The 55,568-nt window shown below is 73.1% G+C and carries 52 protein-coding genes (1 of these 52 only partly in view); 25 read left to right on the top strand and 27 right to left on the bottom strand.

Going from position 1 to position 55,568, the window contains the following annotated elements:
* Window positions 1-25: 25 nt before the first annotated feature.
* From ACLIN4_RS31965 to ACLIN4_RS31940, 6 genes are all read right to left on the bottom strand, one after another.
* Entirely contained in the window at window positions 26-526 is a 501-nt protein-coding gene (locus ACLIN4_RS31965; protein WP_289909121.1) for a metallophosphoesterase family protein, read from the bottom strand.
* A gap of 32 nt (window positions 527-558) precedes the next feature.
* A complete protein-coding gene (gene rfbB / locus ACLIN4_RS31960; protein WP_411576478.1) occupies window positions 559-1,533 on the bottom strand; it encodes a dTDP-glucose 4,6-dehydratase in 975 nt (324 codons plus the stop codon).
* A 177-nt stretch (window positions 1,534-1,710) separates the two neighbouring features.
* Window positions 1,711-1,890 (bottom strand): hypothetical protein, encoded by a 180-nt coding sequence (locus ACLIN4_RS31955; protein ID WP_289909123.1) that lies wholly within the window; start codon window positions 1,888-1,890, stop codon window positions 1,711-1,713.
* A gap of 84 nt (window positions 1,891-1,974) precedes the next feature.
* Window positions 1,975-2,394, bottom strand: a complete 420-nt coding sequence (locus ACLIN4_RS31950; protein WP_411576477.1) for a CBS domain-containing protein — start codon at window positions 2,392-2,394, stop codon at window positions 1,975-1,977.
* Window positions 2,395-2,466: 72 nt separating this feature from the next.
* Window positions 2,467-4,956: a SpoIIE family protein phosphatase gene (locus tag ACLIN4_RS31945; protein WP_411576476.1), complete on the bottom strand. Its 2,490-nt coding sequence runs from the start codon at window positions 4,954-4,956 to the stop codon at window positions 2,467-2,469.
* Between the two features lie 181 nt (window positions 4,957-5,137).
* On the bottom strand, window positions 5,138-6,466 hold the full coding sequence (locus ACLIN4_RS31940) for a S1 family peptidase (protein ID WP_289909125.1): 1,329 nt from the start codon (window positions 6,464-6,466) through the stop codon (window positions 5,138-5,140).
* Between the two features lie 581 nt (window positions 6,467-7,047).
* Between ACLIN4_RS31940 and ACLIN4_RS31935 the strand changes: the two genes are divergently transcribed.
* From ACLIN4_RS31935 to ACLIN4_RS31895, 9 genes are all read left to right on the top strand, one after another.
* Window positions 7,048-7,263: a hypothetical protein gene (locus tag ACLIN4_RS31935; protein WP_073728672.1), complete on the top strand. Its 216-nt coding sequence runs from the start codon at window positions 7,048-7,050 to the stop codon at window positions 7,261-7,263.
* 98 nt (window positions 7,264-7,361) lie between these two features.
* Complete coding sequence (locus tag ACLIN4_RS31930) at window positions 7,362-8,168, top strand: HlyD family efflux transporter periplasmic adaptor subunit (protein WP_107479094.1); 807 nt, start codon at window positions 7,362-7,364, stop codon at window positions 8,166-8,168.
* Window positions 8,165-10,390, top strand: a complete 2,226-nt coding sequence (locus ACLIN4_RS31925) for an NHLP family bacteriocin export ABC transporter peptidase/permease/ATPase subunit (RefSeq protein ID WP_290011973.1) — start codon at window positions 8,165-8,167, stop codon at window positions 10,388-10,390. The genes ACLIN4_RS31930 and ACLIN4_RS31925 overlap by 4 nt, the downstream gene beginning before the upstream one ends.
* A gap of 1 nt (window position 10,391) precedes the next feature.
* Window positions 10,392-13,250 (top strand): NHLP bacteriocin export ABC transporter permease/ATPase subunit, encoded by a 2,859-nt coding sequence (locus ACLIN4_RS31920; RefSeq protein WP_289909127.1) that lies wholly within the window; start codon window positions 10,392-10,394, stop codon window positions 13,248-13,250.
* Window positions 13,251-13,323: 73 nt separating this feature from the next.
* Window positions 13,324-14,337 carry a Ppx/GppA family phosphatase gene (locus ACLIN4_RS31915; RefSeq protein ID WP_219181379.1) on the top strand — a complete coding sequence of 338 codons (1,014 nt, stop codon included), beginning with the start codon at window positions 13,324-13,326 and terminating at the stop codon, window positions 14,335-14,337.
* 93 nt (window positions 14,338-14,430) lie between these two features.
* Window positions 14,431-14,610 (top strand): hypothetical protein, encoded by a 180-nt coding sequence (locus ACLIN4_RS31910; RefSeq protein ID WP_100045502.1) that lies wholly within the window; start codon window positions 14,431-14,433, stop codon window positions 14,608-14,610.
* Between the two features lie 56 nt (window positions 14,611-14,666).
* Window positions 14,667-15,698: an iron-containing redox enzyme family protein gene (locus ACLIN4_RS31905; protein WP_100045503.1), complete on the top strand. Its 1,032-nt coding sequence runs from the start codon at window positions 14,667-14,669 to the stop codon at window positions 15,696-15,698.
* A gap of 30 nt (window positions 15,699-15,728) precedes the next feature.
* Window positions 15,729-16,373 carry a HemK2/MTQ2 family protein methyltransferase gene (locus ACLIN4_RS31900; RefSeq protein WP_411576475.1) on the top strand — a complete coding sequence of 215 codons (645 nt, stop codon included), beginning with the start codon at window positions 15,729-15,731 and terminating at the stop codon, window positions 16,371-16,373.
* The gene (locus ACLIN4_RS31895) at window positions 16,354-16,587 is read left to right on the top strand and encodes a CDGSH iron-sulfur domain-containing protein (protein WP_107480514.1); all 234 of its coding nucleotides are present in this window, start codon (window positions 16,354-16,356) and stop codon (window positions 16,585-16,587) included. The genes ACLIN4_RS31900 and ACLIN4_RS31895 overlap by 20 nt, the downstream gene beginning before the upstream one ends.
* Before the next feature lie 170 nt (window positions 16,588-16,757).
* Here ACLIN4_RS31895 and ACLIN4_RS31890 read toward each other — a convergent pair whose 3' ends face one another.
* Entirely contained in the window at window positions 16,758-17,192 is a 435-nt protein-coding gene (locus ACLIN4_RS31890; RefSeq protein ID WP_100045506.1) for a protease inhibitor, read from the bottom strand.
* A gap of 360 nt (window positions 17,193-17,552) precedes the next feature.
* Here ACLIN4_RS31890 and ACLIN4_RS31885 point away from each other — a divergent pair, with 360 nt between their 5' ends.
* A complete protein-coding gene (locus ACLIN4_RS31885) occupies window positions 17,553-18,722 on the top strand; it encodes a lactate 2-monooxygenase (protein ID WP_107480515.1) in 1,170 nt (389 codons plus the stop codon).
* A gap of 237 nt (window positions 18,723-18,959) precedes the next feature.
* Here ACLIN4_RS31885 and ACLIN4_RS31880 read toward each other — a convergent pair whose 3' ends face one another.
* From ACLIN4_RS31880 to ACLIN4_RS31860, 5 genes are all read right to left on the bottom strand, one after another.
* Window positions 18,960-20,564 carry an RICIN domain-containing protein gene (locus ACLIN4_RS31880; protein ID WP_307651710.1) on the bottom strand — a complete coding sequence of 535 codons (1,605 nt, stop codon included), beginning with the start codon at window positions 20,562-20,564 and terminating at the stop codon, window positions 18,960-18,962.
* Between the two features lie 545 nt (window positions 20,565-21,109).
* Window positions 21,110-21,487: a hypothetical protein gene (locus ACLIN4_RS31875; RefSeq protein ID WP_043384327.1), complete on the bottom strand. Its 378-nt coding sequence runs from the start codon at window positions 21,485-21,487 to the stop codon at window positions 21,110-21,112.
* A gap of 3 nt (window positions 21,488-21,490) precedes the next feature.
* Window positions 21,491-21,739 carry a hypothetical protein gene (locus ACLIN4_RS31870; protein ID WP_107479062.1) on the bottom strand — a complete coding sequence of 83 codons (249 nt, stop codon included), beginning with the start codon at window positions 21,737-21,739 and terminating at the stop codon, window positions 21,491-21,493.
* A gap of 97 nt (window positions 21,740-21,836) precedes the next feature.
* The gene (locus tag ACLIN4_RS31865; RefSeq protein ID WP_289909131.1) at window positions 21,837-24,080 is read right to left on the bottom strand and encodes a glycoside hydrolase family 9 protein; all 2,244 of its coding nucleotides are present in this window, start codon (window positions 24,078-24,080) and stop codon (window positions 21,837-21,839) included.
* A 159-nt stretch (window positions 24,081-24,239) separates the two neighbouring features.
* The gene (locus tag ACLIN4_RS31860) at window positions 24,240-27,326 is read right to left on the bottom strand and encodes a glycoside hydrolase family 2 TIM barrel-domain containing protein (protein WP_307651712.1); all 3,087 of its coding nucleotides are present in this window, start codon (window positions 27,324-27,326) and stop codon (window positions 24,240-24,242) included.
* Window positions 27,327-27,591: 265 nt separating this feature from the next.
* Here ACLIN4_RS31860 and ACLIN4_RS31855 point away from each other — a divergent pair, with 265 nt between their 5' ends.
* Together ACLIN4_RS31855 and ACLIN4_RS31850 are read left to right on the top strand one after the other, a co-directional pair.
* A complete protein-coding gene (locus tag ACLIN4_RS31855) occupies window positions 27,592-29,970 on the top strand; it encodes a SpoIIE family protein phosphatase (protein ID WP_289909133.1) in 2,379 nt (792 codons plus the stop codon).
* Window positions 29,971-30,177: 207 nt separating this feature from the next.
* On the top strand, window positions 30,178-30,828 hold the full coding sequence (locus tag ACLIN4_RS31850; RefSeq protein WP_289909134.1) for a DUF4232 domain-containing protein: 651 nt from the start codon (window positions 30,178-30,180) through the stop codon (window positions 30,826-30,828).
* A 34-nt stretch (window positions 30,829-30,862) separates the two neighbouring features.
* Here the strand turns inward: ACLIN4_RS31850 and ACLIN4_RS31845 are convergent, their stop codons facing one another.
* From ACLIN4_RS31845 to ACLIN4_RS31830, 4 genes are all read right to left on the bottom strand, one after another.
* Window positions 30,863-31,831, bottom strand: a complete 969-nt coding sequence (locus tag ACLIN4_RS31845; protein WP_289909135.1) for an aldo/keto reductase — start codon at window positions 31,829-31,831, stop codon at window positions 30,863-30,865.
* A 77-nt stretch (window positions 31,832-31,908) separates the two neighbouring features.
* Window positions 31,909-32,430, bottom strand: coding sequence for a flavoprotein (locus ACLIN4_RS31840; RefSeq protein ID WP_411576798.1), 522 nt, complete (start codon window positions 32,428-32,430; stop codon window positions 31,909-31,911).
* Window positions 32,431-32,527: 97 nt separating this feature from the next.
* Window positions 32,528-32,728, bottom strand: a complete 201-nt coding sequence (locus tag ACLIN4_RS31835) for a ferredoxin (protein ID WP_100048480.1) — start codon at window positions 32,726-32,728, stop codon at window positions 32,528-32,530.
* Between the two features lie 12 nt (window positions 32,729-32,740).
* Window positions 32,741-33,961 carry a cytochrome P450 gene (locus ACLIN4_RS31830; RefSeq protein ID WP_107479066.1) on the bottom strand — a complete coding sequence of 407 codons (1,221 nt, stop codon included), beginning with the start codon at window positions 33,959-33,961 and terminating at the stop codon, window positions 32,741-32,743.
* Between the two features lie 353 nt (window positions 33,962-34,314).
* Here ACLIN4_RS31830 and ACLIN4_RS31825 point away from each other — a divergent pair, with 353 nt between their 5' ends.
* A complete protein-coding gene (locus tag ACLIN4_RS31825; protein ID WP_107479067.1) occupies window positions 34,315-34,764 on the top strand; it encodes a nitroreductase family deazaflavin-dependent oxidoreductase in 450 nt (149 codons plus the stop codon).
* Between the two features lie 63 nt (window positions 34,765-34,827).
* On the opposite strand, the gene ACLIN4_RS31820 is transcribed toward ACLIN4_RS31825, so the two are convergent.
* The gene (locus ACLIN4_RS31820) at window positions 34,828-35,748 is read right to left on the bottom strand and encodes a cation diffusion facilitator family transporter (RefSeq protein WP_179350515.1); all 921 of its coding nucleotides are present in this window, start codon (window positions 35,746-35,748) and stop codon (window positions 34,828-34,830) included.
* A 255-nt stretch (window positions 35,749-36,003) separates the two neighbouring features.
* Between ACLIN4_RS31820 and ACLIN4_RS31815 the strand changes: the two genes are divergently transcribed.
* Entirely contained in the window at window positions 36,004-37,029 is a 1,026-nt protein-coding gene (locus ACLIN4_RS31815) for a glutathione S-transferase family protein (protein WP_107479068.1), read from the top strand.
* A gap of 77 nt (window positions 37,030-37,106) precedes the next feature.
* Entirely contained in the window at window positions 37,107-37,385 is a 279-nt protein-coding gene (locus ACLIN4_RS31810; RefSeq protein WP_219181595.1) for a DUF4235 domain-containing protein, read from the top strand.
* A gap of 39 nt (window positions 37,386-37,424) precedes the next feature.
* Here ACLIN4_RS31810 and ACLIN4_RS31805 read toward each other — a convergent pair whose 3' ends face one another.
* Window positions 37,425-37,820: a VOC family protein gene (locus ACLIN4_RS31805; RefSeq protein WP_107479070.1), complete on the bottom strand. Its 396-nt coding sequence runs from the start codon at window positions 37,818-37,820 to the stop codon at window positions 37,425-37,427.
* 78 nt (window positions 37,821-37,898) lie between these two features.
* Entirely contained in the window at window positions 37,899-38,363 is a 465-nt protein-coding gene (locus ACLIN4_RS31800; RefSeq protein ID WP_290011964.1) for a pyridoxamine 5'-phosphate oxidase family protein, read from the bottom strand.
* Between the two features lie 237 nt (window positions 38,364-38,600).
* On the opposite strand from ACLIN4_RS31800, the gene ACLIN4_RS31795 reads away from it, so the two are divergent.
* Window positions 38,601-39,632, top strand: a complete 1,032-nt coding sequence (locus ACLIN4_RS31795; RefSeq protein WP_289909139.1) for a 7-epi-alpha-eudesmol synthase — start codon at window positions 38,601-38,603, stop codon at window positions 39,630-39,632.
* 106 nt (window positions 39,633-39,738) lie between these two features.
* Here ACLIN4_RS31795 and ACLIN4_RS31790 read toward each other — a convergent pair whose 3' ends face one another.
* From ACLIN4_RS31790 to ACLIN4_RS31770, 5 genes are read right to left on the bottom strand one after another with little or no spacing between them, the layout of a single operon-like run.
* Window positions 39,739-40,986 carry a cytochrome P450 gene (locus tag ACLIN4_RS31790; RefSeq protein WP_107480521.1) on the bottom strand — a complete coding sequence of 416 codons (1,248 nt, stop codon included), beginning with the start codon at window positions 40,984-40,986 and terminating at the stop codon, window positions 39,739-39,741.
* The gene (locus tag ACLIN4_RS31785; RefSeq protein WP_043384372.1) at window positions 40,983-41,594 is read right to left on the bottom strand and encodes a GTP-binding protein; all 612 of its coding nucleotides are present in this window, start codon (window positions 41,592-41,594) and stop codon (window positions 40,983-40,985) included. Before ACLIN4_RS31785 ends, ACLIN4_RS31790 begins: the two co-directional genes overlap by 4 nt.
* Complete coding sequence (locus tag ACLIN4_RS31780) at window positions 41,575-41,946, bottom strand: DUF742 domain-containing protein (RefSeq protein WP_043384375.1); 372 nt, start codon at window positions 41,944-41,946, stop codon at window positions 41,575-41,577. Before ACLIN4_RS31780 ends, ACLIN4_RS31785 begins: the two co-directional genes overlap by 20 nt.
* Window positions 41,943-42,353 (bottom strand): roadblock/LC7 domain-containing protein, encoded by a 411-nt coding sequence (locus tag ACLIN4_RS31775; protein ID WP_019327713.1) that lies wholly within the window; start codon window positions 42,351-42,353, stop codon window positions 41,943-41,945. Before ACLIN4_RS31775 ends, ACLIN4_RS31780 begins: the two co-directional genes overlap by 4 nt.
* A 5-nt stretch (window positions 42,354-42,358) precedes the next feature.
* A complete protein-coding gene (locus ACLIN4_RS31770) occupies window positions 42,359-44,161 on the bottom strand; it encodes an ATP-binding protein (protein ID WP_289909141.1) in 1,803 nt (600 codons plus the stop codon).
* A gap of 466 nt (window positions 44,162-44,627) precedes the next feature.
* Between ACLIN4_RS31770 and ACLIN4_RS31765 the strand changes: the two genes are divergently transcribed.
* On the top strand, window positions 44,628-45,569 hold the full coding sequence (locus tag ACLIN4_RS31765) for an NADP-dependent oxidoreductase (protein ID WP_100045797.1): 942 nt from the start codon (window positions 44,628-44,630) through the stop codon (window positions 45,567-45,569).
* Window positions 45,570-45,746: 177 nt separating this feature from the next.
* Entirely contained in the window at window positions 45,747-46,133 is a 387-nt protein-coding gene (locus ACLIN4_RS31760; protein WP_179342570.1) for an anti-sigma factor antagonist, read from the top strand.
* On the opposite strand, the gene ACLIN4_RS31755 is transcribed toward ACLIN4_RS31760, so the two are convergent.
* Window positions 46,099-47,052, bottom strand: a complete 954-nt coding sequence (locus tag ACLIN4_RS31755) for a ribose-phosphate diphosphokinase (RefSeq protein ID WP_100045795.1) — start codon at window positions 47,050-47,052, stop codon at window positions 46,099-46,101. The genes ACLIN4_RS31760 and ACLIN4_RS31755 overlap by 35 nt on opposite strands.
* A 191-nt stretch (window positions 47,053-47,243) precedes the next feature.
* On the opposite strand from ACLIN4_RS31755, the gene otr(A) reads away from it, so the two are divergent.
* The 4 genes from otr(A) (at window position 47,244) to ACLIN4_RS31735 (ending at window position 51,909) form a co-directional block, all read left to right on the top strand.
* On the top strand, window positions 47,244-49,139 hold the full coding sequence (gene otr(A) / locus ACLIN4_RS31750) for a tetracycline resistance ribosomal protection protein Otr(A) (protein ID WP_411576474.1): 1,896 nt from the start codon (window positions 47,244-47,246) through the stop codon (window positions 49,137-49,139).
* A 115-nt stretch (window positions 49,140-49,254) separates the two neighbouring features.
* Window positions 49,255-49,917 carry a DUF4230 domain-containing protein gene (locus ACLIN4_RS31745; RefSeq protein WP_107478755.1) on the top strand — a complete coding sequence of 221 codons (663 nt, stop codon included), beginning with the start codon at window positions 49,255-49,257 and terminating at the stop codon, window positions 49,915-49,917.
* An 82-nt stretch (window positions 49,918-49,999) separates the two neighbouring features.
* Entirely contained in the window at window positions 50,000-50,539 is a 540-nt protein-coding gene (locus tag ACLIN4_RS31740) for a VanZ family protein (RefSeq protein ID WP_107478754.1), read from the top strand.
* A 131-nt stretch (window positions 50,540-50,670) separates the two neighbouring features.
* On the top strand, window positions 50,671-51,909 hold the full coding sequence (locus ACLIN4_RS31735; RefSeq protein ID WP_107478753.1) for a glycoside hydrolase family 16 protein: 1,239 nt from the start codon (window positions 50,671-50,673) through the stop codon (window positions 51,907-51,909).
* Between the two features lie 15 nt (window positions 51,910-51,924).
* On the opposite strand, the gene ACLIN4_RS31730 is transcribed toward ACLIN4_RS31735, so the two are convergent.
* Together ACLIN4_RS31730 and ACLIN4_RS31725 are read right to left on the bottom strand one after the other, a co-directional pair.
* Window positions 51,925-52,161 carry a hypothetical protein gene (locus ACLIN4_RS31730; RefSeq protein WP_043384393.1) on the bottom strand — a complete coding sequence of 79 codons (237 nt, stop codon included), beginning with the start codon at window positions 52,159-52,161 and terminating at the stop codon, window positions 51,925-51,927.
* Between the two features lie 66 nt (window positions 52,162-52,227).
* Window positions 52,228-53,037, bottom strand: coding sequence for an SDR family oxidoreductase (locus tag ACLIN4_RS31725; protein ID WP_107478752.1), 810 nt, complete (start codon window positions 53,035-53,037; stop codon window positions 52,228-52,230).
* A 174-nt stretch (window positions 53,038-53,211) separates the two neighbouring features.
* On the opposite strand from ACLIN4_RS31725, the gene ACLIN4_RS31720 reads away from it, so the two are divergent.
* The 3 genes in view from ACLIN4_RS31720 to ACLIN4_RS31710 are tightly spaced (at most 58 nt apart) and all read left to right on the top strand, a layout consistent with a single transcriptional unit that may run on beyond the window.
* Entirely contained in the window at window positions 53,212-54,243 is a 1,032-nt protein-coding gene (locus ACLIN4_RS31720; protein ID WP_107478759.1) for a PHP domain-containing protein, read from the top strand.
* Window positions 54,244-54,288: 45 nt separating this feature from the next.
* Window positions 54,289-54,945 carry an HAD family hydrolase gene (locus tag ACLIN4_RS31715; RefSeq protein ID WP_107478751.1) on the top strand — a complete coding sequence of 219 codons (657 nt, stop codon included), beginning with the start codon at window positions 54,289-54,291 and terminating at the stop codon, window positions 54,943-54,945.
* Between the two features lie 58 nt (window positions 54,946-55,003).
* Window positions 55,004-55,568: the 5' end (the start) of an FUSC family protein gene (locus tag ACLIN4_RS31710; protein ID WP_382052614.1), read on the top strand. It continues 662 nt past the right edge of the window; the window shows 565 of its 1,227 coding nt (coding positions 1-565); the start codon lies at window positions 55,004-55,006; the stop codon falls past the right edge of the window.

The following is a 55,568-nucleotide window of genomic DNA, read 5'->3' as shown; positions in this document are numbered from 1 at the left end:
TTCCACCGGCCCGCTCAGGGGCGCCCTACCGCCGCGGCAGCCGGTGCAGTTCGACGTCCCCCAGCCGGCCCTCCGCGACCGTGGCCGTCATGTAGGTGCAGTACGGCTGGCGGCGGCGGTCGGTCGGCGAGCCGGGGTTGAGCAGGCGCAGGCCGGTGTCGGCGGTGGTGTCCCAGGGGATGTGGCTGTGCCCGAAGACCAGGACGTCGAGGTCCGGGAAGCGGGAGGCGCAGCGGCGCTCGCGCCCCTGGGCGGCGCCCGTCTCGTGGACCACGCCGAGGCGCAGGCCGCCGAGGTCGGCGTACGCCACCTCGGGGAGCCGGGCGCGCAGGCCGGGCCCGTCGTTGTTGCCGTACACGCCGACGAGCCTGCGGCTGCGGCTCTCCAGCAGATCGAGGGTGGCCGTGTCGACCCAGTCCCCCGCGTGCACGACGACGTCGGCGCGGGGGATCTCCGCCAGCAGCGGCGCCGGCAGTTCCTTCGCCCGCTTCGGCAGGTGGGTGTCGGACATGAGCAGCAGTCGCACGGGGCCAGCGTAGACGGCGGGCCCCCGGATCTTCACTCCCCGGCGGTTCGGCGCTTGAGCGGCTCCCACCAGGCCCGGTTGTCCCGGTACCAGGCGACGGTGCCGGCCAGCCCGGCCGTGAAGTCGTGGCGGGGGCGGTAACCGAGTTCGTCACGGGCCTTGCTCCAGTCGACCGAGTAGCGCAGGTCGTGGCCCTTGCGGTCCGCGACGTGCACGACCCGGTCCGGGCCGGCCCCGCAGGCGTCCAGCAGCAGGCCGGTGAGCTCGCGGTTGGTCAGCTCGGTGCCGCCGCCGATGTTGTAGACCTGCCCGGCCCGGCCCCGGGTCCGGACCAGGTCGACGCCCCGGCAGTGGTCGTCCACGTGCAGCCAGTCGCGGACGTTGCGCCCGTCCCCGTACAGCGGGACCCGTCGGCCGTCGAGGAGGTGGGTGACGAACAGCGGCACCAGCTTCTCGGGGAACTGGTGCGGGCCGTAGTTGTTGGAGCAGCGGGTCACCCGGACGTCCAGGCCGTGGGTGCGGTGGTAGGAGAGGGCGAGCAGGTCGGCCGAGGCCTTGGAGGCGGCGTACGGGGAGCTGGGCCGCAGCGGGTGGTCCTCCGTCGCGGAGCCGGACTCGACCGGGCCGTAGACCTCGTCGGTGGAGACGTGGACGAAGGGCCCCACGCCGTGGCGCAGGGCCGCGTCCAGCAGGGTCTGGGTACCGACGACGTTGGTGAGCACGAAGGCGGCGGCGTCGTCGATCGAACGGTCCACGTGGGACTCGGCGGCGAAGTGCACCACCTGGTCGGCGTCGGCCATCAACTTGTCCACCAGCGCGGCGTCGCGGATGTCGCCGTGCACGAACTCCAGCCCGGGGCGGCCGAGTTCGAGGTTGTCGAGGGTGCCGGCGTAGGTGAGGCTGTCCAGGACCGTGATCCGCGATGGCTCGAGCGTGTCGGACGCCAGCAGCGCCCGGACGTATCGGGAGCCTATGAATCCGGCTGCGCCGGTGACCAGGAGGTTCATGGACGGTGCTGTGCCTTGCTGGAGTCGGACGGGGCGGGCGGTACGGGCGGGAAAGGGCTACACCGACGTTACCCGCGTGTCCCGCGCGGGCGGCGGCCGGCCCGGGACGCGCACCGCGCCGGCACACGGCCGGCGCGCTGGGTCGTCTCCGCCGTCCCGGGGGGGGGACCGTTCGGTTCAGTCTTCGCCCCGGACGATGTTCGACTCCTGACCCGTCTGCGGTGCGCGTGCGGCGCTGCCGTCCTCGACGGCCGGTATCCAGGTGCGCAACACGCCCCGGCCGCGCAGGCGGCGGGCCTTGGACCAGCCCGTCTCCAGGCGACGGGCGACGGGTTTCTCACTGGTGTCCGCGGTCACGGAGCATCATCTTCCTTCTGTTTCCGGCACCATCGCCCACCGGGTCCCCGCGCGTGATGTCGTGAAACTCCGGGCGCGCGGGGCCTACGGGTTGGGCCGGGCCACGCTGATGTCGCCCAGCGCCGACTCCGGGTCGCGCTCCATGGCCAGGTCGCCGAGGGAGACGATGCCGACGGGGCGGCCGTCGTCGACGACCGGCACCCGGCGCACGGCGTGGTCGCGCATGAGCTCGACGGCGTGGTCCAGCTCGTCGTCGGACCGTACGGTCACCAGGTCGTCGCTGCACGCGCCGACCACGGTGGTCCGCTCCGGGTCGCCGCCCTCCGCGACGGACCGGATCACCAGGTCACGGTCGGTGACCAGACCGCGCAGTTCGTCGCCGTCCGTGACCAGGACGGCGCCGAGGTCCCGGTCGCGCATGATGCGGGCCACCGCGGTGACGGAGGTCTGCGGCTCCACGGTCACCGGGTGGCCGGTCATGATGTCGCGGACGTACTGGGTCATGACGTGATCCCTCGTTCTCTGCTCGCCGGTCGGGTGTGCTGGGCGGGTACCCGGCCGGACGGTCCCGGCACCTCAGTCCGGGCCGCGGCCCACCGGGATCTCGCTCCAGACCTGTTTGCCGCCGCTGACCGGCAGGGTCCCCCAGGTGGCCGACATCGCCTCGACGAGGAGGATGCCGCGTCCGCCCGTGGCCTCCCAGCCGATGCTGGTCGGCTTGACGGGCGTACGGGGCGAGGCGTCGGCGACCGCGACGCGCAGCCGGCCGTTGATCAGCGCGAGGTCGAGGCGGACCTGGCCGTCGGTGTGCACGAGGGCGTTGGTGACCAGTTCGGAGACGATCAGGAGGACGCCGTCGGCGTCGTCGTCCGGTACGCCCCAGGAGCGCAGGGTGCGCCGGGTGAAGCGGCGGGCGTGCCGCACGGCCTCGGGCAGCCGCCACACCGACCAGCTCTCGCGCAGCGGTCGCACCGCCATGCCGTCGTAGCGCACCAGGAGCAGGGCGACGTCGTCGCTGCGGCGGGCGTTGCCGAGCAGCGCGTCGGCGACGAGCCCCAGGTGGGCGGGGTCGGAGACGGCCAGCGCGTGCGCGAAGCGGTCCATGCCCTCATCGATGTCGGCCTCGGCGGACTCCACGAGGCCGTCCGTGGTGAGGGCGATGAGGGTGCCGCGGCGCAGCCGCAGCGGGCTCATCGGGAAGTCGGCCTGCCGCACCACGCCCAGCGGCGGGCCGCCCTCCGCCTCCGCGATCTCGGTGCTGCCGTCGGGGTGGCGCAGCACCGGCGGAGGGTGCCCGGCCCGCACGCACCAGGCGGCGCCCGCCTCCATGTCGAGGTCGACGTAGACGCAGGTGGCGAAGAGGTCGGTCTCCATGTCCATCAGCAGCCGGTTGGCATGGGAGACCACCACGTCCGGCGGGTGGCCCTCGGCGGCGTAGGCGCGCAGGGCGGTGCGCATCTGGCCCATCAGGGTGGCGGCGCCGGCGCTGTGCCCCTGGACGTCGCCGATGACGAGGGCGACGTGGTGGTCGGGCAGCGGGATCACGTCGTACCAGTCGCCGCCCAGCTCCAGTCCGGCGGTGCTGGGCAGGTAGCGGGCGACGGCGACCGCGCCGGGCAGCTTCGGCAGGCGGCGCGGGAGCAGCTGGCGCTGGAGCATGCCGACGAGCTCGTGCTCGGCGTCGAAGGCGTGGGCGCGCATCAGGGCCTGACCGGCGAGGCCGGCGGAGGCGGTGAGCAGGGCGCGTTCGTCGGGACCGAAGTCGTGCGGGGTGTCCCAGCCGATGAGGCAGGCGCCGGCCATGCGGCCGCCGGCGGGCAGCGGCAGTACGGCGAGGCCGCCGGGGCCGACGTCGGCGAGGGCGGGTTCCAGGTCGCCGGTGCCGGCCGGCCAGATCCGGGCGCGGCCCTCGCGCAGCGCGGCGGCGAGGGTGGGCATGGCCCGCACCGGCGCGTCGGGCCATTCGGTACGCCACTCCGTCCGCCACAGTTCGGGCCAGGACTCGGGCTCGGGCGGGTCGAGGACGGTGACGACGAGGCGGTCGTTCTCCAGCTCGGCCAGCGCGATCCGGTCGGCCCGCAGCGGCCTGCGCAGGGCGGCGACCACGGCCTGGCTGACGTCGCGCACGGTGCCGGCGGTGGCCAGCGCGGCGGCCAGGCGCTGGACGCGGGCCACGTCGGTCACGTCGGGGCGCAGGGTGGAGGCGTCGGCGACGGTGCCGACGAGACGGGCGGGCCGGCCCTCGCCGCCGGGCAGCAGGCGCCCGCTGAGCCGCAGCCACTTCGGCGGGCCGGTGGGCTGGAGCACGCGGAACTCCAGCTCGCGGTCGCCGATGGTCATGTGGTCGGCCTCCGTCACCGACATGAGCGAGGGCAGGTCCTCGGGCACGGTGAGGCCGAGCAGCGTCTCGACCTTGCCGTCGAACTCGCCGGGCGCCAGGCCGAACAGGCGCAGGATGTCGTCGCCGACCTCGACCCGGCCGGTGTCCATGGCCAGGGAGAAGGCCCCCGGTTGCAGTTCCTCGCCCTCGCCCTCGACCGCCACGGCCGGGGCGGGGCAGGCGACGGCGTCCGCGATCAGCTCGAGGCACGCGCGGTCCTCGGGGCCGAAGCCCTCCGGGCGCTCGGTCAGGGCGAGGAGGCAGCCGCCGCCGTCGCCACGCACCGGCAGGGCGGCGAGGGAGAAGCCGCTCGACGGGACGCGTCGTGACTCCGCCGACCCGGCGAACTCCTCGGGGCCGAGCCACACCGGCGTCCCCTCGCGGTGGGCGTCGGCCACCGGGGAACCGCCGGAGGCGGGGTAGCTGTCGCGTACGCCGTACAGGGTGCGCGGCACGCCCACCGACTCCGCCAGGCAGAGCAGCTCCGGGTTCTCGCCGGGTGCGTAGAGGGCGGCGAACGAGGCTCCCGCGAAGACGAGCGCCTGCTCGAGGACGCGGCGCGACCGCTCGCCCGGGTCCGGTACGGAGGCGACCGCCTTCAGGGCACCGTCGGCGCGCAGCGTTCTCGCTCCGCGTTCCACCGCGCCCTCACTGACCACGCCGCCATTACAGCGCTTATGGGACATCCGCGCAGCCCCTGCGGGGCGGGAAGAGGGGGATCCGGGGGAAGAGGCCGGGCTCGAGGGCGGTCGAGGCCGGGGAGCGTGCGGCGTCATACGCGGTACGAGTGCGGGTGGCCGCGCGCGGGGCCGACCCTCCCCCCGGAGGGCCGGCCCCTGCCACCGGTGCTGCTGCCGGGCGTACGGATCAGCCCGCGAGACCGGATCCGTGACCGCCGCCGGCACCCGTGCCGTCACCGTCGGCCCCGTCACCGGCCTCACCGGCCCCGGCCCCGGCCCCGTCACCGACCTGCCCGTCACCACCGCCGACGGCGTCACCGCCCCCGGCCGCTTCACCGCCGGCCTGGTCACCCACGCCGGACCCTGCTCCGCCGGCCTGCCCGGCGCCGGCGCCGTCGCCGCCCAGGGTGGCGCCCACGGCCTCGAGGGCGGTGGTGACCGGCTGGAAGAAGGTCTCGCCGCCGACCGTGCAGTCACCGCTGCCGCCCGAGGTCAGGCCGATCGCCAGGCCGTCCTGGGTGAACAGGGAGCCGCCGCTGTCGCCCGGCTCGGCGCACACGTCGGTCTGGATGAGTCCGGTGACCGTCCCCTCGGGATAGTTGACGGTGGCGTCCAGGCCGAGGACCTGCCCGTCGGCCAGTCCGGTCGTGCTGCCCATCCGGAAGACCTGCTGGCCGACCGTCGCCTCCGCGGCCTGACTGATCTGAACGGTCTGGTCCCCGAGGTTGACCTCGCTCGGCGCCTCGGTGGCGGGGTCGTCGTACCTGACGAGCGCGAAGTCGCCCTCGCCGGGGAAGACCGCCTGGTCGACGGTGGCGATGGGCTGCCCGTCCTGCGCGTCCGACCACCGGTCGTCCGCCACGCCGCAGTGACCGGCCGTCAGGAAGGCGGGAGCGCCGTCGCCCGCGGTGACGTTGAAACCGAGTGAGCAGCGCGCCCCGCCGCCGAAGACGGCGTCGCCGCCCGACACGAAGGTCTTGAAGGTGCCGGCGGACTTCTTGATGGTCGCCATGCCCGCGCCGAGGCCCTCGACGGTCGATTCCAGCCGGTCCCAGTCCGCGCCGGTGACCGTGCTGTCGGCGGTGACCAGGATCTTGTTGGTACGCGGGTCGATCGCCCACGAGGTGCCCGGGATGGTCGCCTCGGACTTGAGGGTCCGCGCGCCGGTCCGCAGCTCGCTCATGCTGTTGTCGACCTCGCGGACGTCCGCGCCGGCCTTCTTCGCCTCCACGATGACCTGGTTGTTGTCGCCCGGCACGACGTTGACGACGAGCTGCTGCTCGTCGGCGTCGTAGTAGGAGCCGGCGAAGGCGTCGCCGAGCAGGCCGGCGAGCTGCGAGGCGAGATCCGACGCGTCCGCCGCCTTGAGGGTCCTCGGCGCCGCCGCCGTGTCGCCAAAGGACTCGCCGTCCTGGGAGGCGTTGGCGTTGGGCAGCAGGACGGCGGCCGCGCCGAGCGCCGCCACGCCTCCCGCCGCGATCGCGGCCCTGCGCTTCGGAATTCGCTTGTGACTCAACCTTCTCGACCTCCTGGGACGGGGTCCGTGCCGCCGTTCCGGCAGCTGTCTGGGGCGCCTGGATGGCTGTTGGTACGCACGGGCCGGACGGGGCGTTCAGCGAGGCCTGGCAATCACCACGGATCAAGACTCTCCGCGATCGATCGATAACGCTCTGTTCCGATCGCGGAGCGGAATCCCTGCTTCAGCGAATCTGCACATCGAATGCCCAACCCGGTCACCCCCGTTGTCGGATCTGCACAATCCCGCGACGCCCCGCACGCCTTTGGGGCGGGAGTGCCGGATTCGCCTCCGTACGGGCAAGGGGGTCGCACGGGTCGATGTCGCGGCCCGTGTGAAGAAGTCGCCGCGAAGGCGTGCGCACACCTGCACGCTTGGGCCCCCCGGCGTTGCAAGTGCCCTGGTGGGAGGGGGTGATTGATTGGAAGGGCGGACCGGCCGCGTGCTTTGATCCATCGCACCGCGGGGGCCGCGGAGGGCTCCGGAAACGGGCGCCCGGCGCCCGCGGTCGCGGCCGTCATCTGTCCCCAGAGGGGGCCGCTCCCCCCTTGTGAAATGGCTATACGAAGGGAAGTTCCATCATGAACTCCACCCCCCAGGTTGAGACCGTCGAGATCTCCGACGCCGACCTCGACAACGTCTCCGGCGGCCTGAACGTGAACGCCGTCGGCACCGTCACCGGCCTGGTGGACGGCATCGCCCCGGTCTCCGGCCTGGTCAACACCGCCATCGGCACCGTCGAGGGCGTCACCGGCCTGAACACGGCCCCGGTCACCAACCTGGTCGCCGGTCTCTGATCGCGCCCTTGTGCCGCTGAGTCCCGGAGCCATCCAGGCTCCGGGGCTTTTCGGCGGTTCACCAGCGGCTCTTCGCAACACACTGGGATACGTCCGACGTGCAGTTCCGCCAACAGGCCCTCGCCAAACTCCAGTCGCCGGAGGAGCTCGACCTCCCGGTGCGTTTCGCCCGCCCGCAGGGCTGGCTGGTGCTCTCCGTGACCGTGGTCGCCATGGCCGCCGCGTCCGTGTGGGCGGTGGGCGGCTCGGTGGCCTCCACGGTGAGCGCGCCCGCCGTCCTCACCCACGGCCAGGGCAGTTACCTCCTGCAGAGCCCCGTCTCCGGCCAGGTCACCGCGGTCCTCGCGCGCCAGGGACAGCGGCTGCCCGCCGACGCCCCCGTGCTGAAGGTGCGTACGAGCGAGGGTGAGACCGTGGTCCGCACGATCGACGCGGGGCGGGTCAGCGCGCTCGCCGCCACGGTCGGGCAGATCATCCAGACCGGCGCGAACGTCGCCGCCGTCGAGAAGGTCGCCCACGCCGACGATCCCCTCTACGCCACCGTCTACGTCCCCGCCGAGAACGCCGCCGCCATCCCCGCGCACGCCTCCGTCGACCTGACCGTCCAGTCGGTGCCGGCGCAGCAGTACGGCGTGCTGCACGGAGAGGTGAAGTCGGTGGACCGCTCGGCGCAGTCGGCGCAGTCCATCGCCGCGTTCCTCGGCGACAGCCAGCTCGGCGAGCAGTTCACCAAGGAGGGCAGGCCGGTGGCCGTGACGGTCCGGCTGGACACCTCGAAGTCCACGAAGAGCGGCTACGAGTGGTCGTCCGCGGACGGACCCCCCTTCCGCCTCACCTCCATGACCATGGCCACCGGTTCGATCCGGCTGGCCGACGAGCGCCCCGTCGATTGGCTGCTGCCGTGAGCACCGCACAGGAGACCCGGGGCAGACGCCGCGCCGCCCCGCCGAAGCGCACGGCGCCCAGGGCGCGGAAGAAGACGGTACGGACGCCGACCGTGCTCCAGATGGAGGCCGTGGAGTGCGGTGCCGCCTCCCTCGCGATGGTCCTCGCCCACTACGGCCGGCACGTCCCGCTGGAGGAGCTGCGCATCGCCTGCGGCGTCTCCCGCGACGGATCGCGCGCCAGCAATCTGCTGAAGGCGGCCCGCGGTTACGGCTTCACCGCCAAGGGCATGCAGATGGACCTGGCCGCGCTCGCCGAGGTGACGGCACCGGCCATCCTGTTCTGGGAGTTCAACCACTACGTCGTCTACGACGGCATGGGGCGCCGCTTCGGCCGCCGCGGGGTGTTCATCAACGACCCCGGCAAGGGCCGCCGTTTCGTGTCCCTGGAGGAGTTCGACGGCTCCTTCACCGGCGTCGTACTGACCATGGAGCCCGGCGCGGACTTCACCCGGGGCGGCCGTAAGCCGGGCGTGCTCGGCGCGATGCCGGCCCGGCTGCGCGGCACCGCGGGCACACTCCCCGCCGCCCTGCTGGCGAGCCTGCTGCTGGTGGCCGTCGGCGCGGCGGTGCCCGCGCTCAGCCGCACCTACATCGACATGTTCCTCATCGGCGGGCAGACCTCGCTGCTGGGCGTGCTGTTCGCGTCGATGGGCGCCTGCGTGCTGCTCACCGTCGTGCTGACCTGGCTCCAGCAGGCGAACCTGCTGCACGGCCGCATCATCTCCTCCACCCTCTCCAGCGCCCGTTTCCTGCGCCACCTGCTGCGGCTGCCGGTGACGTTCTTCTCCCAGCGCAGCCCGGCCGACCTGGTGCAGCGCCTCCAGTCGAACGACGCGGTCGCCGAGACTCTGGCCCGCGACCTCGCCGCGGCGGGCGTGGACGCGATCGTGGTCGTCCTGTACGCCGTGCTGCTGTACACGTACGACCCCCAGCTCACCTTCGTCGGCATCGGCGTGGCGCTGCTGAACATCCTCGCGATGCGGGTCGTCATCCGGCTGCGCGCGACCCGTACGGCGAAGCTGCGGGCGGACACGGCGCGGCTGACCAACACCGCGTACACCGGCCTCCAGCTGATCGAGACGATGAAGGCGACCGGCGGTGAGGACGGCTACTTCCGCAAGTGGGCGGGGCAGCACGCCACCACCCTGGAGGAGCAGCAGCGGCTCGGGGTGCCGAGCGCCTGGCTGGGCGTGGTCGCGCCGACGCTGGCGACGCTCAACAGCGGGCTGATCCTGTGGATCGGCGGCATGCGGGCGGTCGAGGGCCACATCTCGGTCGGTCTGCTGGTCGCCTTCCAGGCGCTGGTGGTCCGCTTCACGGCCCCGCTGACCCGGCTGAACGGTGTCGCGGGCCGCATCCAGGACTTCGCGGCCGACGTGGCCCGGCTCAAGGACGTGGAGAACTTCCGCACCGACCCGCTGTACGACCGGCCGGACGGCACGGGCGACTCCACGCGGCGGCTGCACGGCCACGTCGAGCTGCAGAACGTCTCCTTCGGCTACAACCCCCTCGACAAGCCCCTGCTCACCGGCTTCGACCTGACCGTCGGACCGGGGCAGCAGGTGGCGCTGGTCGGCGGGTCGGGCAGCGGCAAGTCCACGGTGTCCCGGCTGATCTCGGGCCTGTACGCCCCGTGGGACGGCGTCATCCGCATCGACGGTCAGCGGCTGGAGGACATACCGCGCGGGGCGCTCGCGTCCTCCGTCTCCTTCGTCGACCAGGACGTGTTCCTCTTCGAGGGCACCGTGCGCGACAACGTGGCGCTGTGGGACCCGTCGGTCCCCGACGACGCCGTGGTGGAGGCGCTGAAGGACGCGGCCCTCCTCGACGTGGTGATGCGCCGGCCGGGCGGCATCCACAGCCGGGTCGAGCAGGACGGCCGCAACTTCTCCGGCGGGCAGCGCCAGCGCCTGGAGATCGCGCGGGCCCTGGTGCGCCGGCCCAGCATCCTCGTCCTCGACGAGGTGACCAGCGCCCTGGACGCTCAGACCGAACTGGTGGTCATGGACAACCTGCGCCGGCGCGGCTGTGCCTGTGTGGTGATCGCGCACCGGCTCAGCACCGTCCGGGACAGCGACGAGATCGTCGTGCTCCAGCACGGCACGGTCGTGGAGCGGGGCCGGCACGAGGAGCTGGTGGCGCACGGCGGCGCCTACGCGGCGCTGGTCAGGGAGCGTTGAGATGACGACCGTGCACGAAGGACAGGGCGATCTCGTCCTCGGGGCGCTCGGCTCGCTGGGCACCCGCGTCGACTGCGCCGGGTTCGGCCGCCTGGACCTGGAAGGGCCGCAGGTGCTGTGGCTGGTGGCGTCCGGCGCGGTGGACCTGTTCGCGGTGGACGCCGAGGAGCAGGGCCACTGGCACCACCTGGGCCGGCTGGAGGCGGGCTCGGTGCTGCTCGGACCGGTCGCCGGGCCCCAGCACACGCTGGTCGCCCGTCCCTTGCGGGACTGCGTGGTGCACCGCATCGGGCTGCGCGAGCTGTACCAGCCCGCGAGCACCCAGACCTGGTCGTACGACGAGTACGGCAACCCCCAGTACGTGCCGCCGCAGACGAGCCCCTTGGAGTACGCCCTCGCCCTGGGAGTCGGCCGCAGCCTGACCGTCCTGTTCCAGGCTCCGATGGCCACCGAACGGGCCGCGGCGCATGGGGGTCCCCCCGCACGGGCGTATTCGAGCGTGGGGGAGGACGACGACGTGTTCTGGATGCAGGTCCCGCCGGGCAGCGTGCAGTACGGGGCGGTGTACGGCGCCGAGGCGGCCGCCGACCTGCTGATGGACCCCGCGCTGTGGCAGAGCATGGTCGACCAGCAGTACCGGCTGCTGACCACGCTGGACCGCTGGATCGAGCAGCTGGAGCGGACGCACGAGACCCGCACGGCGGCCGGCATCAAGGCCGGTGAGGCGGTGCGCGCCCAGGCCGACCGGACGCTGCTGGCCTCCATCGGCAAGCGGTCGGGACAGCGGAGTACGGCCGCCGACGCCGACGCCACGTACGCGGCCTGCAAGCTGGTCGCCCGGGCGGCCGGCATCCCGCTCGCCGAGCCCGCGCAGAACGGCACCGAGAGCGACCGGATCGATCCGGTGGAACGGGTCGCCGTCGCCTCCCGCGTGCGCACCCGGACCGTGCGGCTGGACGGCCGCTGGTGGCGGGACGACGTCGGGCCGCTGGTCGGTCACCGGGCCCTGTCCGGGGCGCCGGTGGCGCTGCTGTGGCGGCGCGGCGGCTACGTGGCCGTGCATCCGGCGACCGGCCGGGAGACGCCGGTGGAGAAGGCGAACGCCGAGGAGTTCGAGCCCCGCGCGGTGATGTTCTACCGGCCGCTGCCCGAACGGCGGCTCAGCCCGTTGCGGCTGTTGCGGTTCTGCCTCCAGGGCACGCGCCGTGACCTGGCCGGGCTGCTGCTCGCCGGGCTGGTGACGGTGGCGCTCGGCGCGCTGGTGCCGGTCGCGACGGGCAAGGTGCTCGGCGAGTTCGTGCCGAAGGCCCAGACGGGGCTGATCGTTCAGGTGTGTCTCGCGGTGATGCTGAGCAGTGTCGTCGCGGCGGCCTTCATGCTGATGCAGAACCTCACCATCCTGCGGCTCGAGGGCCGGATCGAGGCGACCCTCCAGCCGGCCGTCTGGGACCGGCTGCTGCGGCTGCCGACGAAGTTCTTCACCGAGCGCTCCACCGGTGAGCTGGCGAGCGCGGCGATGGGCATCAGCGCGATCCGCAGACTGCTGGCGGGTGTCGGGCCGACGGTGGCCCAGTCGGTGACCGTCGGGGCGATGAACCTGGGGCTGCTGCTCTGGTACAGCGTGCCGATGGCGCTCGCCGCGATGGGCATGCTGGTGGTCGTGGCCGCCGTGTTCCTGGGGCTCGGGCTGTGGCAGGTGCGCTGGCAGCGGCGGCTGGTCCAGCTGACCAACAAGCTGAACAACCAGGCGTTCCAGACGCTGCGCGGGCTGCCCAAGCTGCGCGTGGCCGCGGCCGAGAACTACGCGTACGCGGCGTGGGCGGAGCAGTTCGCGCGCAGCCGTGAGCTCCAGCAGCGGGCGGGGCGGGTCAAGAACCTGAACGCGGTGCTGGGCGCGGTGTACCTGCCGCTGTGCACCCTGCTGATGTTCATGCTGCTGGCCGGTCCCGCGCGCGGTTCGATGTCGGCGGCCGACTTCCTGACGTTCAACGCGTCGGTGACGATGCTGCTGACCTCGGTCACCCAGCTGACCGGCGCGTTCGTGTCGGCGGTGGCCGCGCTGCCGCTGTTCGAGGAGATCAGGCCGGTCCTGGACGCCACCCCCGAGGTGCGCACGGCCAGCACCCGGCCGGGCCCGCTGTCGGGGGCGATCGAGGCGCGGCGGCTGTCGTTCCGTTACACCGACGACGGTCCGCTGGTGCTGGACGACGTCTCCTTCGACGTGCGGCCGGGCGAGTTCGTCGCGGTCGTGGGCCCCAGCGGCTGCGGCAAGTCGACGCTGCTGCGGCTGCTGATCGGCTTCGACCGGCCGCTGTCGGGCAGCGTCCTGTACGACGGCCAGGACCTGGCCGCGCTCGACCAGTCGGCGGTGCGCCGGCAGTGCGGGGTGGTGCTCCAGCACGCGCAGCCGTTCACCGGTTCGATCCTGGACGTCATCTGCGGGACCGAGCCGTACACGCCGGAGGAGGCGATGGCGGCGGCGGAGATGGCGGGCCTCGCCGAGGACATCAAGCGGATGCCGATGGGCCTGCACACCATCGTCTCGGGCAGCGGCGCGGTCTCCGGGGGTCAGCGGCAGCGGCTGATGATCGCGCAGGCGCTGATCCGCCGGCCGCGCATCCTCTTCTTCGACGAGGCGACCAGCGCCCTGGACAACGAGACGCAGCGCCGGGTGATCGAGTCGACCAAGGCGCTCAACGCCACCCGCGTGGTGATCGCGCACCGCCTGTCCACGGTGCTGGACGCCGACCGCGTGATCGTGATGGAGGACGGCAAGGTCGCCCAGCAGGGCCCGCCGGCCGAACTCCTCGCCGACACGGGCGGCCGGCTGCACGAGCTGGTGCGGCGGCAGCTGGCCTGACCGGGGCGCGGTTTTCCGGCCGTACCGGCCGGGTCGGCCCTTGGAACGGCCGGAAATGGGTACCTGCGACTTCATGCGTATCAGCGTGGTGGATGTGGGGTCGAACACGGTCCGGCTCATGGTGGCGGACGCGGAGGGCGGGGTGCCGCTGCCGGTCCACACCGCGAAGTGGCGGCTGCGGCTGTCCGAGCAGGTCAAGCCCGGTGATCCGGTCCCCGAGGAGGCCGTGGAGCGCCTTGTCGGGGCGGTCGAGGGCGCGAGCAGGACCGCGGCCCGGTGGGGGGCCGCCGGCCCGCTGGCCTTCGCGACGGCCGTGGTGCGTGCGGCACCCAACCGCCGTGAGGTGCTGCGCACCGTCCGCGACCGTACGGGCGTCGCCCTGTGCACCCTGCCGGGCGAGGTGGAGGCGGAGCTGACGTTCCTGGGGGCCCGGCGCTGGATGGGCTGGCGGTCCGGGCCGCTCGCGCTGCTCGACATAGGCGGCGGCTCGCTGGAGATCGCCTTCGGACGCGGCCGGCTGCCCGACTTCGTCGCCTCGCTGCCGCTGGGCGCGGCCCGGCTGACCCACGAGTTCCTGGCGGGCGGCGAGGACGCGCCGCCGCCCGAGCAGGTCCGGGCGCTGCGCCGCAAGGTCCGCCATCAGCTGCGGGACGTGGCGGCACGGATCCGCTGGGAGGGACCGCGCACCGCGGTGGCGACCTCGCGGACCTTCCAGCAGTTGGGCCGGCTGTGCGGGGCGCCGCCGGGGCGGCACGGTCCGTTCGTGGAGCGGCGGATGCTCTGCTCGGACCTGGGTGAGGCGGCCGACCGCCTCGCCGCGCTGACCGCCGACGAGCGGGCCCGGCTGCCGGGTATCTCCGCGCCGCGCGCGGCGCAGAGCCTGGCCGGGGCGGTGGTCGGGCACACCGCGATGAAGCTGACCGGCCTGGAGTCGGTCACGCTCTGCCCCTGGGCGATCCGCGAGGGCGTCCTGCTCCGTCACATCGAGGACGGCCCGTCCTGGTGGGCGGAGGTCATCCGCCACAACGACGAGGCGACCGCCCCGGCCGCCCCGGTGCCCCTGCGCATCGCGGGCACGTCGAGCTGACCGCGCGAGCGGACCACGCCCGCCGCGCACCGCACCGTACGGAGCGACCGAGCCGTACGAGGAGACCCGACCGTACGAGGAGAGGAGACACCCGTGTCCCGCAACGGCGATTCCGACCACAAGCAGCCCGAGACCGCCATCGAGGAGGTCCTGCGCGAGATCGAGGAGGCCAGGCCCCGTGACGCCGAGGCCGAGGAGGGCCCGCGCCGGGGCGAGGCCGGGGACGCGACGTCGCCGAACACCGGCGCCCAGAAGGACGCCGAGGGAGAGTGACGCGTCACCCGGCACGAACAGGGGTGCCACGGCGCCCCGCGGGTACTCGCGGCGCCATGGAGACCGACCGCGAAGGACCACAGCCGCCGACGGCCCGGGGCCCGCTCTCCGCGGCCGTCGGCGCGTATCTGCTGGGTACCGGCCCGCTGCCCGCCACGAAGGCCGTGGCCGCCGCGTCGCCGTACGGCGACGACCTGCAACTGGCCCTGTACCAGTGCTACGAGCTGCACTACCGCGGCTTCGCCGGCGTGTCCCCCGGCCTGGAGTGGGACCCGGGCCTGTTGCGCGTCCGGGCCGCTCTGGAGGACCGCTTCCTGTCCGCGCTGCGGGCCGACACCCCGGTGCACGACAGTGTGGCGGAGGCGGTCGGGGCGCTGCTCGTCGAACCCGTCGACGGGAAGGGCGTCAGCCACTTCCTGCGGGACGAGGGCGAGTTGTGGCAGCTGCGCGAGTACGCGGCCCAGCGGTCCCTGTACCACCTCAAGGAGGCCGATCCGCACGCCTGGGTGCTGCCGCGGCTGTGGGGCAGGGCGAAGGCGGCGATGGCGGCGGTGGAGTTCGACGAGTACGGCGGCGGCCGTGCCGAGCGGGTGCACGCCCGGCTGTTCGCGGACCTGATGACGGACCTGGGCCTGGACACGACCTACGGGCGGCATCTCGACGCGGCCTCGGCGGAGTGCCTGGCCACGGTGAACATGATGTCGCTGTTCGGGCTGCACCGGTCCCTGCGCGGCGCCCTGGTGGGCCATTTCGCGGCGGTCGAGATCACCTCGTCGCCCGGCTCGCGGCGGCTGGCCGAGGCGATGCGCCGCACCGGGGCCGGGCCTGCGGCCGAGCACTTCTACGACGAGCACGTCGAGGCCGACGCGGTGCACGAGCAGATCGTCCGGCACGAGGTGATCGACGGCCTGCTGGAACAGGAGCCGCACCTCGCGGGGGACGTCGCCTTCGGCATCGACGCCACCGGGTATCTGGAGGACCGCTTCGGCGCCCGGCTGCTCGCCGACTGGCGGGCCGGCCGGTCGTCCCTGCGCACGCCGCTGCCCGAGCCGTCCCGCGCGCCTTCCGGCATGTCCCATATTTCGTGACGGGCGGGGTACCTGGGTTCCGTGGATTTCATGGTGCTACCGGGCGTCTACGCCCCTCAGGAGGACACCGCCCTGCTGGCCGGGGCCCTGTCCGACGAGTCGCTCCCGCCGGGCGCGGCCGTACTCGACGTGGGGACCGGCACGGGCGCCCTGGCCCTGGCGGCGGCCCGGCGGGGCGGCCGGGTGACCGCGGTGGACGTGTCGTGGCGCGCGGTGTGCGCCGCCCGCGTGAACGCCATGCGGGCCGGGGTGCGCGTCCGCGTCCGGCACGGCGATCTCTTCACGCCCGTACGCGGCGAGACGTTCGACCTCGTGCTGGCCAATCCTCCATACGTGCCGGCGCCCGGCGCCGGCCGCCGGCCGCGCGGTGCGGCGCGGGCCTGGGACGCGGGCCACGACGGCCGGCTCGTCCTGGACCGGATCTGCCGGGAGATTCCCGGCCTGCTGCGCCCCGGCGGTGTGCTGCTGCTGGTGCAGTCCGCCCTCAGCGATCCGGAGCGGACCGTCGGCAATCTGCGCGAGGCCGGCCTGAAGGCGGCGGTGTCCCGGCGGCAGCGGATCGGCTTCGGCCCCGTGGTGCGGGGCCGGGAACGCTGGCTGCGGCAGCGCGGGCTGCTGTCCCTGGCCGACGACGAGGAGGAGCTGGTGGTCGTCCGTGCCGAACTACCCGTCTGACGTTCCGCGCCGGGTGAAGGTCCAGCGCCGGGGGCCGCTGCTGGTGGAGGGACCGGTGGAGGTGGAGCTGGAGGACGGGACGACGGTGTCCTCCGACCGCTTCCGGGTCGCCCTGTGCACCTGCCGGCGCAGCCGTCGCTACCCCTGGTGCGACACCAGCCACCGGGCGAGGTCGTCCGGCTCCGGTGACGGGCCGGCGGCGACGAAGCCCTGATCCCTCTTGCCGGAGCCCGGGTCTGCCGGCCCTCCGGGTCCCGGAGAACGGCGGACGGCCCCACTCCGTCCGCCGTCCCCGGTGCGGGACCGCGTCCTCCCGTACGGTGACGGCTCGCACTCCCCAGTAGCGAACCGTCGGTCACGCCGCACGGGCGGCCGGTCCCGGTCCTAGAAGGTGAAGACGCTGTCGCTGCCCGCGTTCTTCACGCACTCGTTGGCGAAGGTGCGCTCGTAGGAGACGTGCCGGCCCTGCCACACGCCGTCGACGGTGACGACGACGGGGGCGTACTCGCGGGTGCAGAAGACGCCGGGGTCCGCTCTCAGGGCGTCGAAGTCGCCGCCCGTGACACGCAGTTCGGCGCAGGCCGCCTCGGCCGCGGGGTGGGTTCCGGAGGCCTTGGGGGCACAGGTCAGGGTGACCGCGCGTACCGGTGCGGCGATGGCAGCGCTCTCTCCGTACCCCACGGTCAGCACCAGGGCCGAGGGGGCGTAGAGCGACGCGGGGGCGGTGGCCGGGGAGGCGAGGGAGGCCCCGGCGAGGGGCCCGCAGACGGCGGTGGCCGTCAGGCCCAGAGTCGCTGCCCAGCGCGCGGTGTTCCGCATTGTGTGCATCCTTCCGCTCGGGATGAGGGTGATCGCCGGCCCGGCCCGGTGGGTGCCGGAACGGCGAGCGCGAGTCTGCCGAGTCCGGCACCGAAACTCATCTCGACCCCATGGATTTCGGTAACCTTGCGTATTGAATCAGTGGCGTGAAGTCACAGAATTCGAACGTTCCAAGTCCGGAAGGGGCCGGTTCTTGATCGGTCCTTGAGGCATGAACTGGCCGGATGGCGTGATCCGTACGTTCGTCAATAGGCCGGAAACACCCCCGGAACATGCCCGTTACCCCTGGCGGCGGGGCCCGACATACTCGTCGGTATGGTGCTGGCGGCGCGAACTCGACGACGAGAGGCGGGACCTGGGATGGCGAAGCACTGGGCGGACTTCCAGTACGAGATCTACCTCAACGGGATGACGGGGACCGTTCCGCGCCTGCCGACGGATCTGACCCGCCTGGAGGAGCTCACCGAGCGGCGCCTGGGCCCAGGTCCCGTCGGTTACGTCGCCGGCAGCGCGGGGGACGGCAGCACCGCGCGCGCCAACCGGGCGGCTCTGGACCGGCGTCGGATCGTCCCGCGCATGCTGCGGGACGTGCACCGGCGTGATCTCGCGGTCGAGGTGCTGGGCCGCCCGCTGCCCGCCCCGCTGGCACTCGCGCCGGTCGGCGTTCTGTCGATCATGCATCCGGGCGCGGAGCCGGCCGCCGCACGGGCCGCAGCCGCGCAGGGCGTGCCCTACATCCTCTCTTCCGCGTCCAGCACGCCCATGGAGCAGGTGGCGGAGGCGATGGGCGACGGCGAGCGCTGGTTCCAGCTGTACTGGCCCAAGGACCGCGAGGTGGCCCGCAGCTTCCTGGAGCGGGCGAAGGCGGCCGGGTACAGCGCGCTGTTCGTCACGCTGGACACCCCGCTGCTGTCGTGGCGCCCACGCGACCTCGACCAGGCGTACCTGCCGTTCCTGCACGGGGTGGGCACCGCGAACTACTTCTCCGACCCTGCGTTCCGGGCGGGGCTCGCGAAGCCGGTCCACGAGGATCCGAACGCGGCGGTGATGCATTTCGTCGGCATGTTCTCCGACCCCGCGAAGTCCTGGCCGGATCTGACGTTCCTGCGGGAGAACTGGGACGGTCCGATCGTCCTCAAGGGCATCCTGCACCCGGACGACGCCCGGCTGGCCGCCGACGCGGGGATGGACGGCGTGGTGGTCTCCAACCACGGCGGCCGTCAGGTGGCCGGTTCCGTCGCGGCGGCGGACGCCCTGCCACGGGTGGTGGACGCGGTCGGCGACCGGCTCACCGTGCTGTTCGACAGCGGCGTGCGCACCGGCGACGACGTCTTCAAGGCGCTGGCGCTCGGTGCCCGGGCGGTACTGCTCGGCCGTCCCTACGTCTACGGTCTGGGCCTCGACGGACAGGCGGGCGTGGAGCACGTGATCCGCTGCCTGCTCGCCGAACTCGACCTCACCCTGGCCCTGTCGGGACACGCCTCGCCGGCCACGCCGGGCCCCGCCGACCTCGTCGAGGACCCTGTGTGACCCTCGGGGGTCCCGGTCGCCCCGCCCACGCACGGGGCCGTCGCCGCCCTCGGGTTCGGGCCGGGCCGCACTCGCGGGACGTGCCCCCGCCACGCCCCGCGCCCGGCGAGGCCCGGTGCGGCGTCCGCGGAGTCCCCGTGGCGGCTGGTCACCCGTGACGCGGACAGCCCCGCCCCCCGGGCGGCCCGGCGCCCCCGGCGCGGTGCCCGCGGCGCACCGGGCCTCGTCCGGTCCTCCTCAGTCGCCCGGCAACTCCACGGCCCGCGCGGCCGGGGTGCCGGTGCGGGCGATGGACAGGGAGCCCTCCGCCGGTACCGGGTCGGTCCGCCAGCGCTGGGCGTCGGAGCCGTCGTGCACCTTGACCACGACGTCGGTGCCGGGGGCGGTGGTGGTGGCGGCGAGGGCGAGCTGCCGCTGCCAGCGCGGCACCAACTCGCCCCGCCCGGTGAGGTCGTAACGCACGTGGTCGCCCCGCTCGGTGCCCTCGTCGGCGCAGGTACCGAGAATGACGACTCCGGCGTCCGCCTGCGAGTCCAGGCACAGCCCCGGGTCGGCGACACTGCGCAGCAGCCCGTCGTCCTCGTGGGTCCACTGCTGGGTCCACGCCTCGGAGCACTCCGCAAGCCGGGCGCCCGCACCGGCCCTCGGTTCGCCCCGGACGTCGAGGCAGAGGTCCGCGGCGACGTTGCGCAGCCGCGCCCGGTCCGCCGCCGTGGGCAGCCCGGCCGCGCCGGGCGGCTCGGGCCGGCTGGTCGCGGACGCCGTGCCGTCCTCCCCCACGGCGCTGGTGGAGGCGGCCGGATCGGCGCCGCCGCCGTCGTACGACCACACGCTCACCACCAGCACGACGGCCAGCACTCCCGCCGACGCGGCGCCGAACTGTCTGAGCACCGCCCGGCCGGAGCGCGGCCGGCCCGGAGGCCGGCGCACCGGGACGGGGATGCGGGCCAGCAGGCCCGGGCGTCCGCCGCGGTGCCGTGCGTTCCCCTTGGTGAGGTTGCTCAGCGTCGCCCGTCCCGGGCGGGAGTCCAGATAGCGCCGGGCGCCCCAGCCGAGCACCGCTTCGGCGATCAGCGTGCCCAGCCCGCGCTCGAAGTGCCCGAGTTGTTCGGCCGCGTGCCGGCAGTGGCGGCAGTCGGCCAGGTGCTTGCGGACGTCCGGCAGCAGGGCGCCGCCCCGGCGGATCGGTACGTCGAGGAGCCGGCCGTGGAAGCGGCAGTCCTGTGAGGGCGCGAGTTGCCGGTGGGCGTCCAGGCAACCCTCGCGGAATTTCTCCCGCGCTTGTTCAAGAGTGACCGACGCTGTGTCGGTATCCATGCCGAGGAGACCGGCCGGGACACTTATGTGTTCGGCTTCGACCTCCGTGTGCCAGAGCAAACAGCGGGCCGGTCCGGGAAGTGACGCGAATGCCCGGGCGGCCAGCGTGCGGTTTTCCGGAGTCATGGACTTCGCCGCCCGCATGCCACGTCCGCCGGCGGGTTTGAGCAACTGCGGGAGAACGGCGGATATCGCGTCGTCCGCGGACCACTGGCGGACCGTGTCCCGCACGGCCACCAGCAGCCGCGGCCGCAGCGCCGTGGCCTGCTCGCCCTGGGCCAGCCGGTCCAGGACCCGGTGCCAGGCGGCGCCGGTGACCATGTCCGTGACCTGGGCCGAGGTGGCGAGGCAGATGGTCGCGTAGTCATGGGCGGGCTGCCAGTGCCGCGCCATGAGGAGTGCGGCGGCCCGGGAGGCCTCGTTCTCCGGACCGTCCCGCAGCCGCGCGGCCAGCAGCTCGTCGGACTCCCCGGGGTCCGCGCCCGAGGGCGGGTGGGCGGGTCGAGGGGGGTGGGGGGTGGGCACTGAGGTCGTTCCTTCCCACGCGCGTGTGACTCAGAAGTTCCGGTCGCCGAAAAGGGATCCCTGATTGGTGTATACCTTTTGGGCGCGGTGTGGGGAGCGTGAATTCGCCACGGCGAAATTCGACTGGGTTCCTCAACGCGCGTGCGAGACCCGGCCTTTACCCCCCCCCCCCCCCCCGCACGGGTGCTTCACTCTCGCACAAACCACTCATGGCCAACAAGGCGACCGGGCAACATCGGCCCGCTTTGAAAGAAGGTCAGATTCCGCGGCAACTCTTGCGGCTCGCGCCCGCTTTCGGATTTCTCCGTGCGCCCCGTGTGAAACCCGCGCACTCACCCGTGCGCCGCGCACGCTCCCCGGCGCACGCCCCGGCGTAGTGGACTGGCTACGGCCCTTCTCGGAAGGCCCCGCGCGGGACGGCGGCTCTCCCGCGCGGGAGGGCCGCCGACCCCGTTCCTCCCGCCCTCGGTCGGCGGCCCCGAGAGGCCGGCTCCGGAACTGCCGACGGCTGCCGGTCACCAGTGGCCGCCGGTGGCCGCCGATGGTCAGATCTGCCAGGAGCGCAGCCGGTCCGCTGCCGAGTAGACATCGGCCTTGCCGGACATCAGGTCGCGCGCGAGGTCGACGAGGGCGCCGTAGGGCGGGTCCATGCCGACATCGCTGGCGTACATGTAGGCGACGGCGGTGGCACAGGCGAAGCGGGCGTTGGCCGCGGGCAGCGGCTTGAGCACGGCGAGGGTGTGCAGCAGGGCGGCGGCCCGCCAGGCCGCATCGGAGTCGACGCCGAGGCGGGGCGGGTCGACGCGGTGCCGGGCGACGGCGGCGACCAGCGCGGAGAAGTCGTTGATGACGGGCTGCTCCGGCAGTACTTCCTCGTGGCGCTGGAGCAGCCAGGGCACGTCTATGTGCAGGACCGCTGCCATGGGTCAGGCGGCCCGCCCCTCGCCCGTGACGGGCGGTCGTTCGTCGTCGGGGAAGGCGGCCGCGAACTCGTCGGCGTGGGCCGAGAAGAACCGGCGGAAGGCCTCCGCCCCCTCCTGCAGCGCCCGGTGCCGGGCTATGTCGGCGGCGGCGGCCTCCCGCACGAGCGCCTTCATCGACGTACCGCGTTCCTTGGCGATCTGCCGCAGGTCCTCGAGCTCGCGGTCGCTGAACTCCACGTTCAGAGCTGGCATGCCTCCCACGGTACCGCGCGGGTACTGACCAGTAAATATCAGCAGGTCAGAGGGTTGGGGGGCGGTACCGCGAGAGGCGGGCGGGGCGGTGGTGCGGTCAGCTCTGGTCCGCCACGAAGGAGGCCATCCGGGCCAGTGCGGCGTTCCAGTTGATGGTGTGCTCGTTGGTCGACCAGGACTGGATGTCGTCGATGAAGCAGAACTGGGCGACGCAACCCTGGAGTTTGCTCTGCGCGTAGGGGTCCTGGATGTTCGAGTTCGGTCCGCCGGACAGGGTGCCGTCCGGCGGGGCGGGCAGCGACGGGTCGAGCTGCTTGGCGTACCAGCGGCTGTGCTGGTTGTGCGCGTTGACCTCGCCGTAGCCGGTGACGTACGACATGTTCAGGGCGTTGCGGCCCAGGATGTAGTCCATGCTCTGGAGGGCGCCGTCACGGTACTTCGAGGCACCGGTGATGTCGTAGGCGGTGGCGAGGACGACGGCGTTGTTGAGGATCTGGTGGCTGGAGCCCCAGTCGTAGACGTTGTCCTCGGGGGCGTAGGGCATGCCGTACGGGTGGGCCTTCAGCGTGGCCAGGTACGTGTCGGCGCCCTGGACGACGGAGCGGCGGACCCGGTCGCGGCCGGGGAGCCGGTTGGGCACGGTCGCCAGGTCCAGGCGGGCCGCCGCCGCGGTCCGCGCCCAGTCGAAGCCGAGCGGGCCGAAGATGTCGGCGGTGTGGACCGGGGAGTTCAGCACGTACTCCTCGAAGCCCCGCTCCCCCGTCGTCAGGTACAGCTCGGCCGCCGCCCAGTAGAACTCGTCGGCGACGCCGGCGTCGGGGTAGGCGCCGCCGCCGATGCCGTCCGTCTCGTCGGCGAGCACGTCCGGGTGGGCCAGGGCCGCCGCCCACGCCGTGCGGGCCGCGTCGAGCGCCTTCGCGGCGAACTGGCGGTCGTAGGGGCGGTAGAGGCGGGCGGCCTGCGCGGCCGTCGCCGCCAGGTTCAGGGTCGCCGCGGTGGTCGGCGGGTGCAGTTCGCGCTTCTGGGGGTCGTCGCTCGGCAGCAGCGGCAGTCCGGTCCACGCCTCGTCGTGGATCTTGTGGTGGGCCATGCCGGCCAGCGGTTGCCCCTGGGGCACCTGCATCTTCAGCAGGAAGTCCAGCTCCCAGCGGACCTCGTCGAGGATGTCCGGCACCTTGTTGCCGCTCTCGGGGATGTCGAGCGTTCCGTCGCCGAGCTTCGACGGTTCACCAGTGCGGGCGTGCAGCGAGCGCTCGTAGGTGCTGAGCAGCTCCCAGGTGGAGATGCCGCCGTTGACGACGTACTTGCCGTGGTCGCCGGCGTCGTACCAGCCGCCGGAGACGTCGAGGGTGTAGTCGCAGACGCCGGGCTGGCAGGGCACCTCGGTGTCGCCCTGGTTGGGTGCCACGCCCACGTGTCCGGCGGGCCGGGCGTAACCCGGGCGCAGCTCGTCGCTGATGGGGGTGCCGCTGCGCTGCGTGTAGTAGTACTTCGCGGAGTCGGTGCGCAGCTTCTCGTAGGCGGCGCTGCCGATGTCGAAGGGGCGGCTGGTCTCCCCGTCGGCGACCAGCGTGTAGCCCTCGCCGCGCTTCTTGTAGCGGCCGAAGTCGATCGAGTGGACGTTCTGCCCGGAGGAGGCGTCCACGCCGCGCGGCTTGCTCCAGCCGTGGGCGACGACCCGTCCGCGGTCGTTCTTCAGCTGCCAGGGCAGGCGCGAGGTCGCGTCGGTGACGACGGTGGCGTTCTTGGGGCCGGACGGCAGGTAGCCGACCTGGTTGACCCGCACGCGCGGCCCGGTGTCGGGCACGTACGGCTCGGGCTTTACCCCGCCCAGCAGGGACACGTCGTCCACGCAGAAGCGCCAGGCCTCCGGCGTCCCGCCGAGCTGGAAGCCGACCTGGCCCTGGGTGGTGTCGACGGGTGAGGTGAAGGTGTACGAGTAGGTGTTGCCGGAGACGCTGAGCTGCGGACTGACCTCGTGGTACGTGTCGTACGGGGACACCGACAGGCCCACGATCGCCCGGACCACGTGGTCGGCGGGCGTGCCGGTCGCGGTGAAGGAGAACTTGTACGACTCCCCCGCGACCAGGGTGATGTCGTTCTGGCCGACGGCCGCGTCCCAGCGGTTGGCGGTGCCGCCCGGGGCGTCGGCGCACAGCCGGCCGTCGGTCACGGCCGCGGTGACGTTGCTGCTGGCCCACCAGGACTCGGTGCCGTTGTCGAAGGTGCCGTTCTTGACCTGCTCGGTCTCCTCCGCGCCGGCCGGTGCGGCGGGCAGCGCGGTGACGGCCGCCGCCAGCAGGGCCGTCAGGGAGACGAGCGCGGTTCTGCGTCTTTTCACGTCTGGGCTCCTCGGGGGAGGTACGGGTGCTCGCGTCGAGGGAGCGTTCACCGAATGGGAGCGCTCCCAACGCCCGGTCGCAGACATGCTTGTGGCAGACATGACACCCCGTCAACGGTCCGGACGGGACTGGTTCCCGTCCGGACCCCGCACGACGGCTCAGGCGGCCGGCGCCTCCAGGCGGCTGATGCGGATCGCTCCCCTCGGCTCGCCGGGGTGGCGGCTGGTCAGCGTGAGGCGGATCTCGGAGCCGCGTACCGCGCCGAAGGTGATGACGGTCGGCGCGTCGGACGCGGTGGCCCAGTCGATCCTTACGTCCTCGGCCACGCGCCAGGCACGGCCGTCCCGGACGGCGACCTCCACCGTCGCGGGCAGGCTGTGCGCGGCGTCGACGGTGAAGGAGACCTCGACCCGTTCGTAGGTGCGCCCGCGGCCGTGGTCGACCGACACCCAGTCCTCGGCGCGGGCCCCGTCGAACGCGGGCAGCAGGGCGGTGGCCGCCTTGTGGAAGCCGTTGGACCAGCCGGTGGCCGGATCGCCGTCCAGCATCGCGGCGGGCAGGGTGTCGGGCCGGCCGGAATAGCTCGCGTCGGCGTGCGGGTGGTCCACGGGCGCCGGGTGGTCCGGTCTGAACCGGGGGGCCGGTGTGGTCGCCGGGTCGTCGGAGCGCCGGGCGCGCACGCTCACCGTGCCGGTGCGCAGCCCGTCCGCGCGGGCGGTCACCCGCAGCGTGCCCGGACGGCTGCCGGAGCGCACGATGGCGAGGGCCTTGCCGTGGAAGGCGGTGCGGGTACTGGCCTGGTAGCGCTCGGCGCTCTCCTGGCGCCCGTTGTCCAGTCCGGCCAGGGACCCGCCCGCGACGTCGAAGGAGATCAGGTGCTCGGCGCCGGGCACCACCACGCCGCGCCGGTCGACCACCTCGGCGGTCACGAAGACCAGGGAGCGGCCGTCCGCGGCGACGCTCTCGCGGTCCGGGGTGAGGCGCACCGCGTGCGGGGCGCCGGCGGTGCGCAGGACGTCGGTGGCGACCCTGCGCCCGTCCCGCCGGGCGACGGCCTTCAGTTCGCCCGGCTCGAAGGGCACCTTCCAGGTCAGGTGGAGCTTGCCGGCGCTGCCGTTGGGGCTGGTGTAACTGCCGGGGTAGGGGCCGTCGGTGAAGGTCTTGTCGTCGCCGGTGGCCTCGGTGGTCTCCAGGTACGTGCGGCCGTCGACGGTCTTCTTGGTGTCGAAGGTACGGGTGCCCAGGGACCTGCCGTTCAGGAACAGCTCCACGGTGTCGACGTTGGCGTACGCCCAGACCTCGACGGTCTCGCCCTCGCGGTGGTTCCAGGTCGTCGGCAGCAGGTGGACCATCGGCTCGTCCGTCCACTGGCTGCGGAACAGGTGGTACATGTCCTTGGGGAAACCGGCGGTGTCGACCGCGCCGAAGAAGGACGCCTTGACCGGGAAGACGTCGTACGGCGTCGGTTCCCCGATGTAGTCGATGCCGGACCACAGGAACTGGCCGGCGAACCACTTCCGGTCCCGGTCCTTCTTGTGGCCGTACTCGCCGCTCATGGTCCAGGAGGCGAGGTTGTTGTCGTAGGAAGAGGTGGCGCGCTTCCCGGGCGTGTGGTTCTCGCCGGTGTTGAGGTGTTCCGGCTCCTGGTAGGTGCCGCGGGTGGAGGTCTCGGACGACGACTCGGACTCGAAGAGGAACAGGTGCGGGTAGGCCGCGTGCAGGTCGTCCACCGACTTGGCGGTGTTGTAGTTGAGGCCGAGTCCGTCGAGCTTGGCGAGCATCAGGTCGGCGGCGGAACCCTTGGCGGGCATCCGGCGGTACTTGTCGGAGCCGATGACCAGCGGGCGGGTGTCGTCGGCGGCGCGGATGGCGTCGATGATCCGGTCGGCCATGGCGAGCCCGGCGGTGGAGGTGGAGTCGGGGACCTCGTTGCCGATGGACCACATGACGACGGCGGGCGAGTTACGGGCCGCGAGCACCATCTCGGTGGCGTCCTTCTCGCACCACTCGTCGAAGAACCGGCCGTAGTCGTAGCGGTTCTTGCCGGTGCGCCAGCAGTCGAAGGCCTCCACCAGCATGATGATGCCCAGCTCCTCGCAGACCTCGATCATCTCGGGCGCGGGCGGGTTGTGGGAGGTGCGGAAGGCGTTGACGCCCATCGACTTCATGATGGTCATCTGGCGGCGGATCGCGTCGATGCTGACGGCGGCGCCGAGCGCGCCGAGGTCGTGGTGCAGGTCGACGCCCTTGATCTTGGCGTACGCGCCGTTGAGGTGGAAGCCCTCGTCGGGGTCGACGTGGAAGGTGCGGATGCCGAACGGGGTGCGGTAGGTGTCGACGGTCCGCCCGCCGACGCGCAGTTCGGTGTGCAGGGTGTAGCGGTGCGGGTCCGCGAAGTCCCACCGACGGGGGCGGGCGACGGTGAGTTCGTGGACCTCGCTCGCCTCACCGGTGACGGCGGTCGTGGAGGCGGCGCGGGCGACCGTGCGCCCGTCGGCGTCCTCGACCCTCGACCGGACCTCGACCTCGCGCGCGGCGCCCGACGCGTTGACGACGTCGGTCCTCACCCGGACCGTGGCGCGCTCCTCGTCGACCCGCGGTGTGGTGACGTACGTGCCCCAGCGCCGTACGTGCACCGGCTCGGTGACGACGAGGCGGGCCTCGCGGTAGATGCCGCTGCCGGAGTACCAGCGGCTGCTCGGCAGTCGGTTGCGCACCTGGACCGCGAGGACGTTCTCGGTGCGGCCGTCGGTGTGCACCAGGTCGGTGAGGTCGAGGGCGAAGCCCGTGTAGCCGTAGGGGTGGCGGCCGACCTCGCGGCCGTTGCAGTGGACGCGACAGTCCATGTACACGCCGTCGAACTCGACCGAGATCCGCTTCCCGGCGAGGGCGGGCGGCAGCGTGAAGGCGAGGCGGTACCAGCCGAGTCCGCCCGGCAGGAAGCCGGTGCCGCTGGTGGTGCCGTGCTCGGTGGTGGGCGTCTGCTCGATGCTCCAGTCGTGCGGCACGGCGACCTCGCGCCACGCCGAGTCGTCGTACGCCGGGTCGGCGGCGCCGGTGGTGTCCTCGGCGGCGCCGTCGGGGGCGACCAGCAGGAAGCGCCAGCCGTCTCGCAGGGGGACGGTGGCGCGTCCCGCACCGCTTCCCGTCGCGTCCGCGGCCCATGCCGAGGGGGCACCCGGCAGCGCCCCGGCCGCCGGTGCGGCGGCGGAGGCGATCAGGACCGATCTGCGCGTGACCGTCATGGCGGATCTCCCTCATCAGGCCCAGCAGGGCTCAGAAGTACTCACAACTGATCGTGAACAAACAGATTCTGACGTCCTGCCACACACGCCCGTCAAGGGCACGGAAAGCACTTTCTGCCCCGTGCGGCCCGGCCCGCCAGGTGGCGCGTGGGCCGCCGGGGATGTGCGAGACCGTTGGTTCCGGTCCGTACCGGCCCCGGACGCACTACGCTTGGGCTCAGGTGACGCGCTGTTCACTGTGGGTGTGCGCAATGGAGTGGCGACGATGAGTCCGGTCAACCCGTCCGACGATGCCGCCACGGCCCGCGCAGTCATCGACGACTCCGGCACCCTGCGGGAGTGGAACGAGGGCGCCGGCCTGCTGCTGGGCCACTCGGCCGCCGACGTCGTCGGGCGCCCCGCCGCCGGGCTGCTGGTGGACCGTCCGGACGGCACGGTGCCCGGACCCGGTGACGAGCGGTGGAGCGGCACTCTGGCGCTGCGGCACCGCGACGGACGGACCGTGTCCGTGTGGGTGCTCGCCCACCGCAGGCCGCCGGACGACGGCGGTCCCGGTACCTGGCTCGCCGTGACCCCGCTGGACCACGCCCCCGACCGTGCCGACGACCCACTGGTCAGGGCCGCTCTCACCCAGTCGCCCTGCGCCACGATGATCTTCGACGACCGGCTCCGGCTGCGCGGTGTCAACGACACCATGGCGCGCCTGCTCGGCCTGCCGGCCGACCGCCTGCGCGGGCTGCGGCCCACCGACATCGGCAGCAAGCCGCGGCACGCGGAGCTCGAACGGCACATCCGGCAGGTGCTCGCCACCGGCCTCGGGTACGACATGCACGCCCACCTCAAGGCCACCGGCGAGAGCCGCGCCCACGCGTGGCACGCCCGCATCGCGCCCCTCACCGACGCGGACGGCCAGGTGCGCGGTGTCTGCGTCAGCGCCCACGACTTCACCGAGCAGCACCTCGCCCGGGAACGGCTGCAGCTGGTCAACGAGGCCAGCGTGCGCATCGGCAGCACGCTCGACGTCACCCGCACGGCACAGGAACTCGCGGACGTGTGCGTGCCCGCGCTGGCCGACTTCGTGAGCGTCGACCTGCTGGACCCGCAGGAGCACGGGGACGATCCCCCCGCCGTGCCCGCCCCTCCGGTGGGCCTGCGCCGCGCGGCCCACCAGTCCGTCACCCCGGGCTGCCCGGAGGCGGTGGCCGAGCCCGGCCGGCTGGACGTCTACCCGGCCGGCTCACCCCAGGCCGAGTGTCTGGTCGCGGGACGCGCGGTCGTGGCCGCGGTGCCCTCCGGGGACCTGGAGCGGTGGCGGGAGTGGGACCCCGTCCGGGTCCGGCGGGTCGAGGAGTACGGGATCCACTCCACGATGTCCGTGCCGCTGCAGGCCCGCGGCACGACCCTCGGCGTCGCGGTGTTCACCCGGTACCGGCGGCCGTACCCCTTCACCGACGACGACCGGCTGCTGGCCGAGGAGGTCACCGCCCGCGCCGCCGTCTGCATCGACAACGCCCGCCGCTACTCCCGCGAGCGCGAGACGACGCTGACGCTGCAACGCAGCCTGCTTCCCCGCTGGCTGCCGCCCACCGCCGCGGTGGAGGCCGCCTCCCGCTACCTCCCGGCGGCGCGCTCCGGGGTCGGCGGCGACTGGTTCGACGTGATCCCGCTGTCCGGGATGCGGGTCGCCATGGTCGTCGGGGACGTCGTCGGCCACGGCATCCAGGCCTCGGCCACCATGGGCCGGCTGCGCACCGCCGTGCGCACGCTCGCCGACATCGACCTGCCGCCCGACGAGCTCCTCACCCACCTCGACGACCTGGTCGTCCGGCTGTCCGAGGAATCCGGCGACAACGGCGCCGGCGAGGTCGGCGCCACCTGCCTGTACGCGGTCTACGACCCGGTGTCGCGGCGCTGCTCGCTGGCCCGCGCCGGGCACCCGCCGCCCGTCCTGGTCCCGCCGGACGGCCCGCCCCGGCAGATCGGGCTGCCCTCGGGACCCCCGCTGGGCGTGGGCGGGCTGCCGTTCGAGTCGGCCGAGCTGGAGCTGCGTGAGGGCAGCGTGCTGGCGTTCTGCACCGACGGGCTGATCGAGAGCCGGGACCGGGACGCCGACACCGGTCAGACACTGCTGCGCGAGGCACTGACCGAGCCCGCCGAGTCGCTGGACGCGACCTGCGACCGGGTCCTGCACGCCCTGCTGCCGCCGGGCGGCGCCGCCGACGACGTGGCACTGCTGCTGGCCCGCACCCGGGGGCTGCCCGCAGGCCAGGTCGCCACCTGGGACATCCCGGCCGACCCGTCACTGGTCGCCCCCGTACGCAAGCAGGTCATCGAGCAGCTGTCCGCCTGGGCCCTGCTGGAGGCTTCCTTCACCGCCGAGCTGGTGGTGAGCGAGCTGGTCACCAACGCCATCCGGTACGGCTCCCCGCCCATCCGGCTGCGGCTGATCCACGACACGGCCACACTGATCTGCGAAGTCTCCGACACCAGCCACACGGCGCCCCATCTGCGCCGGGCCAAGACCTGGGACGAGGGCGGTCGCGGGCTGCTGCTGGTCGCCCAGCTGACCCAGCGCTGGGGCAGCCGGCACACGACCGAGGGCAAGACCATCTGGGCGGAGCTGGGGCTGCTCGACGAGGAGTGACCCGGGGGACACGCACGCATCCGGGGGTGTGCGCCCGGAGAAGGCGGCCGGATACGCGCGCCCGGGGAGCGGATTCGACCGGTGCCCCCGGGGGATGCGCGCCCCTCGTTTCCCGGCCGGTGCGGCGGGACACTCGAAGTCACAGGGCGAACGGTGCCGCCCCGCGCGCCGGCCCTGTGCGAGACCTGACGGGAGTGTGGAGAAGCGATGGCCAACACATCACGGCCCGTAGGCCGCACCGCCCTGCTCGCGAGCGCGGTCGCGCTCCTCGGCCTGGTGGGCGCCTGCGGCAGCGAAAGCAGTACGTCGAGTGCCCCGCGACCCACCCAGGCCCCCCGCACCACGACCCCCGGCACCGGCACCGCGACCGGCACCGCTCCGGCGGCGACCGCGGCGCCCAGTGACACCGCCGGTTCCGCATCCGCCTCCGCCCGCACCGACAGCCGCTGCCACACCTCCGAACTGCGCGCCGCGGTCGGCCGGGTGGACCCGGGAGCGGGTCAGCGGAACTTCCCGATCGTGCTGACCAACACCTCCGACCGCACGTGCACGCTGTACGGCTATCCGGGCGCCGCCTTCGTCGGCGCGTCCGGCGAGCAGCTGGGCCCGGACCCGGAGCGCGCACCCGCCTCCCCCGAGACCGTCACGCTGACGCCGGGCAAGAGCGCGTGGGCCGGACTGTCGTTCTCCAGTCCGCAGATCAGCGGCGCCCGGACCGCCACGCCGGCGGCGCTGCTCGTGACGCCGCCGGACGAACACGACCCGATCGAGGTGGAGTGGACGGCCGGCGAGGTGCCGGTCGGCGGCGGCGAGTCGTCGGTGTCGCTCACCGCCCTGGAGGCCGGAACGGGCCCCTGAGGCGTCCGGGGAGACGCCCGGAGGCGCGCCGTGATCAGTGACCGGCGATCGGGTGCGGCGCGTACGGACGCTCCAGCTCCTCGATCTCCTTCTCGGTGAGCGCCAGTTCGACCGCCGCCACGGCGTCCTCGAGGTGCCCCGGCTTCGACGCCCCGACGATCGGCGCGGTCACCGTGTCCCGGTGCAGCAGCCAGGCGAGGGCCACCTGGGCGCGCGGCACCCCGCGGTCGCCGGCGATGCGGGTGACCGCCTCGACCACGGCGCGGTCGCCCTCCTGGTAGAGCGTGCTGCCGAAGTTGTCGGTGGCGCTGCGCTCGGTGGCGGTGTCCCAGTCGCGGGTGAGCCGGCCGCGGGCGAGCGGGCTCCACGGCAGCACGCCGACGCCCTGGTCGGCGCAGAGGGGCAGCATCTCGCGCTCCTCCTCGCGGTAGAGGAGGTTGTAGTGGTTCTGCATGGAGACGAACTTCGTCCAGCCGTGCCGCTCGGCGGTGTACTGCATCTTGGAGAACTGCCAGGCGTACATCGAACTGGCCCCGATGTAGCGGACCTTGCCCGCCTTGACGAGGTCGTGCAGGGCCTCCATCGTCTCCTCGACCGGCGTGGTCGGGTCGAAGCGGTGGATCTGGTACAGGTCGACGTAGTCGGTGCCCAGGCGCCTGAGGCTGTGGTCGATCTCGGTCATGATCGCTTTGCGGGACAGTCCCGCGCCGTTGGGCCCGGGGCGCATCCGGCCGTTCACCTTGGTCGCCAGCACGATGTCGTCCCGGCGGGCGAAGTCGCCGAGGGCCTTGCCGACGATCTCCTCGCTGGTGCCGTCGGAGTAGACGTTGGCCGTGTCGAAGAAGGTGATGCCCGCCTCCAGCGCCTGCCGGATCAGCGGACGCGAGGCCTCCTCGTCGAGGGTCCACTCGTGGGTGCCCCGGTCGGGGACGCCGTACGTCATGCAGCCCAGGCAGATCCGCGACACGTCCAGGCCCGTCGAGCCGAGCTTCACGTACTGCATCGTTGCTGCTCCTGTCTTCGGGATCGTCAGTACCAAAGGGGAGCGTACGTCTTCGTGCGGGCTCCGAGCGGGGCGGGTCAGCGCCGTTCGAGCAGGTCCAGCGCCCGCTCCCAGGCGAAATCGGCGCGGTCGCCGTCCTCCCCCTCGCCCGCGCAGGGGTCGGCGAAGCGCACGCCCATCCCGCGCAGCCGGGTCAGGCTCTCCCGGTACGCGGGATGGGAAGCCAGCGCGTCGGCGACGCACGGCAGGACGGCGACGGGGACGTCGAGGCCGCACACCTCGCACAGGGTGGCCAGGGCGAGGTTGTCGGCCAGGCCGGCGGCCCACTTGTTGACCGTGTTGAAGGTGGCGGGCGCGACCACCACGGCGTCCGGCGCCGGAAAGGGGCGCGGCTCGCCGGGACGGCGCCAGGCCGACCTGATCGGCCGGCCGGTCTGCGCCTCGACGGCGGCGGTGTCGAAGAACCCGTTCAGGGAGACCGGCGTCGCGAAGACGCCGACCTCCCAGCCGCGTTCCCGCGCGGCGGCGATCAGCCCGCCGACGCCGGAGGCCACGCCGGCGGCGCAGACGACGACGTAGAGGAACGGCTTCCCGGGAATCTCGTTCGTCTCCGGATCGTCGGCTTCCTGGATGTTCCAGCCCTGTTCGCTCACCCGGGAACCCTACTGAACGGGCGGCGGGCGGCGCGGGCCGGTGTCAGCCCACCCGCTCCGACACGCTGATGGCGCCGACCGGGCACGCCCGGGCCGCCTCCCGCACCAGGGCGCTGCCCCCGCCGTCCTCCCGCCCCGGCCGCACCGTGCTGTATCCGTCGTCGTCCTGGGCGAACACGTCCGGGGCGGTCAGCGCGCACTGGCCCGCGCCGATGCAGCTGTCCTTGTCGATGTCGATGTGCATGTCCGGAGCCTCCTACCAGGCCACGGGGAGTTCGAGCATCCCCTGGATCGTGTCGCCGGGCTTGAAGGGGATCTCCTCAGGTGGTGCGGCCAGGCGCAGCGTGGGCAGCCGGTCGAAGAGGGTGCGCAGGGCGATCTCCAGTTCGGCGCGGGCCAGGTTCTGGCCGAGGCACTGGTGGATGCCGAAGCCGAAGGCCACGTGGTGCCGGGCCGGACGGTGCCAGTCGAGGGCGTCCGGGTCGGGGTAGACGGTCTCGTCGCGGTTGATGACGGAGGTCGAGAAGACGACGCCTTCGCCGGCCCGGACGGTCGTGCCGTCCACGTCGATGTCCTCGGTGGCCAGCCGCAGCAGCCCGTCCGCGATGGACAGCATGCGCATCAGTTCCTCGACCGCGCCGGGCAGCAGCGAGGGGTCCGCGCGCAGTTCGGCCAGCCGCCGGGGGTGGCCGAGGAGGGTGAAGGTGCCCAGCGAGATCATGTTGGCGGTCGTCTCGTGTCCGGCGACCAGCAGGATGAACGCGAAGGCGATGAGCTGGTCGCGGTCGAACTCCCCTCCGGCCGTCTGCTTGCGGACGAGGTCGTCCAGCAGGCCCTCACCGGGCGAGTGCCGCTTGCGGTCGATCAACTTCCCCAGGTAGCCCTCCAGTCGGTCGCGGGCGTCCTGGGCGTCGGCCGGCCTGGGGCCGCGCAGCAGCCTGCGGGACTGCTCCTCGAAGAAGTCGTGGTCGGCGTAGGGGACTCCGAGCAGCGCGCAGATCACCATCGACGGCACGGGCAGGGCGAAGGCCGACACGAGTTCGGCGGGCGGCCCCTGCGCGATCATCGCGTCGAGCCGTTCGTCGACGATCCGCTGGATGCGCGGGCGCAGGGCGGCGGCGCGCTTGAGGGTGAACTCGGGCAGCACCAGCTTGCGCTGGGCGCGGTGCTCGGGGTCGTCGACGCCCAGGAGGGCGGTCCTGCGCGGGCGCACGGCGGCGAGGCGGGCGGATGTGGCCGGGAAGCCGTCGCGGGTGCGGTCGGTGGACAGCCGCGGGTCGGCCAGCAGCCGGCGGGCGGTGGCGTGTCCGGTCACCAGCCAGGCCGGGCGGCCGTCGAAGAGGGTGATCCGGGCCAGCGGCCGGGTGGCGCGCAGCGGGTCGTAGGCGGCGGGAGGGTGGTAGGGACAGGTCCGGTCCTGGGGAAAGGCGACGGGTCGTGTCGCGTTCGCGTCCGTCGTCGTGTCGGTGTCCGTCATGGAAGACCTCGCAGACGAAGAGTGCGTCGTGCCGATCTTCATTAGATGCCCCGGGCATCCATCCGACGACGTCAAGTTCGGCCAGATCGGTGGTGGGGACGGACTGGCCGGAGTTCGCCGTAGCGCCGCCGGACGGTGAACACCTGTGCCCACCGAGGGGCCGTCCGCGTACGACGGACGTGGCGCGATGGCGCCGCCCGTCGGCCGGCACGGCGCGCCGGATCCCGCCACGGGTGATCGTGCCGACGGGACGTGCACCGGCGGCCCGAGGACGGGTACGGATGGATCGGGCACCGGACGGTGTTGAAGCACGGTGCCAGTCAGCCGTACGACGTGACGATGGGACGGATGCCATGCCTCTGGACGGCGAGTACGAACCCAGCCCGACGCGGTGGGTGCGCGAACAGGTCGAGCTGTACGAGAGCTCGGGCGGTACGAAGGGCACGACCCTGAAGGACACGGGCATGCCCGTGATCGTGCTGACCACCCGCGGAGCACGGAGCGGCAGGATCCGCAAGACGCCGCTGATGCGCGTCGAGCACGAGGGCCGGTACGCCGTGGTCGCTTCCCTGGGCGGGGCGCCCAAGCACCCGGTCTGGTACCACAACGTCAAGGCCGATCCCCGGGTGGAACTCCAGGACGGGCCGGTGAAGCAGGACATGACGGCCCGTGAGGTCACCGGCGCGGAGAAGGCCGTGTGGTGGGAGCGCGCGGTGGCGGCGTATCCGCCGTACGCCGACTACCAGGAGAAGACGGAACGGGAGATCCCGGTCTTCGTGCTGGAACCGACCGGCGGGAGCTGAGCCGGCGGCCGGAAATTCCCCGGATCCGTGTGCATGGACGACGTCGGCCGGGGCACACGTGGGTCAGGCCCCGCCGCGTTCCCCCGTCGCGGCGGGGCCTTCCGCTGCCTCCCGCGCGAGTCGGTCGGTGACGTCCAGGAAGATCTGCTGTGCCTCGGGCACGGCGTGGGCGATCGACCGCTTGATGCGCACGGCGACCTCCTCCACCCGCTCGCTGTCCAGGCCCGGCATCAGATCGACGCGGGCGGCCACCAGGGTGGAGTCGAGCCCCGTCTTCATCGTGAACAGCGCCTCGACGCTGTCGATCTCCGGCTGGGCCCGCAGCAGCGAGCGGATCCGGCCGCTGGCCTCCGGGTCGGCGGCCTCGCCGATGAGCTGGTCGCGTGCCTCGCGGCCCAGCCGGTAGGCCACGTACACGAGCAGTGTGCCGATGGCGAGCGACGCGCATGCCTCCCACACGACCTGTCCCGTGACCATGTGCAGGATCATGCCGGCCATGGCGAGGGTCACCCCGAGGACCGCGGTGCCGTCCTCGGCGACGACCGTGCGCAGGGCCGGGTCGCGCAGGCCGGCGCTCACCCCGCCCTGGCCCCGCACCTGGTACAGGGCCCGCAGCAGGGAGGCCCCCTCGGCGAGCAGGGCGACACCGAGCACGATCAGTCCGGCGACGTAGCCGCCGAGTTCCTCCTGGGCGCCGGTCCGCAGGGCCTCCACGCCCTGGTAGAAGGAGAAGCAGCCGCCCATGACGAAGATGCCGACGGCGGCGAGCAGCGACCAGAAGAAGCGTTCCTTGCCGTAGCCGAAGGGGTGCCTGCGGTCGGCGGGCCGGCGGCTGCGGCGCAGTGCGGCGAGGAGGAAGACCTCGTTCATGCTGTCGGCGACCGAGTGCGCGGCCTCCGAGAGCAGTGCGGGTGAACCCGCGACGAAGCCGCCCACCGCCTTGGCGGCGGCGATCACCAGGTTGGCCGCCAGGGCGACCAGCACGGTGACGCGAGTCCTGCGGTCGGCCTTGCGACGCTCCTGGCCTGCGGCCGTGCCGCTGTCCTGGCCGCGGCCCTCGCGGTCGGTGTCCCGTTCCGGCGTTTCCTTCGATGCTGTCCCACTCACGAGGGGCCGACTGCCCCCACCCGCGTGGCTCACACCCGCCTTGCGGGTGGCCCACCGGTGGCCCACCAGTGCCGACGGCCGAAAACGGGGAACGTGTCCACCAGAGCACACGGACGACCGGAAGGCAGGGTCATGAGCGGTGACGGCGGGACGCCCGGCAACAGCGGCTACGGCAGGAAGGCGTTCAAGCGGTCCAGGAGCCACTTCGCGGACCGGATCACCGCGGACGGCCGGGACGGCTGGCCGGTGGCTCCCGGCCGTTACCGGCTGGTGGTGAGCCGGGCCTGTCCGTGGGCGAGCCGGGCGCTGGTGTCGCGGCGGCTGCTCGGCCTGGAGGACGCCCTGTCCCTGGCGGTCGCCGATCCGATCCAGGACGACCGCAGCTGGCGGTTCACGCTGGACCCCGACGGCCGCGACCCGGTCCTCGGCATCCGCTACCTCAGCGAGGCCTACGACCGGCGGGAGACCGGCTACCCGGGCGGGGTGAGCGTGCCGGCGATCGTGGACGTGCCCAGCGGGAAGCTGGTCACCAACGACTTCCAGCAGATCACCCTGGACCTGGCGACCGAGTGGACGTCCCTGCACCGCCCGGGGGCGCCCGACCTGTATCCCGAGGCGCTGCGCGACGAGATCGACGAGGTCATGGCGGGCGTCTACGAGGACGTCAACAACGGCGTGTACCGGGCGGGCTTCGCCACCGGCCAGGAGGAGTACGAGGAGGCCTGCGCGGGCGTGTTCCGGCGGCTGGAGCAGCTGACACCGCGCCTGGAGCGGCAGCGCTACCTGGTCGGCGACACGATCACGGAGGCGGACATCCGGCTGTTCACCACGCTGGTCCGCTTCGACGCCGTCTACCACGGTCACTTCAAGTGCAACCGCTGGAAGCTGACCGAGAACGCGGTGCTGTGGGGGTACGTGCGCGACCTGTTCCAGACGCCGGGTTTCGGCGACACCGTCGACTTCGACCACATCAAACGTCACTACTACCAGGTGCACACCGGCATCAATCCGACCGCCGTCGTGCCCCTGGGCCCGGACCTGTCCGGCTGGCTCACGCCCCATCACCGGCAGGAACTGGGCGGCCGGCCGTTCGGCGACGGGACTCCGCCGGCCCCGGTCCGCGCCGACGAGACGGTCCCGGTACAGGGCAGGCCCTGACCGCGGGACCGACCAGGCAACCGATGTCACTCACCTAACGCAAGGAGATGCACGTGGGCAGGAAGAAGAAGAAGACGATGCCCCTCGCCTACAAGCCCGTCGGTTTCGTGCTGGGCTGGGCGGGCGGCGCGCTGGCCGGCATGGCCTTCCAGAAGACCTGGAAGGTGCTCCGGCACGAGGACGACGCGCCCGACGCGCTGGACCCGGACCGCGGCTGGGGGGAGATCCTGCTGGCCGCCGCGATCCAGGGTGCCATCTTCGCCGCGGTGCGCAGTGCCGTGGACCGCACGGGCGCCAAGGCCATCGAGCGCTCGACCGGCGTCTGGCCGGTCGGCGACAAGGGCGGCCGGGACTGACCCGGCGGCAGCCCCCTTTCCGTCGGCGCCCGGCAGGCTCTAGCCCTGCTTGGGCGCCGTCGGCGCGAGAGTGCCGCGCAGGGTGAATGAGTGGCCCGCCGGGTCCGAGAAACCGCGTTCCTCGTGCGGGCCCGCCGGGTCCTTCGCCTCCACGGGGCGCCCGCCGAGCCCCACGATCACGCGCTCCGCCTCGTCCAGGTCGGCGACCACGAAGTCCAGGTGGACCTGGAGGGAGTTCTCGGGGCGGGGCCAGCTCGGCGGGGTGGCGTTGACGTCCCGGCGGAACGCCATGCGGAAATCGCCCGGCCCGTGGATCTCGATCCGGTTCGCGGTCGCCTCGCTCTCCTCCGCGCCCAGCAGCCCCTTGTAGAACTCGGCGAGCTTCTCGGGCTCGGCGCAGTCGAGCACCACGACGCCCGCGTTGACCAGTGCCATGTCTCCTCCGAAGGATTCCGGGCGCGGGGCGTTCGTGCCCCGCGTCCCGTACCTTGCGGATATCCCGGTCCGGCCGGATCAGTCGGCCGGCAGCCACCGGCCGTCGCGCATCAGGTCGCGTCCCTCCAACTCGTTGGCCTCGCGCCAGGCTTGGACACGCTGCGGGCGGACGCGGAAGTACAGGTACGGCGTGGCGAGTTCCCGCGGGTCGAAGCCGGTCTTGGCGGCGAACAACTCGGCGTCCTGCTCGGGCAGTTCCTCGGGGGTCACGGGCTCGACGGTGCCTTCGACCATCACCACGTCGCGGGTCGGCCCGATGCCGACGCGCGCCCTGCGGCTCGCGGCCAGGTTGCGGCCGGTGGGGCTGGCGGCGGGCGTGGAGAACAGCAGGCAGGAGCCGTTCCAGAGGAAGGAGAGGGGGACGAGGTACGGCATGCCCGAGGTGCCGTCGGCCGTGGCCACCCAGGCGTCCTCGTCGTGGTCCAGACGGTGCAGGGTGTCGCGCCTGCGCTGCTCGGCGCTGCGGGCCGGTGGCGGGGTCATGCGGGGCCTCCTGATGCGACGTCACGATCGGCTGGTCCCCGATCGTGCCACGGCGTCCCGGCAGTAACGAAGATCACGACGGGGCGTCGTGTAGATCATTCCGGGTCGGGGCAGCCTCGTATCGCTTCTCGGTTCAACTTTCGGACCGTGAAGTCCAGTTCGAGTGTGCGGGCGGTCCGGTGGCCGCCCGCTCGCAGGGCGGGGGGACTCTGCGTTCCGTCTCCCGAAAGGAAGCACATGTCTCAGGACGTCCGGTTCGACCTCCCCTTCGACACCCCGGTCAGCCCGCATCTGGCCCCCGCCCGCGACCTTCATCTGCGCTGGGTGCGCGAGCGGGGGCTGGTGCGGAGCCGGGCCGGTTTCGAGGAGTACGAGTCCTGGGACCTGGCCGGGGCGGCGGCCCGGACGTACCCGTACGCGTCGGCGGACGACATGGTCGTCCTGATGAACTGGTTCTCCCTGGCCTTCCTCTTCGACGACCAGTTCGACGCGGGCCGTCCGGACCGAGCGGAGCGCATAGCGGAGGTGGCGCGTGAGCTCATCGCCACACCGCTTCGCCCGGCGGGCACCGCGCCGCGCGTGGAGTGCCCCATCACCCTGGCCTGGGCGGAGGTCTGGAACCACCTTTCGGATGGCATGTCCCTGACGTGGAAATCGCGGTTCGCCGCCTCCTGGGGACGGTTCCTGGTGGCGCACTGCGAGGAGGTCGACCTGGCGGCCCGCGGGCTGGCCGGGACGCTCGGCCTCGCCGACTACACCGCCTTCCGGCGCCGCACGGTCGGCATCCACCACAGCATCGACGCCGGCGAGCGCAGCCGCGGCTTCGAGGTGCCGGCCGCGGCGATGGCGCACCCGCTGATGGAACGGCTGCGGGACCTGGCCGCGGACACCATCGGCTTCATGAACGACATCCACTCCTTCGAGCGCGAGCGGCGCCGCGGGGACGGCCACAACCTCATCGCCGTCCTGCACCGGGAGCGGGGCTGCTCCTGGCAGGAGGCGGCCGACGAGGCGTACCGCATGACGACCGCCTGCCTCGACGAGTACGTGGCCCTGGAGGCCCGGGTGCCCGGGATGTGCGACGAACTGGGGCTGGACGCGCGGGAGCGGGCCCGGGTGGCGATGGGCGTCGAGGCCATCCAGCACTGGATCAACGGCAACTACGAGTGGGCGCTGACCACCGGCCGGTACGCGGCGGCCAAGGAGGGCCCGGTGGCCACGGCCGAACTGGCCGGGCGGGGCTCGGTGGACGACCTGCTGACGGTGTGAGGCGGGCGCGCCGCCCGGCCGGAGGTCCGGCCGGGCGGCGGGGTCCGGCCGGGGGACGGGGTCCGGCCGGGGGACGGGGTCCCACGGCCACCGCCCGGTGGCGCGGTCAGACGGCGAACTCGACCGGCAGACTGTCCAACCGCGACTCCCAGGTGGAGGCGGTGGAGGTGAGCTCGGCCGGCGGCACGGCCAGGCGCAGCCCGGGCAGACGGTGCAGCAGGACGTCGACGGCCGTCTCGATGATGGCCTGGCCGATGTTCTGCCCCGGGCACTCGTGGGGGCCCGCGCTGAAGGCGAGGTGCGAGGCGTTGCCCTGGACCGAGACGGCGGAGTCGGGGCGGATCTCCGGGTCGTGGTTGCCCGCCGCGAGTCCCAGGATCAGCAGGTCGCCCTCCTTGACCGGGCAGCCGCCGAGTTCCAGGTCGGCGGTGGCGAACCGGCCGGGCAGCACGGCGAGCGGCGGGGAGTTCCACATCACCTCCTCCACGACCGAGGACATGTTCAGCTGCCCGCTCACCAGGCCGGACAGCCAGGTGGTGTCGCTGAGGACGAGCTGGAGCGCCCGCGCCAGCAGGTTGCTGGTCGTGGTGTGGGCGGTGATCAGCACCAGGCGCAGGTGGTTGACGATCTCGTCCTCGTCCAGGCCGGCGTGGTGCTCGATGAGGCCGGAGGCGAAGTCGGACCCGGGCTCCGCGCGCTTGCGCTCGGCGAGTTCACCGAGGATGCCCATGATGTGCTCGTTGTGCGTGAGGGCGTCCGCGCCGCCCTTGATCACCTGGTTGCTGGACTCGGCGAGGCTGCGCCCCTCCCGCTCGGCGAGCCCGAAGACGCGGGTGAGGACCAGCATCGGCAGGTACTCGGCGAAGTCGGCCACCAGGTCGGCGCGGCCCGCGTCGGCGAACGCGTCGATCTGCTTGTTGGCGAAGTGCGTGGCATGGCGGCGGATGCCCCGGCCGGCGACGGCGTACAGGTTGTCCGTGACGGCGGTGCGCAGCCTGCGGTGCGGTTCGCCGTCCTGGGAGACGCAGTCGGGGCGCCAGCCCACCATCTGCATCAGCGGGGACGCCGCCTCGATGCGGCCCTCCCGGAAGTCCCGCCAGATCCGTGAGTCCCGGCTGAACTGGAGGGGGTTGTCCAGCACCCGCCGGTTCTCCCGGTAGCCGAGCACCAGCCAGGCGGGGACGTCGCCCTCCAGCAGCACCGGCGCGACGGAGCCGTGCTCCCTGCGCAGGCGGGCGTAGATCCGGTGCGGGTCGGTCGCCGCGTCGGGGCCGTAGAGCCGGGTGACGCCCTCGCCGTGGGCGACGGGGCAGCCGCCGCCGGTGGCGCCGGGCGGGGTCTGGTCGTCGGTCATCGGGGCTCCAGGGCTGCGGCCGAGCGGTCCTTCAGGTGCCGTATCAGGGTGACGAGCACGTCGCGGCTGGCGGTGCGGTCGCGGGCGTCGAAGGTCACGACGGGGGTGTGCGGGGGGATGTCGAGGGCGTCGCGGATCTCCTCGACCGGGTAGTCCCGGGAGTCGGGGAAGACGTTGAGGGCGATGACGAAGGGGACCTTCTGCCGCTCCATCTCCTCGATCGCCCGGAAGCTGGAGGCCAGCCGCCGCGTGTCGACCAGGACGACCGCCCCTAGCGCACCCTTGAACAGTCCGTTCCACAGGAACCAGAACCGCTCCTGGCCCGGGGTGCCGAACAGGTACAGCATCAGCGTGTCGTTGAGGCTGATCTTGCCGAAGTCCAGGCTGACGGTGGTCTGCGTCTTGTCGGCGACGCCGATGAGGTGGTCGACGTCGGCGCTGGCCTGGGTGAGGGTCTCCTCGGTGGTCAGCGGCTTGATGTCGCTGACGGAGCGGACCATGGTGGTCTTGCCCGTGCCGAAGCCGCCGGCGATCATCACCTTCACCGAGCGGGTGTCCCCCTCCCCCGGCGTCGGTGACCCCGGTCGGTCAAAGCCTTTCAAGTCCACTGAGTACCTCCTCAAGGAGCGCGAGGTCGGGCCCGCGGCCGGCGTCGTGCGCCGGGATGGGATCACGGGCTTCGACGCGGCCCGCCTGGAGCAGGTCGGACAGCAGCACCGCGAGAATGTTGAACGGCAGGTGAAGGTGGGCGCCGAGCTCGGCCACCGACAGCGGTTCGCGGCAGCGCCGGAGTATCTCCTCGTGCTCGTGCTGCATGCCCGGTAAGGGGGCGGCCCGGGAGACGACGAGGGTCGCCACGTCGAGGGTCGACGCCGAACCGCCCGGCCCGCTGCGCCCGCCGGTGAGGACGTAGTAGCGCTCGAGGCCGGACGGATCGGTCGGTCGGCGGGGAGCACTCATCCAGAGTGCTCCTCCTGGCGCGGAGTGGTGCCGAGGAGTTCACCCATCCGGCGGGCCAGGTCGCGCATCTGATGGCCGAGCAGGCCCTGGTCGAGGCCTTCACGGGCGAGCACGCCGAGATACGTCTCCAGGCCCGCCCGGACCACGAAGAGGTGCCCGCCGTCCACTTCGATCATCGCGAGGCGGAGTTGCCCCGCGTGCTGCGGGAACTGCTCGGCGACCGGCTGGGCCAGCGCCTGCAGTCCGGCCACCACGGCGGCGAAACGGTCCACGTCGTCGGGGTCTTCGGCGCCGTAGGAGGTGATGGCCTTACCGTCGCTGGAGGCCACAAGCGCGAAGCGGATCTCCTGGATGCTCTCCACAAGGTCGCGGAGCGCCCAGCTCACGTCGGTTCCCTGGTGCGTCATGGGGACTAGTCGCTCTCTTCAGTGCGGTACTCGGTGGACGCGCCACCGGCGGTCGTGTCACGGGCGTCGGCGGCCCCGGTCGGCGGTGCGGCGCCGGTCGCCGGTGCGGCCTCGGTCGCCGGGCCGGCGTCGCGCCCGGCGGTGGCGAAGGCCGCGAGGCCGGCGAAGGACGCGTCCGGCGGAACGGCGGACCGCTCGTCCGGGCCGGGCCGGCCGCCGTACGCGGCGGAGCCGGGAGCCGGTGACGGCACAGGGGGGTGCGCCCCGGCGGGGGTCGGCTCGCCGCGCCTGCTCCGGCGCCGGGGCAGGCCGCCCGGGGTGGTTTCCACGGTGTCGCCTCCGGTCGGGGCCGGGGCGCCGACCGGTCCGGGAGCCGGGGCCGCGGCGGCGGGAGCTTCGGGGGCGGCCGGCCGGACCTCGCCGGTGACGGCGGTGGCCGGCGGAGCCTGGGGTGCGGCGGTGGCGGCCGCCGGCAGCGGGCTGAAGTATTTGTGGGGTACAACGACAACGACAGATGTACCCAGCCACGGCGAGTCGGCGAAGGTGACCCGGATGCCGTAGCGCCGGGCGAGGGCGCCGACGACGCGGAGGCCGATGTTGGCGTCCTCCGAGATGCCGCCGAGCCCCGGGCCGGGCGAGGTGCCCGCGAGGGCGTGTTCGGCCTCGCGCTTCTTCTCCTCGCTCAGGCCCTTGCCGGAGTCCTGGATCTCGATGCCGACGCCGTTGGGCACCTCCTTGCCGGAGACGACCACCGGCTCGGTGGGCGGCGAGTAGCGCGCGGCGTTGTCCAGCAGGTGCGCGAAGATCAGCGTGAGGTGGTCCACCAGACCGCCGTCGACCCCGAGTTCGGGCAGATGGTGCAGCTGGACGCGGTGGAAGTCCTTGATCCGGCCGATGCCGCCGCGCATCACGCTCAGCAGGCGCTGCGGCTCCTGCCACTGCCGGCCGGGCCGGTCGGAGCCGCCGAGCACGCCGATGCTGGCGGCGAGACAGTCCGCGGGACCGATGGCCTGGTCGAGTTCCATCAGCCCCCGGGCGACGGCCGGCAGGCGCCCGTGCTCGCCCTGCATCTCGTGCAGGCGGCCACGGAGTTTGCTGGTCAGGACGTGGATGCGGTTGCCCACGCCGATGACCGCCTGCTCGGCGGAGGTGGACCGGTCGAACTCCGCCTCCACACCGATCAGCGCGGCCCTGAGGACCTTGCGCAGCTCGGCCTGGAGGTCGGCGCCGACCTTCGCGCACTGCTCGACGGTGGGCAGGATGTCGTCGATGGCGTCGCCGGCCCGCAGCCTGCGCATCGCCTCGGGCAGCTGCTCGTCGGCGAGCCGGGCCACCGCGGAGAGCTGGTGGTCCAGCCGCTCCTGCCAAGCCTCGGTCTGCTCGGCGAGGCGGGTTTCGTACGCGGTGACCTGCTCGGCCAGCCGGCCCTCGGCGGTCCGGGAGTGCTCCGCCAGCTGCGCCTCGTACGTCTGCGCCTGCTCGGTGAGCTGCGCCTCCAGGGCGGCACGCTCGGCGGAGAACTTCCGCTCGAGGCCGGCCACGTGCTGCTGCCACTGCTGGGAGTGCTCGGCCTGCGCCGCGCGGTGCGCGTCCTCGGTCCGGCGCAGCTGCGCCCGGGTGCGCAGGAGCAGGCGTACGCACAGGGTGCCGGCCGCCGTCGCCGCCACACCGGCGACGGCCGCGGTTATTCGCTCCGAGCTCATGAACGTGGCGGCTACCGTCCCGCCTCCCAGGCCCAGCGGCATCAGCCACCAGCTGTACCAGGCGACAGGGGCCCGCGCCGCCGGTGGCGGAGTGGCGAGTTCCATCTGCATCCTTCGAACAAAACGATCGAACACGGGGGGGTGTGCAAGGGGGACCGCACTCATGAGTACGCACCGTGAGCCGACCCGTCGCGATCGCGTCAACTCGCAGCGCCGATCGGGAGCTTATCGGTTGTGAAGCCGAAAAGATCAAATTCCCGGTCCGGCGGAAGTGAGGATTCCGTCACGCTCCGCCAGGGGTCGTCAGGTCGACAAATTCCTTTGCCTCGCAGGCAAGTTGGGCGGCGGAAGCAGGGCGGACGACCGGTTGGCGGACGAGCGCCCGGGGCGGCGGACACGGGGTGCGGCAGCGGCCGGAGTGTGCGAATGGCGACGACCGGGTGAGGCCGCTCGCCCGACGGACGGGTGAGGCCCCTCTCCTCCGGATGCCCGACGCTCCGGGGAATGACACGATCTCGTCGGAGGTTGCAGACCGTGCCGTAGGAGCCCCTCTCGATCTGCGAGGTTCTTGATGAACACCATGCGCGCCATCAGCCAGGACGCCCTCGGCGGCCCCGAGGTCCTGAAGGAGGTGCGCCAGGACCGCCCCGAGCCGCGCCCGAACGAGGTGCTGGTGCGGGTGCGGGCCGCCGGCGTCAACCCGACCGACTGGAAGCACCGGGCGAACGGCGGCTTCCTGGGCGAGCCTCCGTTCGTCCTGGGATGGGACGTGTCGGGCGTGGTGGAGGCGGTCGGGATCGGGGTCGCCGCCTTCCGGCCGGGCGACGAGGTCTTCGGCATGCTGTCCTATCCGTTCGGCCACGGGTCGCACGCGGAGTACGTCGCCGCCCCCGCGCGCACCTTCACGCACAAGCCGGCCGGGATCGACCACGTCCAGGCCGGCGCCCTGCCGCTGGTCTCGCTGACGGCGTGGCAGGCGCTGGTGGAGCGGGCCGACGTCCGGCCGGGACAGCGGGTGCTGATCCACGCGGCGGCCGGAGGTGTGGGCCACGTGGCCGTGCAGATCGCCAAGGCCCGCGGCGCCCATGTGATCGGCACCGCCAGCGCCGGCAAGCACGAGTTCCTGCGCTCCCTCGGCGTGGACGAGCCCCTGGACTACCGGGAGACGGACTTCGCCGAGGCCGTGAAGGACGTCGACGTGGTCCTGGACACGATCGGCGGCGACACGTCGCTGCGTTCGCTGCGCGTGCTGCGCCCGGGCGGAGTGGTGGTGTCGATCCTGCCGGTCGGTTCGGACGAGTTCTACGAGGAGGCCGAGCGGCTCGGCGTGCGCGCGGTGCGGATGCTGGTCGACGCCGACCGGGCCGACATGCGGGAGATCGCCGGCCTGGTGGAGTCCGGGAAGCTGCGGGCGACGGTGGAGCGGACGTTCCCGCTCGCCGACGCGGCCGAGGCGCACGCGCTGGGCGAGACGGGCCGCACCACGGGCAAGCTCGTGCTCGTCGTGGACTGATCCGCGCGCGGGGCGACCGCACGACCGCACGAGCCGGGACGTAACCGGTCGACCGGTTGCCCCGGTGTGAGATTTCGATGACATATGTCAATCGAACATGCTCAAACTCGCTCGATCGGGGTAACTTCCCGAGCGGAACTGACGGTTGAGACCCGGAAGGCTGGAGGCGAGGTCGTCGTGCGGCAGGAACCCGCGTCGCCCACCCGGCACCTGCGTGTGCTCCACGACCGGGGACACACCGTGCTGGAGTTCCTGGGAGAGATCGACATCGCATCCGCCGCGGAGATCGTCCCGCACCTGGACCGGGAGACGGGCCGCCCCGGCGCCCTGGTGGTGCTGGACCTGGGCGGCATCGAGTTCTTCGACTGCTCCGGGCTGCGGCTGCTGTACCGGGCCCGGCGCCGGGTGCTCGCCGGGGGCGGGGAGGTGCACCTGGTGTGCGCCCACCCGCTGACCCTGCGCATGCTGCGGGTCACCGGCCTGGCGGAGGTGCTGCCGCCGCGGCCGACCCTGGACGAGGTGTTCGGCGTCAGCCGGCCGGCGGGGCGTCGAACAGGGCACTGACCGACTCCCCGTTGTGGATGCGGCGCACGGCCTCGGCCAGCGCCGGGGCGATGGAGAGGATCCGCAGCTTCTCCGTGTGGTCGTCCACCGGCACCGGGACGGTGTTGGTGCACACGATCTCCAGCACGTCCGGCTGCGCGCTGAGCCGCCCCAGCGCGCCGTCCGCGAACAGTCCGTGCGTGCAGGCCAGGCGGATCGTGCGCGGACCCGCCTCCCTCAGCCGGTCGAGCAGCTCCAGCACGGTGCTGCCCTTCGCGATCTCGTCGTCGAGCACGATGACGTCCCGGCCGGCGACGTCCCCGATCACGGCGCTGATGCTCACCCGGTCGTCGGCGAACCGCTGCTTGGCGCCGGCCGCGACCTGGGCGCCGAGCATCCGGGCGAACGCGGCGGCCTCCTTGGCGTTGCCCAGGTCCGGCGAGACGACCGTGGTACGGGAGAGGTCGTACTGCCGGAAGTGCGCGGCCAGCTCCCGCAGCGCGTGCAGGTGGTCGACCGGGACCGAGAAGAAGCCGTGCACCTGCGGCGCGTGCAGGGTCATGGCGAGGACCCGGCTCGCGCCCGCCGCCACCAGCAGATCCGCCACCAGACGCCCGCCGAGCGAGATGCGCGGCGCGTCCTTCTTGTCGGAGCGGGCGTAGGAGTAGTGCGGCATGACGACGGTGATGCGCCCGGCCGACGCCCCGCGGGCCGCGTCGCACATCAGCAGCAGCTCCACCAGGTGCTCCTGGACCGGCTTGACCAGGGGCTGGATCAGGAAGACGTCCCGCTCCCGGCAGTTGGCCCGCAGCTGCACCTCCAGGCAGTCGTTGGCGAACCGGCTGACCCGGGTGGGGCTGAGCGGCACGCCCAGATGTGCGCAGACCTCCTCGGACAGCTCGGGGTGGGCACTACCGCTGAACACGGCGATGTCTCGCACGGACCGCTCCTCGCGTGATCCTGTCCGGCCGGGAGCCTCAGCTTACGGAAATCCGGTTGCGGCGAACCCGGGGGGCGGCGCCATGATGGCGCCGTCCGTGTTCCCTCAGGTCAGGATCCCTCGCATGCGCCGACTCCTCGGAAACCCCCAGTGCCCCTTCCGGCCCACGGTTTACGAGGACTCCACCCCGCATGCAGATCCCGCGCGACTCGCACACCCCGCACACCCTGAACATCGGCATCCTGGCCCACGTCGACGCCGGTAAGACCAGCCTCACCGAGCGGCTGCTGTTCGACCACGGCGCCGTCGACCGGCTCGGCAGCGTCGACGCCGGCGACACCCGTACGGACGACGGCGCGATCGAGCGCCGCCGCGGCATCACCGTCCGCTCCGCCGTCGCCGCCTTCACCGTCGGCGACACCCAGGTCAACCTGATCGACACGCCCGGGCACTCCGACTTCGTCGCCGAGGTCGAACGTGCCTTGGAGGTCCTCGACGGCGCGGTGCTGCTGCTCTCCGCCGTGGAGGGCGTACAGGCGCGCACCCGGGTGCTGATGCGCACCCTCAGGCGACTGCGGCTGCCCACGCTGGTCTTCGTCAACAAGATCGACCGGGCCGGCGCACGCACGGACGACCTGCTCGGCGACATCCGGCGCCTGCTGACCCCGCACGTCGCGCCGCTCACCCGGGTCACGGGCGCGGGCACCGCGCACGCCCGGGTCACCCGCCGCCCGCCGGACGAGCGGACCGCCGAGGCGCTCGCCGAGGTCGACCCGGACATCCTTGCCGCACTGGTGGACGGCCCCGCGCCGACCGCCGGTGACCTGGCCGCCGCGCTCGCCGCCCGCACCGCCGACGGATCGTTCCACCCGCTGTACCACGGCTCCGCACTCGGCGGTCAGGGCGTCGCCGAGCTGGTCGAGGACCTGGTCCGGCTGGTCCCGGCCGCCCCGCCCCCGGCGGACGGCTCCGCGGCTCCCCGGGGCACGGTGTTCGCCGTGCGCCCCGGCCCCGGCGGCGAACGGACGGCGTACCTGCGGCTGTACGACGGGGAGGTGCGCCCGCGTCAGCGGCTGACGTTCCTGCGGCGGGAGTCCGACGGCCGGACCACCGAACTCCCCGGCCGGGTGACGCGCCTGGACGTGGTCGGCGGGGCGGGCACGCTCACCGCCGGGAACATCGCGGCCCTCGGCGTCCCCGGCGGTCTGCGCGTCGGCGACCGGCTCGGCGACCTGACCGACCGCGCACCGCAGTTCGCCCCACCGACGCTGCAGACCCTGGTCCGGGCCCGGCACCCGGAGCAGGCGGCCCCGCTGCGCTCCGCCCTGCTCAGGCTGGCCGACCAGGACCCGCTGCTGCACGCCCGCCCGGAGGCGTCCGGCGCCACCGCCCTGCTCCTGTACGGCGAGGTCCAGATGGAGGTGCTCGCGGCGACGCTGGCCGAGGACTTCGGCATCGAGGCGGAGTTCGCGCCGGGCCGCGTGCGGTTCCTGGAGCGTCCGGCCGGGGTCGGCGAGGCGGTGGAGGAGATGCCCTGGCTCGACCGCACCCGGTACTGGGCGACGATCGGGCTGCGCGTGGAACCGGGGCCGCGCGGCTCGGGCGGCGTGTTCAGCTACGAGACGGAGCTGGGTGCGCTTCCCCGCGCCTTCCACCAGGCGGTCGAGGAGACCGTGCACGCCACCTTGCTGACCGGTCTGAACGGCGCCGCGGTCACGGACTACCGGGTCACGCTGACCCGTTCGGGTTTCAGCTCGCCGGTCAGCACGGCCGCCGACTTCCGCGGACTGACCCCGATCGTGCTGCGCCGGGCCCTGCGGCGGGCGGGGACCCGTCTCTACGAGCCGTACCACTCCTTCGAGGCGGAAGTCCCGGCGGACGCGCTGGCGCCGGTGACGGCCCAGCTGGCCGCGCTGGGCGCCGACTTCACCGGCACGACGGGCGGCGCCCCCGGCTGGCTGATCACCGGTGAGCTGCCGGCCCGGCGGGTGCGGGAGGCCGAGCTGCGCCTGCCGGGGCTGACCCGCGGGGAGGCGGCCTGGTCGTCCCGTCCGTCGGCGGACCGGCCGCTGAAGCCGTCCCACTGAGCGGCCGAACGCGCCCCCGCGCCCCCCCCCCCCCGTCCGCCTCGCCGGGCGCCAACTTCGCTGTCTGGCAAGGGAGATGGGGGGCATCCGGAAACCAGGAAGGAGGGCCGCCGCCATGACGACTCCCGTCAGGAAGCTCCCCCGGCGCCTGCCCGGCTGGGCGAAGGCGCTGAGTGCGTTCTTGCTGGTCCTGGTCGTGCTGTTCGCGGGATTCCGGCTGAGCCTCGTACCGGGGCTGAAGGACGCGTTCGGCAGCGAGACCCACGACCGCTCGGGCCCCGCACTGCTGGAGTCCGTCCAGGACATCAGCCGCTACGAGGCCGCCTCCGGCAACTTCCAGGTCGTCGTGGACCTGGAGAAGGACGCGAGGTTCCTGCCGGACGCGGTCCGGGGCACCCGCACCCTGTACGTCGGCGCGGGCACCGTCGACGCCTACGTCGACCTCGGGAAGGTGGGCGAGGACGACGTGACGGTCGACGGCGACCGAACCGCGGCCACGCTCCGGCTGCCGCACGCCGCGCTCGGCGAGCCGGCCCTCGACCCCGAGCGCTCCTACGCCGTGTCCAAGCAGCGCGGGCTCCTCGACCGCCTCGGCGACCTGTTCTCGGACAATCCGAACGGCGAACAGGCCGTGCAGAAGCTCGCGGCCCGGCACATCGCCGACGCCGCGAAGGACAGCGAGCTGAAGGCGCGCGCGGAGAGCAACACCACGGCGATGCTCAAGGGCCTGCTGCACTCCCTCGGCTTCGAGAAGGTACGGGTGACCTACGGGTCCTGAGGGGCGGGAACCACCCCGCATCCCCGCCGTGTCCGCGGGTAACCGCCTCACCACACGGGGAAGTCGACGACTGGAGGACCGAATGGCTCGTGCCGCCTCAGGGCCGCGTTCTTTGCTGCGCCCCCGTGCCGCCAAGGCCGAGGACGCCGACCGGCGCGAACGGCGCCCGCTCGCCCTCCCGTTGCGCCTGCTGGTGACGGTGTGCGCGTTCGTCTTCATGGTGGCGTTCGCGGTGGTGCTGGCGCGGCTGACGCTGCACCCCTCCCCCGCCTCCGAGGCGCTGACCCACACCAACATGCGTCCCGGCAGCTCGCTGCGGGCCTACCTGGACCAGCCGGCGCTGCGGGACGCCGTGAAGCAGATCGGCGGCAACCTGCTGCTGGGCGTACCGTTCGGCGTACTGGTTCCGCTCGTGGCCCCGCGTACGCGGGGGCTGCTGAGGGTGATGCTGCTGACGGCCGTGGTGATGCTGCTGGTGGAGTTCGCGCAGGGTGCCCTGGTCACCGGGCGGGCCTTCGACATCGACGACGTCATCCTCAACACCACGGGAGCGCTGGCCGGTTACCTGCTCCTGGGCCGGCGGATGAGCCGCGCGGTGCACGCGCGCCGGCCCCGCGACTGAGCGGGCGAAAGATGGTCCGTACCAAGGTATTGACCACCCCTCACCTCACCCCTTAAACCAAGAGGCGGCACCCTTACCCCCCACCTCGGTCGGCGCACCCGTCCCCGGGACGCCGTACGGAAGGGAGAGCCGTGGTCCGTCCACGCCTGCTCCGCAGATGCCTCCTCGCCGCCGCCCTCTCCGCCGGGCTGGCCGCCTCCCTCGTCACCGGCCCCGCCCGGGCGGAACCCGGGGCCGCCGACGCCGCGGCCGCCGCGGTGACGTTCTCCGACACCTTCGACGGACCGGCCGGCGCGGCCGTCGACTCCTCGAAGTGGCAGATCGAGACCGGCGACAACGTCAACAACCACGAGCGGCAGTACTACACCTCCGGCAACAAGAACGCGGCGCTGGACGGCCAGGGGCACCTGGTCATCACCGCGCGCAAGGAGAATCCGGCGAACTACCAGTGCTGGTACGGAACCTGCCAGTACACCTCCGCCCGGCTCAACACGTCCGGGAAGTTCACGGCGCAGTACGGGCACGTCGAGGCCCGGATGAAGGTGCCGCGCGGGCAGGGCATGTGGCCCGCGTTCTGGATGCTCGGCACCCCGGTGAACTGGCCGGACTCCGGCGAGATCGACATCATGGAGAACGTCGGTTTCGAACCCTCCACCGTGCACGGCACCATCCACGGTCCCGGCTACTCCGGCTCGGGCGGCATCGGCGCCGGCTACACCCTGCCGAACGGCCAGGCCTTCGCGGACGACTTCCACACCTTCGCCGTCGACTGGGCACCCGACTCGATCACCTGGTCGGTGGACGGCAACGTCTACCAGCGGCGCACCCCGGCCGACCTGGGCGGGAAGCAGTGGGTGTTCAACAAGCCGTACTTCCTGATCCTCAACCTCGCGGTCGGCGGCTACTGGCCCGGCGACCCGGACGCCTCGACGGTCTTCCCGCAGACGCTGGTGGTGGACCACGTCTCGGTGACGACGGGCGACTCGGGAACGGGCGGCCCCATCCGCGGCCTGGCCGGCAAGTGCGTGGACGTCGCCGCGGCGAACTCCGCCAACGGCACCCCCGTACAGCTCTACGACTGCAACGGCACCGCGGCCCAGCGGTGGACGGTGGGTTCCGACGGCACGATCCGGGCGCTGGGCAAGTGCCTGGACGTCGACGCCGGCGGCACGGCGGACGGCACGGTCGTGCAGCTGTGGGACTGCAACGGCAGCGCGGCGCAGCAGTGGGTCGTCACCGGGGCGCGCGACATCGTCAATCCGCAGGCCGACAAGTGCCTCGACGCCACCGGCAACAGTTCGGCCAACGGCACCCGGCTGCAGATCTGGACCTGCACGGGCGCCGCCAACCAGAAGTGGACGGTCGGCTGAGACCCTGGACCGGCGTCAGTGCAGCGTCCAGGTGAACTTGTCCCCGCCCACCCAGCGGACCACGTCCGGGTCGTCCAGGTCGTGGACCGTGATGCCGAAGGCGGCGGCGGCCTCCAGTACGTCGGTGACCGCCCTGGCCTCGCCGACCACCTGGCCGTCGATCTCCACGATCCGGAACGGCGGAGTGCCCGGCTGCACCCGGAGCACGAGAATCCGCGGACTGCCGATGTGCGGGGTGTCGATTTCGGTCATGCATCGAGGGTAGGACGCGACCCGCGGTAGTGGCTGGGCGAGCGGACCACCGGGCGGAACGGACCTTCAGGGACGACGCCAGTCGTCGCCCCTCAGATGGGATCCGGCCATCGGGCCCATCCGGAGCATGCCGCCGTCCACGCTCCAGGACGCGCCCGTGACGTACGAGGCGTCGGGGCCGGCGAGGAAGGCGATCACCGCGGCCACCTCACGGGCGTCGCCGGGCCGGCCCAGAGGCACGCCGGGGCGGCGCTCGGTGTGCGGGTCGGTGTCCTCCTGACCGGTCATGGGCGTGGCGATCTCGCCGGGCGCGACCGCGTTGACGGTGATGCCGTGCTCGGCCAGCTCGATCGCCATGACCTGGGTGAGCAGGCCGAGGCCGCCCTTGGCCGCGCAGTACGGGGCAGCGCCCACCCGGGGCTGGTGCTCGTGGACGGAGGTCACGTTGACGATCCGTCCGCCCCCGCCCTGTTCGATCATGCGCCGGGCCGCCTTCTGCCCGCACAGGAACGGGCCGGCGAGGTCCACGTCGAGGACGCGCCGCAGATCGTCCAGTCCCAGGTCGAGGAAGGGAGTCGCGGTGCCCGTGCCGGCGTTGTTGACCAGCACGTCGACGCGGCCGAGCCGCTCGCACAGCCCGTCGACGGTGTCCGCGGCCTCGGGCAGCCGGGTCAGGTCCACCCGGGCGGTCTCGGCCCGGCGGCCCAGCGCGCGGACCTCTTCGGCGGTCCCTTCGGCGCCCTCCTCGTCGGTGTGCCAGGTGATGCCGACGTCCATCCCCGCCTCGGCCAGGCGTACGGCGGTGGCGCGGCCGATGCCGGAGTCGGCACCGGTGATGACGGCCACTTCGGCGTCGGACGGGCTGGGACTGGACATGACGGCCTCCTCTTAGGCACTCCTCGGCTCCGCGCCCCGCGTCACGGCCCGTCGGCGGCCGGCGGCGGCGCGGAGCGTCGCAGTACCCGGGAGCGGCACGGACAAACCGCCCGGTCCGTGGTGCGGTCCCGGGGGTGCTGGGGAACCCTGGACGTGCCGGAGGAGGAGGTGGCGATGGAGCCCGTCGAGGCGCTGGAGCGCATCGCGTTCCTTCTGGAGCGGTCCCAGGCGCCGACGTACCGCGTCCGGGCCTTCCGTACCGCGGCCCGGGTGCTCGGTGAACTGCCGGCCGCCGAGCTGCGCGAGCGGGCCGGCTCGCTGGAATCGCTCAAGGGCGTCGGACCCAAGACGGCGCAGGTGGCGCGCGAGGCGCTGGCCGGACAGGTGCCCGGATACCTGGAGAAGCTGGAGGGCGAGGCGGACACGCCGCTCGCCGAGGGCGGTGAACGGCTGCGGGAGCTGCTGCGCGGCGACTGCCACCTCCACTCCGACTGGTCCGACGGCGGCAGCCCGATCGAGGAGATGGGCCGGGCCGCGGCGGCGCTCGGGCACGAGTGGGCGGCGCTGACCGACCACTCGCCGCGGCTCACGGTGGCGCGCGGTCTGTCGCCCGAGCGGCTGCGCGAGCAGCTGGACGTGGTGGCGCAGCTCAACGAGACCTGGGCGCCGTTCCGGCTGCTGACCGGCATCGAGTGCGACATCCTCGACGACGGCTCGCTGGACCAGGAGCCGGAGCTGCTGGAGCGGCTGGACGTCGTCGTGGTGTCGGTCCACTCCAAGCTGCGGATGGACGCCGGCGCGATGACCCGCCGCATGGTGCGGGCCGTACGCGATCCGCACGCGGACGTCCTGGGGCACTGCACCGGGCGGCTGCTGACCGGCCGGGGGCGGCCGGAGTCGCAGTTCGACGCCGACGAGGTGTTCGCCGCCTGCGCGGAGTCCGGCACGGCCGTGGAGATCAACAGCCGGCCCGAGCGGCTCGACCCGCCGCGCCGGCTGCTGCGCCGGGCCGTGGACGCCGGGGTGCTGTTCTCCGTCGACACCGACGCCCACGCGCCCGGCCAGCTGGACTGGCAGATCCACGGGTGCGCGCGGGCCGAGGAGTGCGGGGTGCCTGCGGAGCGGGTGGTCACCACCTGGCCGCTGGACGACCTGCTCGCCTGGACCGGTCAGGGCCGCATTCCGGCCGGAGTGGCGGGCCGCTGACGTGGTACACGCAGGTCGAGCCACGGATCAGGAAGGGAACGGTGCATGGAACGGGCAGCCGTGTTCGACGTCGACGGGACCCTCGTCGACACCAATCACCTGCATGTGACGACCTGGTGGGAGGCGTTCCGGCAGGCGGGTCACCGGGTGCCGATGCACGCCGTCCACCGGGCCGTGGGACTGGCCTCGACCGACCTCATCGGGCACCTGCTGGGCGAGGACCGGGACACGGACCAGGACGCACGGCTCAGCGCCGCGCACAAGGCGCTGTACGGGCAGTACTTCGACCGCCTGCCGGCGCTGCCGGACGCCGGGGAACTGCTGCGCCGCCTGGCCGGCGAGGGCTGGAAGGTGGTCCTCGCGACTTCGGCGGGCGGCGCGGAGCTGAGTGCGCTGCGGCGGGCGATCGACGCGGACGACGCCATCCACGCGACCGCTAGCGCCGACGACGTGGCGGCCGGGAAGCCTGCACCCGAGCCGGTGGAGCACGCCCTGGAGCTGGCCGGGGTGCCGGCCGAGCGGGCCGTGTTCGTCGGCGACACCGTCTGGGACATGCGCGCGGGCAGCCGGGCCGGGGTGCGCTGCGTGGGTGTGCTGTGCGGCGGGCTGCCCCGCGCCGACCTGGAGGAGGCCGGCGCGGACGCGGTCTACGCCGACCCGGCCGACCTGCTGGCCTCGCTGAAGGAGAGCCCGTTCGCATGAGTCACCGTGTCGTAACCCGCTCCGGGGCGCGCGGGCCGGTCGAGCGGATGCCCGGCGCATGACCGCGGTGACGCGTACGGTCCGCGAGGTGTTCCGGGGGCGGCGGCCACTGGCCGCGGTGTGGTGGGAGGCCTGTGCCGTCGGGCGCGCGGTCCGGGCCGCCTGGCGGGGGCCCGGACGGGAACGCGACCTCGTCGTGCAGTCCCTGAAGGCCGCCGGCGCCGCGCTGATCGCCTGGGCCGTGGCGGGCGTCTGGCTGGACGATCCGATGGCGCTGATGGCGCCCTGGGTGGCGCTGGTCCTGGTACAGGCCACGGTCTACAGCTCGGTGCGGCAGGCAGGGCAGCAGTTCACCGCGATCTGCGCCGGGGCCCTGATGGCGTCGGCGGCGCAGGCCATCACGGACGACACCACGGGGGCGCTGGCGCTGTCCCTGCCGGTGCTGATGCTGATCTCGAACTGGTCCCGCTTCGGCGGACAGGGCATCTACACGGCCACCACCGCGGTGTTCGTGCTGGCCTCCGGCACGGCCGTCTCGGCGTCGGCGGTCGGCCACCGGGTGGGGCAGGCGGCGCTGGGCGCGGTGATCGGCGTCGCGGTCAACGCCTTCGTGCTGCCGCCGA

Source organism: Streptomyces mutabilis, assembly GCF_046628145.1.
Lineage (GTDB): Bacteria > Actinomycetota > Actinomycetes > Streptomycetales > Streptomycetaceae > Streptomyces > Streptomyces mutabilis.
This window is presented reverse-complemented; position numbering and strand designations above follow the sequence as displayed.

What these genes read in the sequence shown, in the direction of transcription:
- ACLIN4_RS31875 (WP_043384327.1), bottom strand. Translation starts at nt 21,487, where the DNA reads ATGGCAGCGGTCCTGCACATAGACGTGCCCTGGCTGCTCCAGCGCCAC.
- ACLIN4_RS31915 (WP_219181379.1), top strand. Translation starts at nt 13,324, where the DNA reads ATGCGTATCAGCGTGGTGGATGTGGGGTCGAACACGGTCCGGCTCATG.
- ACLIN4_RS31745 (WP_107478755.1), top strand. Translation starts at nt 49,255, where the DNA reads ATGACGACTCCCGTCAGGAAGCTCCCCCGGCGCCTGCCCGGCTGGGCG.
- ACLIN4_RS31790 (WP_107480521.1), bottom strand. Translation starts at nt 40,986, where the DNA reads ATGACCGACGACCAGACCCCGCCCGGCGCCACCGGCGGCGGCTGCCCC.
- ACLIN4_RS31855 (WP_289909133.1), top strand. Translation starts at nt 27,592, where the DNA reads ATGAGTCCGGTCAACCCGTCCGACGATGCCGCCACGGCCCGCGCAGTC.
- ACLIN4_RS31770 (WP_289909141.1), bottom strand. Translation starts at nt 44,161, where the DNA reads ATGGAACTCGCCACTCCGCCACCGGCGGCGCGGGCCCCTGTCGCCTGG.
- ACLIN4_RS31950 (WP_411576477.1), bottom strand. Translation starts at nt 2,394, where the DNA reads ATGACCCAGTACGTCCGCGACATCATGACCGGCCACCCGGTGACCGTG.
- ACLIN4_RS31805 (WP_107479070.1), bottom strand. Translation starts at nt 37,820, where the DNA reads ATGGCACTGGTCAACGCGGGCGTCGTGGTGCTCGACTGCGCCGAGCCC.
- rfbB (WP_411576478.1), bottom strand. Translation starts at nt 1,533, where the DNA reads ATGAACCTCCTGGTCACCGGCGCAGCCGGATTCATAGGCTCCCGATAC.
- ACLIN4_RS31920 (WP_289909127.1), top strand. Translation starts at nt 10,392, where the DNA reads ATGACGACCGTGCACGAAGGACAGGGCGATCTCGTCCTCGGGGCGCTC.
- ACLIN4_RS31765 (WP_100045797.1), top strand. Translation starts at nt 44,628, where the DNA reads ATGAACACCATGCGCGCCATCAGCCAGGACGCCCTCGGCGGCCCCGAG.
- ACLIN4_RS31890 (WP_100045506.1), bottom strand. Translation starts at nt 17,192, where the DNA reads ATGCGGAACACCGCGCGCTGGGCAGCGACTCTGGGCCTGACGGCCACC.
- ACLIN4_RS31835 (WP_100048480.1), bottom strand. Translation starts at nt 32,728, where the DNA reads ATGCACATCGACATCGACAAGGACAGCTGCATCGGCGCGGGCCAGTGC.
- ACLIN4_RS31825 (WP_107479067.1), top strand. Translation starts at nt 34,315, where the DNA reads ATGCCTCTGGACGGCGAGTACGAACCCAGCCCGACGCGGTGGGTGCGC.
- ACLIN4_RS31860 (WP_307651712.1), bottom strand. Translation starts at nt 27,326, where the DNA reads ATGACGGTCACGCGCAGATCGGTCCTGATCGCCTCCGCCGCCGCACCG.
- ACLIN4_RS31780 (WP_043384375.1), bottom strand. Translation starts at nt 41,946, where the DNA reads ATGAGTGCTCCCCGCCGACCGACCGATCCGTCCGGCCTCGAGCGCTAC.
- ACLIN4_RS31905 (WP_100045503.1), top strand. Translation starts at nt 14,667, where the DNA reads ATGGAGACCGACCGCGAAGGACCACAGCCGCCGACGGCCCGGGGCCCG.
- ACLIN4_RS31830 (WP_107479066.1), bottom strand. Translation starts at nt 33,961, where the DNA reads ATGACGGACACCGACACGACGACGGACGCGAACGCGACACGACCCGTC.
- ACLIN4_RS31845 (WP_289909135.1), bottom strand. Translation starts at nt 31,831, where the DNA reads ATGCAGTACGTGAAGCTCGGCTCGACGGGCCTGGACGTGTCGCGGATC.
- ACLIN4_RS31715 (WP_107478751.1), top strand. Translation starts at nt 54,289, where the DNA reads ATGGAACGGGCAGCCGTGTTCGACGTCGACGGGACCCTCGTCGACACC.
- ACLIN4_RS31775 (WP_019327713.1), bottom strand. Translation starts at nt 42,353, where the DNA reads ATGACGCACCAGGGAACCGACGTGAGCTGGGCGCTCCGCGACCTTGTG.
- ACLIN4_RS31900 (WP_411576475.1), top strand. Translation starts at nt 15,729, where the DNA reads ATGGTGCTACCGGGCGTCTACGCCCCTCAGGAGGACACCGCCCTGCTG.
- ACLIN4_RS31885 (WP_107480515.1), top strand. Translation starts at nt 17,553, where the DNA reads ATGGCGAAGCACTGGGCGGACTTCCAGTACGAGATCTACCTCAACGGG.
- ACLIN4_RS31935 (WP_073728672.1), top strand. Translation starts at nt 7,048, where the DNA reads ATGAACTCCACCCCCCAGGTTGAGACCGTCGAGATCTCCGACGCCGAC.
- ACLIN4_RS31870 (WP_107479062.1), bottom strand. Translation starts at nt 21,739, where the DNA reads ATGCCAGCTCTGAACGTGGAGTTCAGCGACCGCGAGCTCGAGGACCTG.
- ACLIN4_RS31795 (WP_289909139.1), top strand. Translation starts at nt 38,601, where the DNA reads ATGTCTCAGGACGTCCGGTTCGACCTCCCCTTCGACACCCCGGTCAGC.
- ACLIN4_RS31810 (WP_219181595.1), top strand. Translation starts at nt 37,107, where the DNA reads ATGCCCCTCGCCTACAAGCCCGTCGGTTTCGTGCTGGGCTGGGCGGGC.
- ACLIN4_RS31850 (WP_289909134.1), top strand. Translation starts at nt 30,178, where the DNA reads ATGGCCAACACATCACGGCCCGTAGGCCGCACCGCCCTGCTCGCGAGC.
- ACLIN4_RS31730 (WP_043384393.1), bottom strand. Translation starts at nt 52,161, where the DNA reads ATGACCGAAATCGACACCCCGCACATCGGCAGTCCGCGGATTCTCGTG.
- ACLIN4_RS31945 (WP_411576476.1), bottom strand. Translation starts at nt 4,956, where the DNA reads ATGTCCCATAAGCGCTGTAATGGCGGCGTGGTCAGTGAGGGCGCGGTG.
- ACLIN4_RS31720 (WP_107478759.1), top strand. Translation starts at nt 53,212, where the DNA reads ATGGAGCCCGTCGAGGCGCTGGAGCGCATCGCGTTCCTTCTGGAGCGG.
- ACLIN4_RS31800 (WP_290011964.1), bottom strand. Translation starts at nt 38,363, where the DNA reads ATGACCCCGCCACCGGCCCGCAGCGCCGAGCAGCGCAGGCGCGACACC.
- ACLIN4_RS31725 (WP_107478752.1), bottom strand. Translation starts at nt 53,037, where the DNA reads ATGTCCAGTCCCAGCCCGTCCGACGCCGAAGTGGCCGTCATCACCGGT.
- ACLIN4_RS31815 (WP_107479068.1), top strand. Translation starts at nt 36,004, where the DNA reads ATGAGCGGTGACGGCGGGACGCCCGGCAACAGCGGCTACGGCAGGAAG.
- ACLIN4_RS31740 (WP_107478754.1), top strand. Translation starts at nt 50,000, where the DNA reads ATGGCTCGTGCCGCCTCAGGGCCGCGTTCTTTGCTGCGCCCCCGTGCC.